This window comes from Natrialba swarupiae (assembly GCF_008245225.1).
Taxonomy (GTDB): Archaea; Halobacteriota; Halobacteria; order Halobacteriales; family Natrialbaceae; genus Natrarchaeobius; species Natrarchaeobius swarupiae.
The window spans coordinates 1-55,062 of record NZ_VTAW01000010.1 but is presented as its reverse complement, the minus strand read 5'-3'; the positions used below and the strand labels follow the sequence as shown (position 1 = coordinate 55,062).

56 protein-coding genes and 2 tRNA genes (1 of these 58 only partly in view) are annotated in these 55,062 nt (G+C 63.8%); 27 read left to right on the top strand and 31 right to left on the bottom strand.

Annotated features, from left to right (window positions below):
• The 6 genes from FYC77_RS20410 to FYC77_RS09490 form a co-directional block, all read right to left on the bottom strand.
• Positions 1 to 123, bottom strand: partial view of a hypothetical protein gene (locus tag FYC77_RS20410; protein ID WP_202911802.1) — the 5' portion only. Its footprint begins 24 nt before the window's first position; the window shows 123 of its 147 coding nt (coding positions 1-123); its start codon is at positions 121 to 123; the stop codon falls past the left edge of the window.
• A 67-nt stretch (positions 124 to 190) separates the two neighbouring features.
• Positions 191 to 1,048: a phosphate ABC transporter ATP-binding protein PstB gene (gene pstB, locus FYC77_RS09510; RefSeq protein WP_149081270.1), complete on the bottom strand. Its 858-nt coding sequence runs from the start codon at positions 1,046 to 1,048 to the stop codon at positions 191 to 193.
• A 190-nt stretch (positions 1,049 to 1,238) separates the two neighbouring features.
• A complete protein-coding gene (locus FYC77_RS09505; RefSeq protein ID WP_149081269.1) occupies positions 1,239 to 2,942 on the bottom strand; it encodes a sensor histidine kinase in 1,704 nt (567 codons plus the stop codon).
• A 179-nt stretch (positions 2,943 to 3,121) separates the two neighbouring features.
• Positions 3,122 to 4,024, bottom strand: a complete 903-nt coding sequence (gene pstA / locus FYC77_RS09500; protein ID WP_149081268.1) for a phosphate ABC transporter permease PstA — start codon at positions 4,022 to 4,024, stop codon at positions 3,122 to 3,124.
• On the bottom strand, positions 4,021 to 4,950 hold the full coding sequence (gene pstC, locus FYC77_RS09495) for a phosphate ABC transporter permease subunit PstC (protein WP_149081267.1): 930 nt from the start codon (positions 4,948 to 4,950) through the stop codon (positions 4,021 to 4,023). Before pstC ends, pstA begins: the two co-directional genes overlap by 4 nt.
• Positions 4,947 to 5,990: a PstS family phosphate ABC transporter substrate-binding protein gene (locus FYC77_RS09490; protein ID WP_149081266.1), complete on the bottom strand. Its 1,044-nt coding sequence runs from the start codon at positions 5,988 to 5,990 to the stop codon at positions 4,947 to 4,949. Before FYC77_RS09490 ends, pstC begins: the two co-directional genes overlap by 4 nt.
• Positions 5,991 to 6,193: 203 nt before the next feature.
• On the opposite strand from FYC77_RS09490, the gene FYC77_RS09485 reads away from it, so the two are divergent.
• Complete coding sequence (locus FYC77_RS09485; protein ID WP_149081265.1) at positions 6,194 to 7,189, top strand: phosphate signaling complex PhoU family protein; 996 nt, start codon at positions 6,194 to 6,196, stop codon at positions 7,187 to 7,189.
• Between the two features lie 43 nt (positions 7,190 to 7,232).
• Here the strand turns inward: FYC77_RS09485 and FYC77_RS09480 are convergent, their stop codons facing one another.
• From FYC77_RS09480 to FYC77_RS09465, 4 genes are all read right to left on the bottom strand, one after another.
• On the bottom strand, positions 7,233 to 7,604 hold the full coding sequence (locus FYC77_RS09480) for a 30S ribosomal protein S8e (RefSeq protein WP_149081264.1): 372 nt from the start codon (positions 7,602 to 7,604) through the stop codon (positions 7,233 to 7,235).
• 145 nt (positions 7,605 to 7,749) lie between these two features.
• Positions 7,750 to 8,106 carry a hypothetical protein gene (locus FYC77_RS09475; protein ID WP_149081263.1) on the bottom strand — a complete coding sequence of 119 codons (357 nt, stop codon included), beginning with the start codon at positions 8,104 to 8,106 and terminating at the stop codon, positions 7,750 to 7,752.
• Between the two features lie 165 nt (positions 8,107 to 8,271).
• Positions 8,272 to 9,642 (bottom strand): outer membrane protein assembly factor BamB family protein, encoded by a 1,371-nt coding sequence (locus tag FYC77_RS09470; RefSeq protein WP_149081349.1) that lies wholly within the window; start codon positions 9,640 to 9,642, stop codon positions 8,272 to 8,274.
• Between the two features lie 61 nt (positions 9,643 to 9,703).
• Positions 9,704 to 11,959: an NADP-dependent malic enzyme gene (locus tag FYC77_RS09465; protein WP_149081262.1), complete on the bottom strand. Its 2,256-nt coding sequence runs from the start codon at positions 11,957 to 11,959 to the stop codon at positions 9,704 to 9,706.
• A 116-nt stretch (positions 11,960 to 12,075) separates the two neighbouring features.
• Between FYC77_RS09465 and FYC77_RS09460 the strand changes: the two genes are divergently transcribed.
• Positions 12,076 to 12,555, top strand: coding sequence for a phosphopantetheine adenylyltransferase (locus tag FYC77_RS09460; RefSeq protein ID WP_149081261.1), 480 nt, complete (start codon positions 12,076 to 12,078; stop codon positions 12,553 to 12,555).
• A gap of 73 nt (positions 12,556 to 12,628) precedes the next feature.
• Here the strand turns inward: FYC77_RS09460 and FYC77_RS09455 are convergent, their stop codons facing one another.
• Positions 12,629 to 12,937, bottom strand: coding sequence for a transcription initiation factor IIB family protein (locus FYC77_RS09455; protein WP_149081260.1), 309 nt, complete (start codon positions 12,935 to 12,937; stop codon positions 12,629 to 12,631).
• Positions 12,938 to 13,179: 242 nt separating this feature from the next.
• Here FYC77_RS09455 and FYC77_RS20405 point away from each other — a divergent pair, with 242 nt between their 5' ends.
• Together FYC77_RS20405 and FYC77_RS09450 are read left to right on the top strand one after the other, a co-directional pair.
• Positions 13,180 to 13,353: a hypothetical protein gene (locus FYC77_RS20405; RefSeq protein WP_165874869.1), complete on the top strand. Its 174-nt coding sequence runs from the start codon at positions 13,180 to 13,182 to the stop codon at positions 13,351 to 13,353.
• Positions 13,354 to 13,399: 46 nt separating this feature from the next.
• Positions 13,400 to 13,484: transfer RNA gene (locus FYC77_RS09450), tRNA-Leu, on the top strand.
• Positions 13,485 to 14,451: 967 nt separating this feature from the next.
• Here the strand turns inward: FYC77_RS09450 and FYC77_RS09445 are convergent.
• Positions 14,452 to 14,961 (bottom strand): cupin domain-containing protein, encoded by a 510-nt coding sequence (locus tag FYC77_RS09445; protein ID WP_149081259.1) that lies wholly within the window; start codon positions 14,959 to 14,961, stop codon positions 14,452 to 14,454.
• A gap of 886 nt (positions 14,962 to 15,847) precedes the next feature.
• Here FYC77_RS09445 and dacZ point away from each other — a divergent pair.
• Positions 15,848 to 16,660 carry a diadenylate cyclase DacZ gene (dacZ, locus tag FYC77_RS09440; RefSeq protein ID WP_149081258.1) on the top strand — a complete coding sequence of 271 codons (813 nt, stop codon included), beginning with the start codon at positions 15,848 to 15,850 and terminating at the stop codon, positions 16,658 to 16,660.
• Between the two features lies 1 nt (position 16,661).
• Positions 16,662 to 17,426, top strand: a complete 765-nt coding sequence (locus FYC77_RS09435; RefSeq protein ID WP_149081257.1) for a mechanosensitive ion channel family protein — start codon at positions 16,662 to 16,664, stop codon at positions 17,424 to 17,426.
• A gap of 27 nt (positions 17,427 to 17,453) precedes the next feature.
• Here the strand turns inward: FYC77_RS09435 and FYC77_RS09430 are convergent, their stop codons facing one another.
• The gene (locus FYC77_RS09430) at positions 17,454 to 18,278 is read right to left on the bottom strand and encodes a nucleoside phosphorylase (RefSeq protein ID WP_149081256.1); all 825 of its coding nucleotides are present in this window, start codon (positions 18,276 to 18,278) and stop codon (positions 17,454 to 17,456) included.
• A 59-nt stretch (positions 18,279 to 18,337) separates the two neighbouring features.
• Between FYC77_RS09430 and FYC77_RS09425 the strand changes: the two genes are divergently transcribed.
• On the top strand, positions 18,338 to 18,829 hold the full coding sequence (locus tag FYC77_RS09425; protein WP_238386873.1) for a DUF488 family protein, N3 subclade: 492 nt from the start codon (positions 18,338 to 18,340) through the stop codon (positions 18,827 to 18,829).
• 694 nt (positions 18,830 to 19,523) lie between these two features.
• Here FYC77_RS09425 and cdd read toward each other — a convergent pair.
• The 3 genes from cdd to FYC77_RS09410 form a co-directional block, all read right to left on the bottom strand.
• On the bottom strand, positions 19,524 to 19,928 hold the full coding sequence (cdd, locus tag FYC77_RS09420; RefSeq protein ID WP_149081254.1) for a cytidine deaminase: 405 nt from the start codon (positions 19,926 to 19,928) through the stop codon (positions 19,524 to 19,526).
• 94 nt (positions 19,929 to 20,022) lie between these two features.
• Positions 20,023 to 21,399 (bottom strand): phosphohexomutase domain-containing protein, encoded by a 1,377-nt coding sequence (locus FYC77_RS09415; RefSeq protein WP_149081253.1) that lies wholly within the window; start codon positions 21,397 to 21,399, stop codon positions 20,023 to 20,025.
• 229 nt (positions 21,400 to 21,628) lie between these two features.
• The gene (locus FYC77_RS09410; protein WP_149081252.1) at positions 21,629 to 22,261 is read right to left on the bottom strand and encodes a MaoC family dehydratase; all 633 of its coding nucleotides are present in this window, start codon (positions 22,259 to 22,261) and stop codon (positions 21,629 to 21,631) included.
• 224 nt (positions 22,262 to 22,485) lie between these two features.
• Here FYC77_RS09410 and FYC77_RS09405 point away from each other — a divergent pair, with 224 nt between their 5' ends.
• The 5 genes from FYC77_RS09405 to fabG all read left to right on the top strand — a co-directional run bounded on the left by FYC77_RS09405 (position 22,486) and on the right by fabG (position 26,242).
• Entirely contained in the window at positions 22,486 to 22,800 is a 315-nt protein-coding gene (locus FYC77_RS09405) for an AbrB/MazE/SpoVT family DNA-binding domain-containing protein (protein ID WP_149081251.1), read from the top strand.
• Positions 22,801 to 22,802: 2 nt separating this feature from the next.
• Positions 22,803 to 23,288, top strand: a complete 486-nt coding sequence (locus tag FYC77_RS09400) for a hypothetical protein (protein ID WP_149081250.1) — start codon at positions 22,803 to 22,805, stop codon at positions 23,286 to 23,288.
• Between the two features lie 50 nt (positions 23,289 to 23,338).
• Complete coding sequence (locus tag FYC77_RS09395; protein WP_149081249.1) at positions 23,339 to 23,884, top strand: poly(R)-hydroxyalkanoic acid synthase subunit PhaE; 546 nt, start codon at positions 23,339 to 23,341, stop codon at positions 23,882 to 23,884.
• A complete protein-coding gene (gene phaC, locus FYC77_RS09390) occupies positions 23,881 to 25,365 on the top strand; it encodes a class III poly(R)-hydroxyalkanoic acid synthase subunit PhaC (protein WP_149081248.1) in 1,485 nt (494 codons plus the stop codon). The genes FYC77_RS09395 and phaC overlap by 4 nt, the downstream gene beginning before the upstream one ends.
• A 133-nt stretch (positions 25,366 to 25,498) precedes the next feature.
• Positions 25,499 to 26,242 (top strand): 3-oxoacyl-ACP reductase FabG, encoded by a 744-nt coding sequence (gene fabG, locus FYC77_RS09385; protein WP_149081247.1) that lies wholly within the window; start codon positions 25,499 to 25,501, stop codon positions 26,240 to 26,242.
• Positions 26,243 to 26,278: 36 nt separating this feature from the next.
• Here fabG and FYC77_RS09380 read toward each other — a convergent pair whose 3' ends face one another.
• The 3 genes from FYC77_RS09380 to FYC77_RS09370 are packed head-to-tail and all read right to left on the bottom strand — an operon-like array spanning position 26,279 to position 29,381.
• Positions 26,279 to 27,313 carry an NAD(P)H-dependent flavin oxidoreductase gene (locus FYC77_RS09380; RefSeq protein ID WP_149081246.1) on the bottom strand — a complete coding sequence of 345 codons (1,035 nt, stop codon included), beginning with the start codon at positions 27,311 to 27,313 and terminating at the stop codon, positions 26,279 to 26,281.
• 60 nt (positions 27,314 to 27,373) lie between these two features.
• On the bottom strand, positions 27,374 to 27,910 hold the full coding sequence (gene moaC, locus FYC77_RS09375) for a cyclic pyranopterin monophosphate synthase MoaC (protein WP_149081245.1): 537 nt from the start codon (positions 27,908 to 27,910) through the stop codon (positions 27,374 to 27,376).
• Entirely contained in the window at positions 27,903 to 29,381 is a 1,479-nt protein-coding gene (locus tag FYC77_RS09370) for an NAD(P)H-hydrate dehydratase (protein ID WP_149081244.1), read from the bottom strand. The genes moaC and FYC77_RS09370 overlap by 8 nt, the downstream gene beginning before the upstream one ends.
• Positions 29,382 to 29,530: 149 nt before the next feature.
• On the opposite strand from FYC77_RS09370, the gene FYC77_RS09365 reads away from it, so the two are divergent.
• Both FYC77_RS09365 and FYC77_RS09360 read left to right on the top strand, forming a co-directional pair.
• Complete coding sequence (locus FYC77_RS09365) at positions 29,531 to 29,887, top strand: hypothetical protein (protein WP_149081243.1); 357 nt, start codon at positions 29,531 to 29,533, stop codon at positions 29,885 to 29,887.
• Between the two features lie 122 nt (positions 29,888 to 30,009).
• Positions 30,010 to 30,504 carry a hypothetical protein gene (locus tag FYC77_RS09360; RefSeq protein ID WP_149081242.1) on the top strand — a complete coding sequence of 165 codons (495 nt, stop codon included), beginning with the start codon at positions 30,010 to 30,012 and terminating at the stop codon, positions 30,502 to 30,504.
• Between the two features lie 667 nt (positions 30,505 to 31,171).
• Here FYC77_RS09360 and FYC77_RS09355 read toward each other — a convergent pair.
• A tRNA-Ser gene (locus tag FYC77_RS09355) sits at positions 31,172 to 31,255 on the bottom strand.
• Between the two features lie 41 nt (positions 31,256 to 31,296).
• Entirely contained in the window at positions 31,297 to 32,040 is a 744-nt protein-coding gene (locus FYC77_RS09350; protein ID WP_149081241.1) for a hypothetical protein, read from the bottom strand.
• An 83-nt stretch (positions 32,041 to 32,123) separates the two neighbouring features.
• Between FYC77_RS09350 and FYC77_RS09345 the strand changes: the two genes are divergently transcribed.
• The gene (locus FYC77_RS09345; protein WP_149081240.1) at positions 32,124 to 32,342 is read left to right on the top strand and encodes a hypothetical protein; all 219 of its coding nucleotides are present in this window, start codon (positions 32,124 to 32,126) and stop codon (positions 32,340 to 32,342) included.
• A gap of 31 nt (positions 32,343 to 32,373) precedes the next feature.
• Here the strand turns inward: FYC77_RS09345 and FYC77_RS09340 are convergent, their stop codons facing one another.
• From FYC77_RS09340 to FYC77_RS09330, 3 genes are all read right to left on the bottom strand, one after another.
• Positions 32,374 to 32,991 (bottom strand): uracil-DNA glycosylase, encoded by a 618-nt coding sequence (locus FYC77_RS09340; RefSeq protein WP_149081348.1) that lies wholly within the window; start codon positions 32,989 to 32,991, stop codon positions 32,374 to 32,376.
• Between the two features lie 111 nt (positions 32,992 to 33,102).
• Positions 33,103 to 34,854, bottom strand: a complete 1,752-nt coding sequence (gene ligA / locus FYC77_RS09335; protein ID WP_149081239.1) for an ATP-dependent DNA ligase LigA — start codon at positions 34,852 to 34,854, stop codon at positions 33,103 to 33,105.
• 89 nt (positions 34,855 to 34,943) lie between these two features.
• Complete coding sequence (locus FYC77_RS09330) at positions 34,944 to 35,507, bottom strand: hypothetical protein (protein ID WP_149081238.1); 564 nt, start codon at positions 35,505 to 35,507, stop codon at positions 34,944 to 34,946.
• A 111-nt stretch (positions 35,508 to 35,618) separates the two neighbouring features.
• On the opposite strand from FYC77_RS09330, the gene FYC77_RS09325 reads away from it, so the two are divergent.
• Positions 35,619 to 37,172: a hypothetical protein gene (locus FYC77_RS09325; protein WP_149081237.1), complete on the top strand. Its 1,554-nt coding sequence runs from the start codon at positions 35,619 to 35,621 to the stop codon at positions 37,170 to 37,172.
• 11 nt (positions 37,173 to 37,183) lie between these two features.
• Here FYC77_RS09325 and FYC77_RS09320 read toward each other — a convergent pair whose 3' ends face one another.
• Complete coding sequence (locus FYC77_RS09320) at positions 37,184 to 37,588, bottom strand: secondary thiamine-phosphate synthase enzyme YjbQ (protein WP_149081236.1); 405 nt, start codon at positions 37,586 to 37,588, stop codon at positions 37,184 to 37,186.
• Positions 37,589 to 37,751: 163 nt separating this feature from the next.
• On the opposite strand from FYC77_RS09320, the gene FYC77_RS09315 reads away from it, so the two are divergent.
• Positions 37,752 to 38,216 carry a universal stress protein gene (locus tag FYC77_RS09315; protein ID WP_149081235.1) on the top strand — a complete coding sequence of 155 codons (465 nt, stop codon included), beginning with the start codon at positions 37,752 to 37,754 and terminating at the stop codon, positions 38,214 to 38,216.
• 221 nt (positions 38,217 to 38,437) lie between these two features.
• Positions 38,438 to 38,830: a hypothetical protein gene (locus tag FYC77_RS09310; protein ID WP_149081234.1), complete on the top strand. Its 393-nt coding sequence runs from the start codon at positions 38,438 to 38,440 to the stop codon at positions 38,828 to 38,830.
• A gap of 33 nt (positions 38,831 to 38,863) precedes the next feature.
• On the opposite strand, the gene FYC77_RS09305 is transcribed toward FYC77_RS09310, so the two are convergent.
• Together FYC77_RS09305 and FYC77_RS09300 are read right to left on the bottom strand one after the other, a co-directional pair.
• The gene (locus tag FYC77_RS09305; protein ID WP_149081233.1) at positions 38,864 to 39,451 is read right to left on the bottom strand and encodes a DoxX family protein; all 588 of its coding nucleotides are present in this window, start codon (positions 39,449 to 39,451) and stop codon (positions 38,864 to 38,866) included.
• 113 nt (positions 39,452 to 39,564) lie between these two features.
• A complete protein-coding gene (locus tag FYC77_RS09300; protein ID WP_149081232.1) occupies positions 39,565 to 40,005 on the bottom strand; it encodes a pyridoxamine 5'-phosphate oxidase family protein in 441 nt (146 codons plus the stop codon).
• A gap of 136 nt (positions 40,006 to 40,141) precedes the next feature.
• Between FYC77_RS09300 and FYC77_RS09295 the strand changes: the two genes are divergently transcribed.
• Positions 40,142 to 40,903: a sugar phosphate isomerase/epimerase family protein gene (locus FYC77_RS09295; RefSeq protein ID WP_149081231.1), complete on the top strand. Its 762-nt coding sequence runs from the start codon at positions 40,142 to 40,144 to the stop codon at positions 40,901 to 40,903.
• Positions 40,904 to 40,991: 88 nt separating this feature from the next.
• On the top strand, positions 40,992 to 41,873 hold the full coding sequence (locus FYC77_RS09290) for a universal stress protein (protein WP_149081230.1): 882 nt from the start codon (positions 40,992 to 40,994) through the stop codon (positions 41,871 to 41,873).
• Positions 41,874 to 41,927: 54 nt separating this feature from the next.
• Here the strand turns inward: FYC77_RS09290 and FYC77_RS09285 are convergent, their stop codons facing one another.
• Positions 41,928 to 42,317, bottom strand: coding sequence for a DUF2267 domain-containing protein (locus FYC77_RS09285; protein WP_149081229.1), 390 nt, complete (start codon positions 42,315 to 42,317; stop codon positions 41,928 to 41,930).
• 279 nt (positions 42,318 to 42,596) lie between these two features.
• Between FYC77_RS09285 and FYC77_RS09280 the strand changes: the two genes are divergently transcribed.
• On the top strand, positions 42,597 to 43,052 hold the full coding sequence (locus tag FYC77_RS09280) for a universal stress protein (protein WP_149081228.1): 456 nt from the start codon (positions 42,597 to 42,599) through the stop codon (positions 43,050 to 43,052).
• A 38-nt stretch (positions 43,053 to 43,090) separates the two neighbouring features.
• On the opposite strand, the gene FYC77_RS09275 is transcribed toward FYC77_RS09280, so the two are convergent.
• Positions 43,091 to 43,513, bottom strand: a complete 423-nt coding sequence (locus tag FYC77_RS09275) for a universal stress protein (protein ID WP_149081227.1) — start codon at positions 43,511 to 43,513, stop codon at positions 43,091 to 43,093.
• 162 nt (positions 43,514 to 43,675) lie between these two features.
• Entirely contained in the window at positions 43,676 to 44,455 is a 780-nt protein-coding gene (locus FYC77_RS09270; RefSeq protein WP_149081226.1) for an AAA family ATPase, read from the bottom strand.
• A 161-nt stretch (positions 44,456 to 44,616) separates the two neighbouring features.
• On the opposite strand from FYC77_RS09270, the gene FYC77_RS09265 reads away from it, so the two are divergent.
• A complete protein-coding gene (locus FYC77_RS09265; RefSeq protein ID WP_149081225.1) occupies positions 44,617 to 45,351 on the top strand; it encodes a RuvC family protein in 735 nt (244 codons plus the stop codon).
• Between the two features lie 16 nt (positions 45,352 to 45,367).
• Here the strand turns inward: FYC77_RS09265 and FYC77_RS09260 are convergent, their stop codons facing one another.
• Positions 45,368 to 46,069, bottom strand: a complete 702-nt coding sequence (locus FYC77_RS09260; protein ID WP_149081224.1) for a phosphatase PAP2 family protein — start codon at positions 46,067 to 46,069, stop codon at positions 45,368 to 45,370.
• 271 nt (positions 46,070 to 46,340) lie between these two features.
• On the opposite strand from FYC77_RS09260, the gene FYC77_RS09255 reads away from it, so the two are divergent.
• The 5 genes from FYC77_RS09255 to FYC77_RS09230 all read left to right on the top strand — a co-directional run bounded on the left by FYC77_RS09255 (position 46,341) and on the right by FYC77_RS09230 (position 54,841).
• Positions 46,341 to 47,180, top strand: a complete 840-nt coding sequence (locus FYC77_RS09255) for a hypothetical protein (RefSeq protein ID WP_149081223.1) — start codon at positions 46,341 to 46,343, stop codon at positions 47,178 to 47,180.
• A gap of 521 nt (positions 47,181 to 47,701) precedes the next feature.
• Positions 47,702 to 48,895: a winged helix-turn-helix transcriptional regulator gene (locus FYC77_RS09250; RefSeq protein ID WP_149081222.1), complete on the top strand. Its 1,194-nt coding sequence runs from the start codon at positions 47,702 to 47,704 to the stop codon at positions 48,893 to 48,895.
• Between the two features lie 299 nt (positions 48,896 to 49,194).
• The gene (aglF, locus tag FYC77_RS09245) at positions 49,195 to 49,968 is read left to right on the top strand and encodes a UTP--glucose-1-phosphate uridylyltransferase AglF (protein ID WP_149081221.1); all 774 of its coding nucleotides are present in this window, start codon (positions 49,195 to 49,197) and stop codon (positions 49,966 to 49,968) included.
• A 326-nt stretch (positions 49,969 to 50,294) separates the two neighbouring features.
• Positions 50,295 to 52,730 (top strand): MFS transporter, encoded by a 2,436-nt coding sequence (locus FYC77_RS09240; RefSeq protein WP_149081220.1) that lies wholly within the window; start codon positions 50,295 to 50,297, stop codon positions 52,728 to 52,730.
• A 683-nt stretch (positions 52,731 to 53,413) separates the two neighbouring features.
• Positions 53,414 to 54,841, top strand: a complete 1,428-nt coding sequence (locus FYC77_RS09230; RefSeq protein WP_149081218.1) for a sugar transferase — start codon at positions 53,414 to 53,416, stop codon at positions 54,839 to 54,841.
• Positions 54,842 to 55,062 lie beyond the last annotated feature (221 nt).

Genomic DNA, 55,062 nt, shown 5'->3' with positions numbered 1-55,062 from the left:
GAACGGCACCATCGCGAACAGTGCGATGAAGGCGAGCCACCAGGGGAAAAACAGGAGGAAGACGACCCAGAGCAAGAACCCAGTGACGATCGCCACGAACTTTTGCTTGATCGTGATATACATTCTTCCCTGGACGTGATCGAACAAAACGATCAAACTGTCGGTTACGGATCGAAATCGATCGACAGGATCAGCCGAATTTGCCGGTGATGTAATCCTCGACGCGCTCGCTTTCGGGGTTCTCGAAGATCTTGTTGGTGTCGTCGAACTCGACGAGATGGCCGCCGGTGAGAAAGACCGCGGTTTTATCTGAGATACGCGCCGCCTGTTGCATGTTGTGGGTGACGATCACGACCGTGTACTCTTCGGCTAACTCCTCGACCAAATCCTCGATTTTCGAGGTGGCGACCGGGTCCAGCGCGGATGCAGGTTCGTCCATCAGAATGACCTCCGGATCGGGGGCGATCGCTCGAGCGATACACAGTCGCTGTTGTTGTCCGCCCGACAGATCGAGCCCGGAGGAGTCGAGTTGGTCCTCGACCTCGTCTAGAAGCGCCGCCCGCTCGAGTGCCGTGTGGACCTGTTCGTCGACGTCGTCGTCTTTGCCCTGGACGCGCAGGCCGTAGGCGACGTTGTCGTAGATCGACTTCGGAAACGGGTTCGGTTTCTGGAACACCATGCCGATCTTCCGGCGAAGCGCGACCGGATCGACGTCCTCGTCGTAGACGTTCTTTCCGTGGAACCGAAGGTCGCCCTCGACGCGAGCGATGTCGATGAGATCGTTCATTCGGTTGATCGACCGGAGGAACGTCGACTTCCCACAGCCGGAGGGGCCGATCAGCGCGGTCACCTTCCGTTCGGGAATTTCCATCTGGATACCGTGTAGTGCCTGCTCGTCGCCGTAGTAGACGTCGAGATCCCGGGATTTGATGACGGGGTCGGCGACTCGAGGTGAGCCAAGCGGTGCGTCGTCTTCGGTCGGTTCGGACCGGTGATCGTCGGTCTCGGCTTTCGATACCGTTCGTGGTCCACCGGCGTTTGCAGTCATGGACGGTAGTTCATTCTTCGAGAGTAGGCAGTTGCCTGGTCCGAAACGCTCCTCGTCCGGATCGTTCGCCGGACGTATCGATCGAGACGACCGACCCGTCCGGGTTCGTTCTACGTACATACAAACAGAGAACGCCCACCTAAATAGGATACTATGATCTCTCCGGTCCGGGACCGTTGACTATATATCTCTATTGAGTGGGGATTCGATCGGAGCGAGCGTCTTCGGTCCCGGCTTCGTTCTCGGTTGGTGGCGTCGGCTCGGCCGGTCGGGGGAGTTCGAGGACGACCGTACTCCCGGCGTCGTCTCTCTCGGTTACGTCCCCGGCTGTGGCCGATTCGGACGACGAAATCGAGAGCCGACCACCGTGCCGGCTGACGATCCAGTCGACGAGCCAGAGGCCGATACCGCCAGCGTGATTGACCTGGGAAATTTCCCGCTCGCCCGTAATCACCGAGATGTCTTCCGGCGGAATGCCGGGACCGTCGTCCTCGACGGCCAGGCGAATCCACTCCGACGTCGGTTCGATCTCGATGGTCACAGATGGGTTCGGCCCGGCGTGATCGGCCGCATTCGCCAGCAGTTCGTCGATCGCGATGCCGATTCCCTCTCCACAGGCCGCGATTGCCTGCTCAGGTCCGTCGACGATGACGCTCTCGAGATCGCGCGAACGGCTCGCCGCGTCGAACGCGTCGACGCGTTCGCGAGTGATCGTCGCGACGTCAGTTCGAAGCGTCTCGTCGTCGATCGGATCGAGCAACGACTCCGTCGTTCGGGCACGGTCGGCCAGTTCGAGCAGTTCACGCGTCGCCGCTGCGATCTCGGCGGCCGACTCCCGATTTTCTCCGTCGAGTCTGGATTCGAGATCGTTGGCGTGACCGACGACGAGATTCAGCGTGTTCCGAAGGTTGTGTCGTAGAATTCGATTGAGGACGAGGAGCATCTGTTCGCGCCGGGCGAGCGATCCCGCCAACCCATCGAGTGCGCGGTCGATCCGTCGCCACTCGGCGGCACCGCCGATCGCTGGTTCGTCACCGTACTCACGTCGCTCGAGTGCTCGAAGCCGCTCGAGGATCCGCCCGATCCGTCGAACCTTCGACCGATAGATCCACACGGCGAACCCGGTGACCGAACCGAGCAACGCGACGGCCGAGGCCGTCTGAAAGAGTACTAACCGGTCGATCGATCCGGTAACCTCTCCCCGTTCCCGGTGGGCGGTAACCGTCCAGTCGACGGTCCCGACCGTCGCCTCGTCCTCGATCGTCTCGTCGAGGTGATCGGCGTTCGTAAACACCGTCTCCCCGTCGGCTTCGACGGTTATCGCACCCTGGTCGTCCTCGGCTATGGGCTCGAACAACCGTTCGTCATCGATGTGGTAGGCACCGTTGAGCGAGCCGACAATCTCGCCGTCCTCGCGGATCGGTGTGCTGACGACGATGACGTCGTTACCGGTTTCGGCTTCGAGCGGATCACTGACGTACTCTTCCCCACGAAGCGATCGGTCGACGTATCGTCGGTCGCTGAGATCCGTTCCGACGATCGTCACCGAGGTGCTTGCCTGTCTGGTTTCGATCGCCCGCACCGCTCCAGTTTCGTCGACTACGGTGACGCCGCCGAACGCGGAAACGTCGACGAACTGCTCGAGTGTGTCCCCCTGTCGTTCGGTTCCGTGTGCTCTGACGTCCGGGTTGTTCGCTGCGATGGCCAGTGTTCGTTGCTGTTCGCGTATCCGATCGTCGAGCATGGTCGCCGAGAGCTCGGCCCGTTCGGCAACCGAGTCCTCGGCACTGTCGAGCACATCGGTTCGGTGTGTATCGAACGTGACCACGAGGACGCCCCCCGAGACGATCACGACGATGACGAACGCGACACAGAACCGATACGTTAGCCTCATTCGCCGGCGACCATTGGCATTACATATCAAGGGACTATTATAATTGTGGCTATCTCGTGTCACGTTCAGCCATTGGCGAGGCGAAACGAAGGCGGAATAGTCGTCACTGTTTACTAAAAGACGTTTTCAATCGTCGCATCGCTGTCGACGCAACCCCGACACCGCGGATCGATTTCCGGTTAGCTCCGCGGATCGTACCTGTTCCTGATGAAGATCGCGATTGCGTTCATCAACAACAGAATCGTAAGCAATACGACGATTCCGGCGGCGGCGACGTGCTGGAACTCGGGTTCGGGAAGGGTCGCCCACTCGAAGATCATCATCGGCATCGCACTGAACGGACTCGTGAGGCCGTCGGGCGCGACGAACAGCGACGTCGCGGCACCGACCATCAGGATCGGTGCCGTCTCGCCGATCGCCCGCGACAGCGAAAGGATCGTCCCGGTCATGATCCCGGGAAGCGCTCGCGGCAAGACGACGTCACGGATTACCTGCCACTGCGTCGCACCGACACCGTAGGCCGCCTGGCGTTGTGAGTCCGGCACCGCACGGAGCGCTTCCTGTGTCGAGACGATGACGATCGGCAAGATCAGAAGCGTCAGCGTCAACGCACCGGCGATGAGACTCGAGCCCAGTTGTATCCCACGGACGAAGATGGCCAGTCCGAGCAGCCCGTAGACGATCGAGGGGACGCCCGCGAGATTGGCGATGTTCGCTTCGATGAACGACGTCAACCAGTTGTCGCCGGCGTACTCTTCCAGATAGACCGCCGCGCCGACCCCGAGGAAGACGGTGAAGACGGCGGTCAACGCGATGAGGAAGATCGAGCCCACGATCGCGGGATAGATACCCGCACCCCGCCCCCCCGGAAGGAAGTTCTCGATCACCTGCGAGGGCGGGTACGTCAGAAACTCCCAGGTGACCCACCCCCACGACTCGTAGAGGACGTCCACGATCAGCGCGACGAGCGCGACGATGCCGACGAGCGTCGACGCGAAACAGATCGCGACGAATACGCGACCGATCAATCGCTTGCGGGCGATGTCCTCGGTGCCTTCGGCGAACGGATTGCTCGTGCTCATTGGTACTCCTCCCTGTAGCGCGATTTGATCCACAGGCTGAACAGATTCATCAAGAGCGTCATGGCAAACAGCGTCAGTCCGACGGCGAACAGGCTCTGATACCCGATCGAACCGACCGAGACGTCGCTGATCCCGATCTGGACCATGTAGGCGGTCATCGTCTGGATCGGCTCGAGCGGATCCATCGTGATCTGGGGATGCATCCCCGCTGCGAGCGTGACGGCCATCGTCTCGCCGATCGCCCGCGAGAGCGCGAGAATGTAGGAGGCGATGACTCCCGATAGCGACGCGGGGAAGACGACACGGGTCGACACCTCGAACTTCGTCGCGCCGAGGCCATAGGCCGCGTTGCGCAGGTCGTCGGGCACCGCGGACATCGCGTCCTCGCTCAGACTCGAGACCATCGGGATGACCATGATGCCGACGACGATCGCACCCGCGGCCGCGTTGAACGTTCCGGTATCGGGGAATACGCGCTGGATGATCGGTGTGATAAACGAGAGCGCGAAGAAGCCGTAGACGATCGTCGGAATCCCGGCGAGGATCTCGAGCGTCGGCTTGATCACCTTACGGACCTGCGGGTCGGCGTACTCCGAGAGGTAGATCGCCGTCGCGGTTCCGACGGGGATCGCGATGAGCGCCGAACCGGCCGTAATCAGAAGCGTCCCCCAGATCAGTGGCAAGACGCCGTAGCTTCGCGGCCGGATCACCGGCGACCACTCGGTGCCGGTGAAGTACTCGACGATCGAGACCTGCTGGAAGAATTCGATCGATCCCTGAACCAGGACCAGAATAATTCCGAGCGTCGTGAGAACGGTGACGAGTGCACACGAGAAGAAGACGTACCGAATCGTCGCGTTCTTCCGGTCGTCGATCCCGCTCGAGCCACCGGTCGTGATATCCGTCGTTCCTTCGGCCTGGCTCATTCTCGCTCCTCCGCGATCGCATCCTCGAGTTTCTCCGCGCTGGCCCGAACCTGTTCGTCCGGAATCGCGTAGTAGCCGACGCGTCGGGCGGCCCACTGCGTCCACGTCAGTTCCTCCCCAGGTTCGACGATCTCGGCGTCGGTCGCCTCCCCGTCGATCGCCTCGAAGTAAAATCGGGCGAACGCACGAACCTCCTCGCGCTCGAAGGCGTCGGTTCGGAAGTAGGTGTACAGTGGCCGCGTCAACGGCTGGTACTCGCCGCTTTCGATCGTCTCTCGTTTCGGTTTCACGACGCCGTCGCCGTCGTCGACGCCGAGCAGTTTGAGCTCGTCTTCGTTCTCGTAGTAGTAGCCTGCACCGCCGAACCCGAGGGCGTATTCACTCCCGCGAACGCCGCGGACGATCACGTTCGTATCCGCGCTCGCGGAGTAATCCGAGCGAATGTTTCCGATCTCGCCGGTGATCTCCTCCGTGAAGTAATCGAACGTGCCGGAAGCGGGATCGCGGCCGTAGAGTTCGATCTCTTCGTCCGGAAAGTCCGGGTCGTCCGGACGGACGTCACTCCAGGTCTCGACGTCCGATCCGGACTCCCAGATTGCCGCGAGTTCCTCGACAGTGAGTGACTCACACCAGTCGTTGTCGGGGTTCGCGATGACGGCCAGCCCGTCGAGTGCGGTCTCGAGTTCGAGATACTCGATCCCGTGTTGGCCACAGAGATCCCGTTCGTCCTCGAGGATCGGCCGGCTCGCGTTCTGGACGTGGGTTTCACCGGCACAAAAGCGCTGGAACCCTGCACCCGTTCCGGATCCCCGGACGGGGATCACGACCCGGTTGTTGCGCCACTGGAACTCCTCGGAGACGACGGCGCCGTGTGGAAGGACCGTGTTACTGCCGTCCATTCGGATTTCGCCGTCGAGCCCGCTATCCTCTCCCCGTGCGAGACACCCCGCGAGCCCAGAAAGTGCCGTTCCGGCAGCGCCGAGTAGAACGTGCCGACGCGAAACCGCGTCGGCCCGACCGGTAATCGGCTCGTTTGCCATCACTCAGTTAGTGGTGATATCGTCTCTAAATACCCTACTATGTTTGCTATATATTTCTATGTTAGACAACGGGTACCGAGATCGGTGACGAGGGTAGCAGAGCGATAATCCGCATATCAACCATTATTGGCCTGGAACAACGGCCTCACTAGAAGTACGGAGACCTGGCCAGATTTATATTCCCACCGCCACAACCTCGCCACATGGAGACCCGAAAAGTGCAGGTGACGGGAGGGTCGACGTACACCGTCTCGCTCCCGAAGGGGTGGGCGACGGAAAACGGTGTCAGCGCCGGGACGACCGTCGAGTTCTATCCCGAAGACGACGCGCTGTTGTTGACGCCACAGAGCGATGTCGAGCGCCAGGAGGGGACCCTCGATGTCTCAGACCTCGAGGGCGAGCGACTCACTCGTGCCGTAATGACGATGTACGTCAGCGGATTCGACATCATCCGCCTCGAGGCGGGCCGCATCACGACGGATCAACGACGGGCGATCAGGGACGCGACCCAGAGCCTCGTCGGCGTCGAAGTTCTCGAGGAGACGACCGACAGCGTCGTCATCCAGGACTTACTCGACTCCTCGGAGCTGTCGATCGTCAACGCTGTCTCCCGGATGCGTCTGATCGCCACCTCGATGCTCGAAGACGCCGTCATCGCACTCGTCGAAAACGACGACGACATCGCCCGCGACGTCATCGAGCGCGACGACGACGTCGACCGCCTCTGGCTGGTCGTCTCCCGGATCTTTCGTGCGACGCTTCGGTCCCCTCGCGCCGCCGAGGAACTCGGCGTCCCCCGCGAGGACTGTTTCGACTTCCACTCGAGTGCCCGCCAACTCGAGCGGGTCGCCGACCACGCCGCCAAGATCAGCAATCTGGCGCTCAAACTCGACGAGATTCCGGAGGACGTCGCCGCCGCACTCTCCGAACTGCAAGCCGACGCTACCGACGTCCTCGAGAAATCGATGGACGCGCTGTTCGCCGACGAGAGCGACGAGGCGAGCCAGCTGGGACACGCGGCCCACGAAGCAGTGCTCGAGATCGACGAACACACCCGAACGATCGACGACATGTTGCGCGACCTCGATCCCGTCCAGGCCCAGTCGCTCGGGTTGATCGTCGACTCGCTCTCCCGGAGCGCCGACTACGGCGGAAACATCGCCGAGACGGCGTTACAGAAGGCGGCTCCGCGGCCGTAGCTCGAGGAGTTCGAACGCGACGACTCGGAAAACAGTCGAAACGTTACTCGAGGAGAACGGCGTTGACCTGACCGGTCTGGCCGGGTCGGGACGTGACGCGGGCCTCACCCTCGGAGGTCGCGATAACTGCGCCTTTCGTGATGATGTTCCGGCGGACGTAGTTGGGGTTCGCGTCGTTTTCGACGACGTCTTCGATTTCCGCCGAGAGCGTCTCGCCGCCGTCGTTGACGCTTGCGACGTTCGTCGCGAGTGCGCGGGTTTTCTGGCCGTTGCCGCGGACGTCGACGGTCCGGAATCGTGGCTCACCGACCTGCGTCTCCGTCGGGAGTCGGCCGAGTTCGTCCTTTCGGCGCTTTCGAACGTTTTTCAGTCGGCCACCGGTACGCTTTCGCGTGGAGCGTCCCTGATTTTGCATACGCGAGAAAAGATCCGGCGTCTACTTGAATGCACGCTTTCGTCTCGAAGCCGTCGGCGTCGATAGCCCGACTCGAGTCGAACAGCGGTTCGGACGAACCCACACGTTCTTCGTCCGTTCCCGGATCGAACGGTATCGATCCCGATCACTCACGCCGGCGCTGTCGCCGCCGTCGACTCGAGCTGAGGTCACGCCGGACGCCGCGAGAGACGGTTCCGACTGGAACGCCAACTATCGTGGCACCGGCGAGGACGACCAACACAGTCACCGGTGGGAGCAACGGAACGACCGTACCGATCGACACGCCCGACTCGGAGAGCGCCCGTACGCCGTCGGGATTTGTCGCGAACGCGACGAGCAAGAGTACGAAAGCGTACGTCACGACGATCGAGACGCCCGTGTGAATTGGACGAGTCAGTACCCGGTAGCTGTGATGTTTGACCGAGGCGACGAACACGTCGGGGTGGCGGAAAATCCGTTGAGGAGTCAGTTTCGAACGCATGCCCAACCAATAGCCGATGTTTGATATATATGTTTGTGTGAGTGACGCCGAGTCACGGGGCCGACGGCGTCGACTGGCAGTATCTGAGACGGATGCGTCCCGATCTCCCGGCGAACCCGCGACCCGTGGGGCGGGTGTGCCGGAAAATCGGGACAGGAATCCACCTCAGTCGTCCGCCACGAGGCAGTAGGCGTGGCCCCGCTCCTCGAGAACGGTCTCTTCGTCGTCGTCCCAGTAGTTCGAGAAGACGCCGCGTTCGCTGTAGTAGATCCGCCCGTCTCGCGGGATCGCGCCGCCGGTGACGTGACCGCGGTTCTCGACGCGCCACCGACGCTCGCCGGTCTCGCGGTCCAGTGCGTAGAGATGGGTGTCGTAAGAGCCGACGAGAATCGTCTCCGCAGTGGCTGTCAGCGAGCCGATGACGGTACCACCGACGTTCGCAGACCACAGCTGCTCTCCGGTATCGGTATCGAGCGCGTAGACGTGGTTGTCGTCGCTTCCGACGTAGACGACGCCGCCCTCCGGATCGAGCGCCGGGTTCGACATGATCACGCGGCCGGTGTCGAACGACCACTCCTCGCGTCCGTCCTCGAGGTCGAGCCGGTAGAAGCGCCCGTCCCAGGAGCCGACGAACGCCGCACCGTCGTAGACGGGGGTCGTTCCCTTGATCTCCGCACCGAGGGTGAACGCTCCGTCGGCCATCTCCTCGCCGTCGGGGCCGTCCTCGCCGCCGGCTTGAAACGTCCAGGCGCGCTCGAGTGATGGAAACTCCCAGCAGTAGACGACGCCGTCGTTCGAGCCGGTAACGAGCCGGCCGGCGTCGCAGTCGATCGCGGGCGAGGGATGGGGCATCCCCCAGATATCGTCGTCGCTCCAGGTCGGCCGCCCGGTCCGGGCGTCGATCTCCCACAGCGCTCCGCTCGCCGGATTGCTGTACTCCGCAAGGATGTAGAGTGCCCCGTCGATGTAGGCAGGACTCGAGCCGATCGCGATCGAGCCGCCGAACTCGCGGGCACCGGTTCGCCAGGTCAACTCGCCCGCCTCGACGTCGACGGCGTACAGCGCACCGTCGTACCCCCCGACGTAGGCGGTGTCGCCGACGACCGCCGGCGTTCCGTGAAATCCGAGACTCCCCGGCCCGACCCCGGCTCCCGTCTCGAGGGTCCAGCGGTTCTCGCCCTCGGGCGTGACGGCGTGGATCTCGCCGGTGTCGCTCGCGACGAGGATCGTCTCGCCGTCCGGCATCGGCCGGGGCGTCGACTTCGCCGCTGTGTGGCCGATTCCGTTGACCGGAACCGACCAGTCGACCTGCACGTCCGAGGGGACGGTCGCCTCGGGGTAGTAGCCCCACCGGCGCAGCCCACGACGAAACATCGTCACGTCGTCGGCGACGGGTCGGGGCGTCGTCGTCGGACCGGCGTCAGCCGTTGCCTGCGAACAGCTAGGGCTCATCCGCCCGTACGCGGTCGTACAGCCCGAGATCGAGGCCAGCCCGGCGGTCGCGACCGTCGCCAGGAGCTTCCGTCTGGTCGGCATTCCCGTTGCCGTCTCGGGCCCCGCCGTCTTCGGTCGATCGGACGACTGCTCGCTCACGACTCTACTCCTGTTGTGCGTCGACGACGGCGACGCCCGCCAGGTTCACGATATCTTTGACCTCGTCGCCTCGCTGGAGGACGTGGACCGGTTCGTCCATCCCGACGAGCATCGGGCCGGTGGCGTCCGCGCCGCCCAGTCGCTGGAGCAGCTTGTAGCCGATGTTGCCCGACTCGAGGTTGGGGAAGACGAGCACGTTCGCCGGCTTCTCGAGGTCGGAGAAGCCGTAGGTTCCCTCGAGGATGTCCTCGACGACGGCAGTGTCGGCTTGCATCTCGCCGTCGACGGGGAAGTCGACCGCGGGGTCGTCCTGGAGCATCTTCGCGGCGCGGCGGGGCTTTCGGGTACCCTCGTTGTCGACGCTGCCGAAGTTCGAGTACGACAACAACGCGGCGCGGGGTTCGATGTTGAACCGCCGGGCGAGTTTGCCGGTCTGTTTCGTGACCTCCGCGAGGACGTCCTCGTCGGGATCCTGGTTGACCGTGGCGTCGGCGACGAAGACCACGCGATTTTTGAACGCGAGCATGTAGACGCCGGCGGCGTAGTCGACGTCGTCGGCGGTCCCGATAACCTGCAGCGGCGGACGCAGCGCGGAGGGGTAGTGATGGGAGAGTCCGGTCAGCAAGGCGTCAGCGTCGCCCTGTTCGACCATCACACTGCCAAAGTAGTTCGAGTCGCGCTCGATGAGTTCGCCCGCCTCCGTCCGGGTGATCCCCTTGCGCTGGCGAAGTTCGTGTAGTCGATCGGCGTAGGCCTCGTAGTCGCCGACGGTCGGATCGGCGACCTGGGGCTGGAAGTCGAGACCGAGATTCGCCGCCGTTCGCCGGATCTCGCTCTCGTCGCCGATCAAGATCGGCGCCGCGATCCCCTGTTCCTGGATCTGGTAGGCCGCCCGGATCATCTTCTCGTTTTCACCCTCGGCCAGCGCGACGGTCTTCGGGTCGCTTTTCGCCTTGTTGAGCACCACCCGCATCAGCTCGCGGGACTTACCGAGTCGGGCCTCGAGTTCTTCCTCGTATTCCTCGAGGTCGATCTCGGCTCGTGCGGCGTCGGATTCCATCGCAGCCTCGGCGATCGCGGGCGCAACGCGGAACAGTACGCGTGGGTCGACCGGCTTCGGGATGATGTACTCGGGCCCGTACTGGATCGGATCGTCGCCGTAGGCTTTGACGACGGCGTCGGGAACGTCTTGGCGTGCGAGATCGGCGAGCGCCTCCGCGCAGGCGACTTTCATTGCCTCGTTGATCTCGGTCGCGCGGACGTCGAGTGCGCCGCGGAAGATGAAGGGGAAACCGAGGACGTTGTTCACCTGGTTGGGGTAATCCGACCGGCCCGTCGCCATGATAACCGTGTCGTCGCGGGCTTCCTTCGCATCCTCGTAAGAGATTTCCGGATCCGGGTTCGCCATCGCGAACACGATCGGGTTCTCGTTCATCGACTCGATCATCTCCTGGGAGACGATACCACCAATCGAGAGACCAACGAAGACGTCGGCACCCTCCATCGCGTCGGCGAGGCCACCCTCCGGCACGTCGCGGGCGAACTGTCGCTTGTACTCGTTGACACCGCCGTCTTCGGCGCGGGCCTCCGTGATGATCCCCGAGGAATCACACATCGTGATATTCTCTTTCCGACAGCCAAGCGAGACGTAGAACCGAGCCGTCGCGATCGCACTCGCGCCCGCCCCGGAGAAGACGATCTCGAGTTCCTCTAGGCTCTTGCCGGCGATATCTGCGGCGTTGAGAAGCGCGGCACCGGAGATGATCGCCGTGCCGTGTTGGTCGTCGTGGAAGACCGGGATGTCGATCTCTTCTCGCAGACGTTCCTCGATAGTGAAACAGCCGGGCGCTTTGATGTCCTCTAAGTTGATCCCGCCGAACGTCGGTTCCATCATTTTGATGGCCTCGACGACCTTGTCGGGATCGGCTTCGTCGAGTTCGATGTCGAAGACGTCGATATCAGCGAAGCGCTTGAACAACACGCCTTTCCCTTCCATGACGGGTTTTGAGGCCTGTGCGCCGATATCGCCGAGTCCCAACACGGCGGAGCCGTTCGAGACGACCCCGACGAGATTCCCCTTCGCCGTGTACGTGTATGCATCGGCCTCGCTCTCGGCGATCTCGGTACACGGCGCTGCGACACCCGGCGAGTACGCAAGCGAGAGATCGCGTTGCGTGTTCGTCGGTTTCGTGGTCGAAATTTCGATCTTGCCGGACGGTTCCATCCGGTGATACTCGAGTGCGTCCTCGTCTAGTCCCATACGGGGGACACGACGGGGGACCACTAAAACGATGCGAAGGTGGAAATCGACGATCGTCGAACCTCAGGAGGGTTGCATTCGACCGTTTTATACGGGCCGCCCTAGTGGAGTGGCGTATGGACGTCGCGCTTGGTGGGACGTTCGACCCCGTTCACGACGGTCACCGTCGGCTGTTCGAACGGGCGTTCGAACTCGGGGACGTGACGATCGGGTTGACCAGCGACGAACTCGCCCCGAAAACGCGACACGTCGAACGACACGTCAACTCCTACGACGAGCGCGCAAACGCCCTCGAGAAGGCGCTCGAACCGATCGCCGCCGAGTACGACTGCGAGTTCGAGATCAGACCGCTCGAGGAACCGACGGGGATCGCAATCGAACCCCAGTTCGACTACCTCGTCGTCTCCCCCGAAACCCGCGACGGCGGCGAGCGGATCAACGAGATCCGCCGCGAGCGGGGACACGACCCGCTCGAGGTCGTCGTCGTCCCTCATCTCCGTGCCGATGACGGTGACATCATTTCGAGTACCAGGATCGTCCGTGGCGAAATCGACGAACACGGGAGAGTTCTCGACGGCGGAACCGGCGACACCTAACCGGTATTTCGTTCCCCATACTGGACCGTTCGGTCGGGTAAGCCGGCCGCTGTATCCGCGAAACGGTGTAACGTCACCAGCGAGGCGCTTCGAGTCCCGCTTCCTCGAGGAGCGTTTTCCATCGGGATTGAATCGAGAGCCGAGAGACGTCGGCCGCCTCGGCAACCTCGCCCTGCGTTCGACCGTCGCCGGCGATCAACGATCCCGCGTAGACGCTCGCGGCGAGAACCGCCCGCTTGGACCGGTCTTCGTCCGGAACGTCGACGAGAAAGAGATCCATCGCACACGATCGCGCCTCCCCCGAGAGTTGTAGTCGGTCGGCCACACTCTCGAGTTCTTCGAGCCAGGCCGCGTACTCGACGCGGTCACGTGCGCTGTGCATGGGTCATCGTTTTCCTTCGTCGGTGATAAATCTCCCGTCGGTGTCGGTCGTCCGTCGCCCCTCCAAGATCGATTACCGTCGGAAACGGCAACAGCGTGCTACTCGAGCCAACGTCTGGCTACGAATAGCTAGGGAGAATGGCCGTTCTGTCCGGATTTCACTAGGAGATAACTACTTAAGCACGGATCCAGCCAAGATGGTGTCGACGCCCGCCACCCGCACTCGTCGGGGAGTCGTTCGTCATGAAAGAGCCAACCTGCAAGCTCGTCTGTACCGGTTGCGGTCTCGAGATGCCGTATCGAGATCGATCGCTGGCCGAACAGGCGGCAGAGCTACATCAGCTTCGGGATCCGGAGCACGTGACGTTTATCGTTCCGCCGGACTGGTCGCCCGAGGAGCCGGTCAAACACGAGTAAAACGGATCGACAGGTTCTTACTCGAATCGGCAAAACCTCGGGGTGAGCGCGGGTAGCCAAGCTAGGCCAACGGCGCAGCGCTTAGGACGCTGTCCCGTAGGGGTCCGCCGGTTCGAATCCGGTCCCGCGCACTGAACAAAACTGCGAGCGAAGCGAGCAGTTGCAGTGAAGGAGCAAGAGCGGATTCGAACGAGAGAAGTCGCGCGCAGCGCAGCGAGCACGTCTTCGCGTTGTTCGAATCCGGTCCCACACACTGGTATCGTCCGGTCTCGCAGTATCGTGTTCCGAGTAGAGTTGGTTACCAAGGTGTGACATCCAGCAGGGCCTAACGCACTCGAGACAGCGTTCGACGACCACCTCGTCAACGCCGAATTCCGTTGGCGGGCACAGAAGATGGGCGAAAACAGGAACTCCGTGTTTACGGACGCTGACGCGTCGAAAACATATCAGATTCAGAGAAACGGTCGCATTACTCCCCAAACCCAATGGCTTGGTCACCGTCCCACTCGATCGCTCCGAGCGTCCGAGGGGGTTGTTCCAGTCGTCCGTGGAACATCGCCCCAGGATGACCCTCGATCGGTTTCACAGGTTTTCGAGCAACGATAGAGTCGCTTTGATTGATTTGCACGTGGGTTGGCCCGAGTTCTGGATGGTCGTTGTCACGGTGCCACCCGAGCGCGAACGACCGTTCTGGTTCGATCCAGTTGAACCAGTACCAGTCGTCGTCGACGTTGTTTCCAGCCGTGAACCCGATTTCGACGCGTGCAATGGTTGATTCGCGGATCTCGAGCACCCGACTCGACCGCCTCGAGTCGACGAGACCGACCGACGAACTGTCCGCCGACACCTCCCCCAGATCAGAGCCGAAGCCAGTCAAGCAGGCTTGCGACTGGTCGGCCCGGAAGCGACGATGCCGTATCGACCGGGAACGGATCGCGACGGCCTACGTCGTACTGGAACCGTCTCGTCGACCGGGGGCTCGCTGTCGGTCGTCTCGAGTGCCATGTCTCGAGCGAGTAGCGTGGCGACGGTACGTGATACGGCACCGCCTGGATACCTCGAAAACCGCGGATAAATGGAGGTCGGATCCGATGGACGTCAGTCGTCCGAGACCGCGTTCGCTCGCCGCGTCAATCGCACGATCAGGTCGCCGTAGTGTGGGTACTCGTCGGCCAGCTCGGGACCGGCGAGTTCGAAGTCGGCGTAGTGAAATCCGGGCGTGACGGTACAGCCGACGAGCGCGTAGCCGTGGTCGCTGCCGTCCCGCGTGAGTTCGGCGGCGAACCAGGTGTCGTGGGGGACGACCGCCTGGAAGCGGTCGCGACCGAGTTCGATCGTCTCGAGTCCGTCGTCGAGGACGTACAGGGTAAGCGGATCGCCGCGGTAGAAGTGCCAGATTTCGTCGGACCTGAGCCGGTGGAACGCGGAGAAGTCATCGGCCTCGAGCAGGTAGTAGATCCCCGTCGCGGTCGGCCTGTCATCGTCGTATCGGGCGGGAAGGTGAGCCTCGTCGACGATCGCGTCGGCGGCGTACGTTTCGGCGTAATACCCGCCTTCGGGGTGTCTCTCGAGACCGAGCCGTTCGATCCAGTCGGTTGCGTCGAGCATCGACTGTTCTGCCCGCTATGGAAAGATAACTATTCCGAACTGTTCGGCAGATCGTCTCGTTCGCCAGCGTGGGGAACGCGAGCGCGTCGTGCCGTTCGGGTGGCGAATCCCCCAGTCCAAGGATGGCGTTGTACCGGTCGGTCTCGAGCAGAATTGGGGTGAGATACGTGCCGGCGTGATCGGGGTCGGCGACCCCGGTTGCCGGCAGATCCGGCCCCTCGACCGGACCGAAGCGATCGAGAAGACGTCGACGAACGCCTGGAGCGCCCGGTACGCACCGACGCCGCCCCCGCCGTGGTACGAGACGAACGGCTCGAGGTCGAGACGCCGGGCAGGAGGGCCGTGCCAGCGGTCGTTCCCGCGGCACCCGCGGCGAACTGTCGTCGCGAGATGCCGCCGGCTCGTTCGCTATCGTTTCCCGGCGTGAAACGGTACACTCCGCTCGCGTCTGATCTCGCGTCAACCACGTCTGATTTCGCGTCAACCGCGTTGGATCTCGCGTCAACCGGGGATGTGTTCGTCGACATCGGCACGCAAAACGGGGTGTGCCATCGACATAGAATCGACTCGAGAGTTGTTCGTCGACCAAGCGAGCGGAAAAAGTAAGTGGCGATTGCGTTGGGACGGAGACGATCGACTGTTCGGCCGGGTTGGCGTTCGCTCGGTTTTGAACAGACCGGGAGTACACGTCATTTTCCACTTTTCCTGGAGTGCCGGCCGCTTGGTACGAACGGCGTGCGAAACCGGGTGTTATGGCCAGACGCTCGCAGGTGGGTCCTGACGCAAACACTTGGATAATTGATTAGTCGCGGCGCGCGAGTAAATCGGCAGACGAACGTCTGACGGTCCAAAACGCTTATTCGCGCGGGCACGGCTTGTATGAGCAATGGCCGGGTTAGACGACGTGTTCGGGGATATCTTCTCGAATGTCGATGCCGTCATGCTCTTCGGGCCGAGTGGCTCGTACTACGAGCGGTTCGCGACGATCGACGACATCGACGTGATCGTCGTCGGGACCGAAAACGACCTCGGTGCGGACGTCTTCGTCGAGTTACCACTCGAGTTCGACGAGGTCGGTGAACGGATCAGCTTCGGGGTCGAGGGTGGCCTCGAGCAGGGCGTCATCGAGGGTGGGGACGAACTCGTCTGTGCAACGAGCGTCTTCGACGACGAGATCGATACCGTCTCCCGCGTCCGCGCGAGTGCCGACGACCGGACGGGTATCTACGACCTGTTCGCCAAATCCCGCGCGGAGCCGGAGGTGATCAAGGCGGTCGTCGAACTCGCGATCGAACTCGGCAAGAAAGGACAGAAGGGGAAACCGGTCGGCGCGCTGTTTATCGTCGGCGACGCGGGGAAGGTGATGAACAAATCACGGCCCCTGTCGTACAACCCCTTCGAGAAGTCCCACGTTCACGTCGGCGATCCGATCGTTAACGTGATGTTGAAGGAGTTCTCGCGTCTCGATGGGGCGTTCGTCATCTCCGACGCGGGCAAACTCGTCTCGGCCTACCGCTACCTCGAGCCCTCCGCGGAGGGCGTCGACATCCCGAAAGGTCTCGGCGCGCGTCACATGGCCGGCGGCGCGATCACGCGGGATACGAACGCCATCGCGGTCGTCCTCTCGGAGAGCGATGGGCTCGTCCGGGCGTTCAAAGCCGGCGAACTCATCCTCGAGGTCGATCCGGAGGCGTACTGAGATGGACTGGCAGACGCTGATCGAGGAACCGGCGGTGATCGCAGCGGCGGTACTGGCGCTTGGACTCGTCGTCGGCTACCTCGTCGGGCGGCTCAACAAGGAGCTGTTGACGGCCTCGGGGGTTCCCGAGACCGTCGAGGGAACGCCGTTCGAGCGGACTGCCCAGTCGATCGGGACGTCGACGGTCGAGATCGTCGCCCGGTTGAGTTCGTGGTTCATCTACGGGATCGCGGTGTTGACGGCGATCCACATCGCCCAGTTGCTCGATACCGACGCGTTCTGGAATCAGGTCATCGGGTTCATCCCGCAGGCGTTCATCGCGATTCTCGTGCTCATCCTCGGCTTCATCGTCGCCGACAAATCCGAGTTGATGGTCAGCGAGTACCTCCGGGGCGTGAAGATTCCGGAGGTGTCGATGATTCCGAAGCTCGTCAAGTACTCCGTCCTGTACGTGGCGTTTCTCGTCGCGCTCGGACAGATCGGCGTCTACGTCTTCCCGCTGCTGATCTTGCTCGTCGTCTACGCCGCGGGGATCGTCGTCGTCGGTGCGATCACGTTCAAGGACTTTCTCATCTCGGGGGCGGCGGGGATCTACCTCCTGCTCAACCAGCCCTACGGGATCGGCGATCGGATCGAGGTCGACGACCGATCCGGGATCGTCCAGGAGATCGACCTGTTCGTGACGAAAATCGAGGACGACTCCGAGGAGTACATCGTGCTCAATCGGCGGGTGCTCGACGACAAGATCGTTCGGGTTCGGGACTGACAAGGGTACGGAACTGTCGGATTCGAGTTACTCCTCGAGCGAGAGTCCGGCGTGCCAGCGGTCGACGCCGGCCTCGCGTTTGATCTCGTCCATTCGTGCGAGCAGGTGCGTCGCGAGCGAGGCGGTTTCGGCGGCTCTGGACTCGCCTTTCGTCGCGAACTCGCCGCCGTCGCGGTCGGCGTAGACCGTACAGACGGCGCCGGCCCGGAGGCCGTAGAGGTTCGCGAGCGTACAGATCGCGCTCGCTTCCATCTCGATGTTCTTCACGTTGGCCTCGACGAGTTGGTCGACGAGCTCTTCGGAGCCGGCGGCCCGGTAGCCGTCGTACCCCTCTCGTCCCTGGCCGGCGTAGAAGGAGTCGGCGCTCATCGTGATGCCGGTGTGGTAGTCGTAGCCAAGCCGTTCGGCGGCGGCGACCAGCGCCGAGACGACTTCGTAGTCCGCGACCGCGGGGTAGTCCTCGCGGACGTACTCGTCGCTCGTCCCCTCCTGGCGTACTGCACCGGTGGTGATCACGAGGTCGCCGATCGACATCTCGGGCTGGAGCGCCCCACAGGAGCCGACGCGGATGAACGTCTCACAGCCGACGCGTGCGAGTTCCTCCACTGCGATCGCCGCGGAGGGACTGCCGATCCCCGTCGAGGTGACCGAGATCGGCGTCTCCTCGACCGTTCCCGTCGCCGTCCGGTACTCGCGGTGGTGGGCGACGATCTCGTGGTCGTCCCAGTGGGGAACGATCTTCTCGAGTCGCTCCGGATTGCCGGGCAGGAGGACAGTCTCGGCGACGTCATCGGGGCCGACCTCGAGGTGGTACTGCACGTCTGTGTGTGGGTCTTCGCTGTCTGCTGGCATGTGATAGACGGGATTCGTAGCGACGTCGTATATAAATGCGGGGCGGTCGTGGGTTGGGTATGAACCGGGAGGATGGGGGTCCGGATTCGGACCGGACCGGCCGGGGACCGGATGCCGACCGGGGAGACCTCACCGACACGTACGTTGCCGCCCTCCAGCACGACCTGGCCGACGTTCCGCCGGACGCGACGCTCGTGGGCGTCGTCCGGAAGCCGACGTCGTGGTTTCACGCCGCGGTCGACGAGAACCGGCCCGAACTCGGCCCGCCCGCCGATCTCCTCGAGTCGGTTCGCGAGGCCGAAGACGAGTTGAAGATGCGCAGCATCTGCGAGGAGGAAGCACACAACGCCGCCTGGGACCAGGTCGGGTTCAGCGAAGCCTATCGGGTACACCTCGAGGGCTCGAGTGAGGCCGAGGCGGCACTTGCGGATATCCAGAAGCGACTCGAGGACGGCGAGTCGATCGCGCTCGTCTGCTACGAGAACACGGAGAAGAAACGCTGTCACCGGACGATTCTTCGGGAGGTGCTCGAGGGGCGTTTTCGGGACTGACGTGGATGTCGTCCGGTGTACTCACGGAGCGGCCGCCGAGCGACGGCACGCGTGTTTCTGGTTGGTCCGGAACCGATAGACAGCAGTCCGTGCGAGTTGAACTGCCGCAGCGAGAAATCCCTGCCAGTTGAACGGTTCTTCCCCTTAAAGCCGGCAACGCTGAGTAGCCACGTCCTCCCCAGCCGATTCGCTCGCGATCGACGATCGCTCGCTCATCCCTCGCGAGTTACGGCGCGGTTCGCTGTCCGCTCACCGCGCCCCAGCGCGCCATTTCGGCAGTAGCGAGGCGAAAGAGGGCGTCGTAGAACGGTTCTCACATCCACTCCGCGACTAGCCGACGAACGGTCAGTACAGGCGAAGAGAGCACCAGCTCACTGTACCGCTCCGGCTTGCGGTGGCGCGCGCTGGCGAGCGGTCGAGTAACGACGAGACCGCTCGACGATACTGCGCGAGGGATGAGCGACCGGAGGGAGCGAATCGGCTGGGGAGGACGTGGCCATTCCCCGTCGCCACAATCGCAGAACACATCTTCGTCTCGTCAACACCTGCGAGTAAACACATCTTCGTCTCGTCAACACCTGCGAGTATATCGACCACTACACAGACCTGCTCGTCGGGAGATTCACCGGAGAAGTCGGTGTGATCGATACGGGTGGAAGGCTTCTGTGACACCCGTAGGCGAGAGGGTATCCGTCTACTCGAGTGTCTCCTGGGAAATCGTATCGGGGAGCAGTTCGCCGAGCGTGTAGACGCTCGGTGCTTCGCCCTCGCCTTCGTCACAGATCACTTCGAGGTTGGGCTCGCAGAACTCGGCGAGCGTCTGGCGACACATTCCACAGGGGGTGACGCCGTCGCGTCTGCCCGAGCTGACCGCGATCCGGCCGAACGCGCGGTGGCCGTTCTTGACCGCCTCGGCGATCGCTACCTCCTCGGCGTGGAGGCTGTTGCTGAAGTTCGCGTTCTCTATGTTGCAGCCGAGGAAGACGTCGCCGCTTTCGGTCTCTATGGCGGCGCCCACGCGGTACTCGGAGTAGGGGACGTGTGCGGCCGACTGGATCTCGCGTGCGGCCTCGAGCAGATCGTCGTTCGGGTCAGTCATGATCGCTGATGAGACGGGGAAGTGCAAGAAAGCACCGCCCAGTGGGACCGGACGCCGACTCAAATTCGGCAAACGACGGCGACTCGAGTGAGGGTTACGGATCGGCGGCGTCGACGGCCGATTCCACGACCGCGCTCGCGTCGTCGATCAGCCGGTCGACACCGTCGCTCTCGGCGTAAATGCGAACGTACGGCTCCGTGCCGCTCGGTCGGACGAGGATCCACGATGCGTCCGGAAACTCGAGGCGGACGCCGTACTCCGTGTCGACGCTCGCGTCGGGGAACGCCTCCGGAAGGTCGGTCTCGAGGACGTCCATCGTTTCGGATTTGCGGTCGTCCGGGCAGTCGACGCTCACCTTCCGGTAGGGGCGCTCGGTAACCGGTTCTCTGAGCGCGTCGGTGCTGCCGGCGTCGACGACGAGCGCGGCGACGGTCGCCGCACTCGCGACGCCGTCGATCCAGCCGCCGAAGGCCGTGTGAACGTGCTTCCACGGCTCGGCGGCGAAGACGACCGCCGTCTCTTCCCCGCTGGCGGCCCGTTCGCGTGCGATTCCCTCGTGAAGTGCGCCGAGTCGGACCCGTTCGACCCGCCCGCCCTCGGCGCGGACCCGTTCGTCGATCCGTGCGGAGGCGTTCGGGGTCGTGACGACGACGGGATCCGCCGCGTCGTGTTCGCCCGTGTAGTGGGCGGCGACGACGGCGAGTACGGTGTCTTCGTGAATCACCTCGCCATCGGGGCCGAGCACGACGAGCCGGTCAGCGTCGCCGTCGTGGGCGAGGCCGAGGTCGAACGATCCGGCCTCGAGGAACGTCGAGAAATCCGCGAGCGTCTCCGGCGTGGGTTTGCTCTCTCGGGCGGGGAAGTGGCCGTCGACGGTCGCGTTCACCGCGACGACGTCGGCTCCCAGCCGCTCGAGGACCTGTGGCGTCGCGAGCGCGCCGACCCCGTTGCCGCAGTCGACGGCGACGGAGAGACCCGGGAGCAACGGCCCAGACCTCTCCGGGTCGTGGAACTGATCGCGGACGAAGGCGGCGACTGCATCCCGATACTCCCCGAGTACCGCGAGCGTCGTCGAACGACCCCACTCGTCCCACGGCGCCAGTTCGTCCGCGTCGACTGTCGTTTCGATCGCTCGTTCGGCCTCGCGGTCGTACTCGACGCCGTCGACGAACAGTTTGATCCCGTTGTCCGTCGGCGGGTTGTGACTCGCGGTGATCATCGCGCCGCGCCGGCCGCGGGAGGCAAACGCCAGCGCGGGCGTCGGAAGTTGACCGACCCGGACGACGTCCGCGCCAGCGCTCTCGAGTCCGGCCTCCATCGCGGCGGCGAGCGCGGGACCGGTTTCGCGACCGTCGCGCCCGACGACGAATGTTTCCCCGGGTTCGCCGGCGGCCCGTCCAACCGCGAGTGCGAGCGACGGGGTGATCTGCTCGACCGGCCCACGGATTCCTGCGGTCCCGAACAGCGTCATGTGGTCCCGTTTCGAGAGGAGGTGTTTAGATACTGTCGGCTCGAGTCCCGGGGATAGCTCGGTTCGGCGGTCAGACGGGTCTCCCGTTGTTTTCAGCCGATCCATTGGATCCTCTCATACGGTTTACTGTCGATCAGTTCCGGTGAGACCGCGACCCGGAGGCGGTCTCACCGGTACATCGCGACAGTAATCCGTATCATCGGACCGAAACACGCTCGACGTGACCCGGTCACTCCGGGTGGTCGTCGATCAGGACGACGGCTTCGCCGTCGATCACCTGTTCGTCGTCGTCTTCGTTTCGAACCGTGGTCTCGAGACGGTACTGTGCGTTCCCGAGGGACTCGACGATCTCGACGCGTGCGGAGACGCGGTCGTCGATACCGACGGGGGCGCTGAACTCGAGGTCCTGTGAGAGGTAGATCGTGAGGCCGGGAAGCCGGGCGAGGGCGGCGCTGATGAGCCCGGAAACGAGCGTGCCGTGAGCGATGCGCTCGCCGAACCGAGTCTGACTGGCGAACTCGTCGTCTAGATGGAGACGGTTCGTGTCGCCGCTGATCCGGGCGAACGCTCGAACGTCCTCTTCCGAGAGCGTCTTCTCGAACGTGACGGTGTCGCCGACGTCGATGTCGGCCGGGTCGTCGACGGTCTGATCAAACGACCACTCGAGCTCCGAGTGGTCGATTGACGGAATCGAGGCGGGGACTGAATCGCCGTTCGACGCGGTACGGGAGTCGACGGGAAACATCGCGGAGACCGCTGCCCGGTTGGCGGCGGTTGCACCCTGAAGAAAATTTTGGGTCATCGTCGTCCATGCGTTCGTCATGGCGGCAAAGTTGTTCCCCCCAGTGTCCTGGTGTGACATCTCCCGGTGTTTCGGGAGCGAGACATATCACTCTTTGGCCGAACTATCTCCCTGCATTCCCATCCGACGGTGGCGGAATCGTTCCGCCGTAAGCGGATTTTACCGGGTAACCCGGCGGATTCGGTTCCGTTACCTCGTCCTCCTGGGACACGAAATGGCATTAGATGGTATTAGATGGTATTTTGTGGAAAGGCTTATTACGATAGGGGGCGTGGATCTACTCGATGACGGACGATTCCGACCGATCGCTCTGGTTTCCGCCGGCGATGTTCACCGAGCAGATGCAGGAGACGGGCGAGCAGGTCGCCGAATCCCAGACGGAGATGATGAAACAGTTGATGCAGGCCGGATCGTCGAACCCGTTCGACGACGTCTCCGCGTTCGGCCCGATGAACATGGGAACGGCGACGTTCAAAGCTCGCGTCCAGAGCGGCGGTCGGATCAGCATTCCCGGTCCCGAACGGGAGGCCCTCGACATCGAAGAGGGCGATATCGTTCAGACGATCGTCGTTCCCGTCAAACGCAACCGAGAGGAGTAATCATGACTCAGAACCCACTCACCACAGTCTTCAACGCACAGCGCAGCGCCGTCGAACAGTCCCAGACGCTCACCCACGACGCCCTCGAGGCACAGCGGACGTCGTTCGACGCGTTCGCCGACGCCCTCGAGACGTCGGGATCGCTCGTCGAGTCCAACGCCGAACTCGCCAAAGGGGCCGCCCACGCCTACTTCGACGCCCTCGAGTCGACGTTCCCCGAGGAGGCCGCCGACTTCGACGAACTCCGCGAGTTCGTCGACGAAAGCGTCGATTCCACGACCGAAGCCCAGACCCAGTCGATCGAAGCTGCCATCGACACGCTCGAGGAGTCCGAAGTCGCCTACGACGAGTTCGCGGCCACCTACGCCGACGTCGTCGACACCTCCTTCGACACCTTTCTCGAGGCCCACGAGCAGGCCGAAGCGAACGTGACGGCCGTCGCCGAGAACGTCGAGGACGCCGCCGACGAGTTCGACGTCTCCGCGTAGACCGTCGAGACAGCCCAGCTTTTTCACACCCACACCCCTACAGGTATTCAATGTCAGACTCAGAGCAGCCCCAGGCCCAGAACTGGAACGCGTTCGTCGAACAGTGGAACGAACAGTTCCTCGATGCACTCGAGGACAACATGGAAGCACAGGCGCAGTTCGTCGAGAGCTGGTCGGAGACCGTCGGCGAGATGTCCGACGAGGAGGAAATCTCCGACGGCGTCGAGGGCTACGCGAAAGCCTACGAGACGTGGATGGGCGCCTCGAAACAGATGGTCGACCGGATGAACGACCAACTCGAAGGCGAGGACGTCGAACTCGAGGAGTTTCGCGACGTCTGGCTCAACACGGCCAACGAGGCGTTCAAGGACGTCATGTCGACGACGGCGTTCGCCCGAATGACTGGCGAGACGGTCGGTGACGTCCTCGAACTGCAACAACAGGCCGACGAAGCCTCCGAAGAGACGCTCCGAACGCTCGGCTTCGCGACCGAATCCGGCGTTCTCGAAGTCGGCGACCGACTCGTCGAACTCGAGCGACGCCAACACGCCGTCGAGCGAAAACTCGACCGCGTCCTCGAGCACCTAGAAGAATGAAAAACCCCTACGCAACCGTTTTGGACATCCAACGGCAGGCCTGGGAGGAGACGGCCGACCTGGCCGAGAAGACCCGAATCGCCCCCGACCGAACCGAGACGATCGAGAACGTCGAGGTCGGTGCGACCCCGAGCGAGGTCGTCTACGAGGAGAACAAACTTCGATTGCTCCACTACGAGCCGAAGACCGAACAGCAACACGACGTGCCGATCCTCGTCGTCTACGCGCTGATCAACAAGCCGTACATCCTCGATCTCCAGCCCGATCGGTCGGTCGTCCAGACCTTACTCGAGGCGGGGTTCGACGTCTACCTGATCGACTGGGGCGAGCCCTCGAAGCTCGATCGCACCCTCGGACTCGAAGACTACGTCACCCGCTACATCGACAACTGCGCCGACGTCGTCCGCGAACGGTCCGGCCAGGACTCGATCAACGTCCTCGGCTACTGCATGGGTGGAACGATGTCGGCGATGTACGCCGCGATGTTCCCCGAAAAGGTCGAGAACCTCGCGCTGATGGCCGCGGGCCTCTGCTTTGCCGGTGATGGCGGCGTCCTCGAGTTGTGGGGTGCCGAGGAGTACTACGATCCCGAGACGGTCAGCGAGACGTTCGACAACGTGCCGGCCGAGTTTCTGGACGTCGGCTTCGCGCTGATGGACCCCGTCGCGAACAACGTGACGAAGTACGTCCGCTTCTACGACAACGTCGAGGACGAGGAGTTCGTCGAGAACTTCGCGCGCATGGAGCGGTGGCTCGACGAGGGTATCGACGTCGCAGGACGGGCATACGAGCAGTTTATCGCGGACATCTACCAGGAGAACAAGCTCTACGAGAACGAACTCCACCTGAACGGCGAGCACGTCGACATCTCGAACATCGAGATGCCCGTTCTCCAGATCGTCGCCGAGTACGACCACCTCATTCCGCCGGGGGCTTCGAAGCCGTTCAACGACAGCATTCCGTCGACGGACACCGAGATCATGGAGTTCGCGACGGGCCACATCGGAATGTCGGTCTCCTCGCGGAGCCACGCGGAACTGTGGCCCGACGTCTGTGAGTGGTTCGAGGAGCGTTCGAACGGAGAAATCGAGAACGACGCTTCGACCCTCGAGTCGAGTGGCGATCTCGACGCGAAGACGAGCGACCTCCACGGCGAGGATCGATCGGACGAGGAGATCGCCGCCCGCGGCGAAGGAGAGGTTCAGAAAGAACCCGCCCAGCCCGGAGAGATGGCCGTCGACGAGGACGTCGTCGAGGAACTGGCCGACGACGACGCCGAATCCGATTCGGCGATCGAGGCCGAAACCGACGACATGACCGAACTAACCGGCGTCGGACAGGCGTACGCGGAGGATCTCCACAGTGCCGGCATCGAGACGTTCGACCAGCTCGCCGACGCCGATCCCGCAGAACTCGCAACCGAGACGGGAATCTCGCCGAGCCGTATCGAAGACTGGATCGATCAGGCCGGTGAGCGGTAACTACCCCGGCAGACTCGAGCGGTTTTTGCTCGCCGCGAACGCACGAATCTCGTCGCCGTCGACGAGATCGGCTGAATGGTAATTCGTTCCACAGGTCGTTATTTACGATCGGAGAGTGAACGTTCATCCAGCCATGTCTATGGAGGGACGAACGTGCGTCATCACCGGGTCGGCACGCGGTATCGGACGAGGTATCGCCGAGCATCTCGGTGCGAAGGGAGCGAACGTCGTCGTCAACTACCGATCATCGGAGGAGGCCGCACTCGAGGCCGCCGACGCGATCGAGACGGCAGGTGGGAACGCGGTCACCGCACAGGCTGACGTGGCGGTCCGCGAGGAGGTCGAGCACATGCGGGAGATCTGCCACGAGGCGTTCGGTTCCGCTGACGTTCTGGTGAACAACGCTGGGATCACGGCCGACGACCAGTTTACCGAGATGACTCGCGAGGAGTGGGATCGGGTGATGGACGTCAACCTGGGCGGGATGTTCAACTGCACGCAGGAGTTCTACGACGACATCTGGAACGCAGACGAAGGTCGACTGATCAACATCTCGAGCGTCGTCGGCAAACAAGGTAACTTCGGGCAGGCAAACTACGCCGCCGCGAAAAGCGGGATGTTCGGCTTCACGCGAACGATCGCCCTCGAGTTCGCTCAGGGCGGTTCGACCGCGAACTGCGTCGCGCCAGGGTTCACCCGCACCGACATGGTCGAGAACGTCCCGGAGAAAGTCCTCGATCGGATCGTCGCCGGCATCCCGCTCGAGCGACTCGCCGAAGTCGAAGATATCGCCGCAGTCGTCCGCTTTCTCGCCAGCGAGGAGTCGTCGTACGTGACGGGCGAAGTGATCGACGTCAACGGCGGCATGGACCTGTAACCCGACGACCGTCGACGACTCCGCTGTCCCCGCTGATTACGCACCCGGGTCCGAAGCCCCCTGGCTTTCGAGACCCGAAATAGCTTCACGGAGTTCCGTGACGAGCGCCTCGAGTACCTCCTCGGCTGGTCGACTTTCTTCCACTAACCCACCGCTTTGGCCAGCGTACAGTGCCATCTCTTCGATGGATCCATCGACGTTTGGCGTGGCCAGCGCCTCGTCGTAGCGTTCGATCGGTTTCCCCGATTCGGTCGTCGCGACGACGTCGTCCTCGCCCGGGCGCTCGCCGGATTCCGGCTGCCCGGCCGCGTCCCACCGCTCGAGCGTTCCGTTCTCGAGCACCCGGTGGGCCATACCGGGCCAGCCCTTGTCGTACAGCGTCGTGTACCGTGTGTCCGTTTCGTCGCTCTCGAGAACTCGTTCCCGATACGTCTCGTGGACGGTCGCCTCCTCGGTCGCGACGAACCGGGTTCCGAGCCATGCGCCGTCCGCGCCGAGTGCGAGTGTGGCCGCGATCCCCCGGCCATCGGCGATCCCGCCCGCGGCGACGATCGGTAGTTCGTCGCCGACAGCGTCCGCGACGCGAGGGACGAGCGCGGTCGTCGCCACCTCGCTCTGGACGTGTCCACCCGCCTCGAGGCCCTGCGTGACGACGACGTCGACGCCGGCGTCGACCGCATCGCGGGCGGCTGCGGCACTGGCGACCGTCTGGAACGCGAGCGCGCCCGCCTCGTGGACCCGGTCCACGTAGGGCGTGGCGTCGCCGAAGGAGAAGGTGACGACGTCCGGACCGGCATCGAGGATCGCCTCGAGGTGATCGTCGGTGTCCACGATCGTGGTCCGGTCGTCGAGTGCGAGGTTGACCGCGAACGGTTCGTCGGTTCGCTCGCAGGTCTCTCGGATCACTCGACTCGTCTCCGCTATGTCGCGCCACGTGACGGCCAGATGACCGAGACCGCCGGCGTTCGAGACGGCCGCGGCGAGTTCGGGATTCGTCGCGCTCCCGATCGGCGCCTGGACGATCGGGTACTCGATACCGACGGTTTCACAGAGTGCCGTGTGAATCGTCATTTCACGGCACGTCGGTTCGAATCACCGGTATATCACTTCCGGTGATTCCATCCCGTCCTGTCAGTCCGAACTCCGGTGTTTTTCCTTCCTGCGTACCCGAACGTTTTCGATCCCGGTGTCGGGATACTGGCCGTCGTCGTCTTTCTCGACCGCTTTGACCATGTCCCAGACGACGTTCAGACCGGTGGTAACGCCCTCGAGCGCCTCCATCTCACAGCCCGTCTTCCCGGTGGTCTCGACGGCGACTGTGAGTTCGATCCGATCCTCGCCGAGGTCGAAGTCGGTGTCGACGTTGGTGATCGGGATCTGGTGACACATCGGGATCGTCTCCCAGGTGTGTTTGACAGCCTGAATCGCGCCGATCCGGGCGGTCGCGAGCACGTCTCCCTTGCCGACTTCGTCCGCTCGGATCGCCTCGATCGTCGACGGCCGAAGGCGGATCTCGCCGACTGCGACCGCTCGACGCTCGCTGTCCGGCTTGTCGCCGACGTCGACCATCTGGACGTCACCCTCGTCGGTCGTATGCGTGAGCCCCTCGGCGGCGTCGGTTCTCGGGTCCGGGTTCGACCCCTCGGCGGAGGACGGCTCCTCAGACATCGGTCTCACCCCACAACACGGCGGGAATCTCCTCGAGCAGGTCGGTGGCGAGATAGCCGTACCCTCCGTCTTCTGCGAGCCGTTCGCCGGCGAGTCCGTTGACGTGTGCGCCCACCGCAGCGGCGTCAAGCGGTTCCGCGTGCTCCATTAGCGCGGCGACGATCCCCGCCAACGTATCGCCGGTTCCACCGACTTTCATCCCCGGCGTTCCGGAGCGACTGATCCGCGTTCGGCTGCCGTCCGTGATTACGTCGTCGGCCCCCTTGGCGAGGACGACGTGGCCCAGATCGGCCGCGAAGGCTTCGATCTCGTCGGCGACGTCTGCCAACGAATCCGCGTCTGGACCGCCCATCCGCTCGAGTTCACCCCGGTTCGGCGTACAGACGAGCGTCGCGTCCGTCTCGACCTCGGGGACGACCGAAAGCGCGTCCGCGTCGACGACTGCGCGGCCGGTGTAGGACTCGAGGAACTGGCGAACGGCCTCGAGGGTCTCGTCGGCGGTGCCGAGGCCGGGGCCGACCACGACGACGTTCTCGTAGCGCTCTGCGGTCTCGACCAGCTCGTCGACCTGATCGGGCGTTAGCACGTCGCCCTCGTACGGCTGGACGATGAGGTCCTCGCTGTAGCCCTGGATCTCGCCCGTGACAGTGTCGGGGGCGGCGACGAACGACAGCTCTGCACCCGCGCGTAACGCTGACTGGGCGGCGAGTGCGGGTGCACCGGTGTAGGGGCCGCCGCCGATGACGTACGGTCGTCCCTCGCGGTCGGTCGAGCGGGCGAGGCCGACGTCGCCGGGGCCGACGAACCGTTCGGCGGCGGCCGGGATACCGATGTCCGCGACGGTGATCTCGGCACCGAGGTCCTCGAGTCCGGGTTTCACGTCGTGAAAAGTGACGACGTGGTCGGCTTCGACCCCGTTGTCGGCGTGGTCCCCACCGTCGGCGTCGAACCCAGACGGGACGTCGACCGCGACGACGGTCGCGTCTGCGTCGTTGATCGCCCGCGCCGCCGTCGCCGCCGGCTCCCGGAGGTCGCCGCTGATCCCCGTCCCGAGCATCGCGTCGACGATCACGTCGGCCTCGGGGAGGTCGAACGACCGGGAGTCGGTCACCTCCCGAACGTCGTAGTCGGCGCGCTCGAGGGCGTCCCAGTTCTCGCGGGCAATCTCGGTGCCGATCGTCTCGGCCCGTCCCAGCAAGAGCGTCGTCGTCTCGTACTCACGCCCGAGACGCGATGCGTCTCGGTCTGACGCCGAACGTAGTTCGGCACCGTCCAGAAATCGGGCGGCGACGAACGCGTCCCCGCCGTTGTTCCCGCGGCCAGCGACGATCGCCACGCTCGAGCCCGTGTCCGCGACGTCCCGGACTGCCCGGGCGACCGCGTGTCCGCTCGACTCCATCAGCTGCTTTCTCGGCACGCCGAGGGCCGCGGCGTTCTCGTCGACGGCGGCCATCCGCTCGCCTGTTATCATAGTCGGCCGTTCGCTTGCCGTCGCGTTAAGCGTGTGGGAGTCCGTTTCCGTGCGCCGAGGACCGATTCGAGTTCGGGAACCCGTCCCGACTGCGTACGGGTTCGCAGACGTAACAATTACCTAACACGGGATCCTACTCCCGATCGTTCATGGTTTCCCGCGAAAACCGCGTCCTCCTCGGATCGCTCTTTCTGGTCTGGCTCGTCGTGACGATCGTCGGCCTGACGGGGATCGGCGCAGAGAGTTCGGTGCTGGCGTTCGTCGTCCTGGCCGGAGTCGGGATCGTCCTCCCGCAACTGTACCTGGCCGCTACGGACGACGACGTTCCCGGACGTCAACGCGTTCGGATCGCCGCCGTCCTCGCACTCGTCATCGCGATGCTCGGATTCTCCGGCGCGGACGCGACCGAGCGGCTGATCATCGCGGGCCTCGTCGCCGCGTTGCTGGTCGCGGTCGTCGCGTACGAGTTCACTGCCGGCTACCGGGGCACCGCCGCCGAGCGATAACCCTCCGAACCGCCCGAAACGGAACGACTCCCGGCTCGAGCGATAACCCTTCGAACTTCCCGAAGCCGAACGACTCCCGGCTCGAGCGATAGACTCTCGGTTCGTCGGCCCTTCCTTTCGCCGTGAACGTCTTCTGGCTCGACGAAGACCCCAGACTCGCCGCCCATTATCACTGCGATCAACACGTGAACAAACTGTTGCTCGAGGCCGCGCAAGTCCTCTGTACTGCCGCCCGCGAGAACGGCTCCGAGGCCGACTATCTCTACCAGTCGACCCACGTCGACCATCCAGTTACGCGGTGGGCGACCGAGTCACGCGCGAACTGGCTCCGACTGCGCGACCACGCCGAGGCGCTCAACGCGGAGTTCGTCGAACGCTACGAGAAGACCGAGGACCACGCCAGTTGGACCGTGATCGACCGGATCGATCCCGACGAGATCGCGTTTCCGAGCGAGGAGCCGACGCCCCGACCGCAGGCGATGCCCGAAGAGTACCGGAACCCCGACGACACCGTAGCGGCCTACCGCGCCTACTACGCCGGCGAGAAGGCGGAGTGGGCCGAGTGGCGTTACACCGACGAACCATCGTGGCTCGAGGAGTATCTGGAACTCGAGTGAGACCGCTCTGAGGGAGAACCGTCAGAATGCAACCGATACGGACGTTACTCCAGTCCCCAAGGTCCAGACGACTGTGCGTGCTCGCCCCGATCGAAACACTGTGGTGGGTCTGCAGCCCAGTCCTAGTATCCACCTGAATCTTCGAAACACCGGCCACAACGGTCGAACTCCCGTTCAGGCTCGAGTTCCGCTTCGGTGGATGTTCGAATTTGGTCATCGGATACGTGTTTCAGTGCACCACAGTGTGACGGCTGCAGGGCGGTCTTATGCGACGGTTTATGAATTGTTTTCGTAACTACATTAACTACGATCCGCATGTTCGACCGACCAGCATACACCGCATAAACTTATTCCGTGAACCTGCTCCGGTATTCTACCGATAGTCCGCTAACAATCTGCGTGACACGTCCGCTCGTCGCAGTTGGTCGCAGGAAAACGGTGGGGATGGGATTTGAACCACGCCCAGACGTGCTCGCTCCGCTGCGCGCGACTGGTCTGATTCAAATCCCATCATCCACGCTTCGCTCCTCACGTCCGTTCGTCGCAGAAGCGGTGGGGATGGGATTTGAACCGCTCCTGAGAACCTGCTCACTTCGCTCGCAGAACCTCAGTATGCTTTAAATCCCATCAGCCTCGCTGTCGCTCACGTGATTGTTCGCGACAGCAACGGTGGGGATGGGATTTGAACCCATGAGGCTTGACAGCCACCTGCTCTCAAGGCAGGCGCGTTGGGCCGCTCTGCCACCCCACCTCACCCACATCTTCCCCACGCGTTCAAAAATGGTTATCGGTCTACCGCCGCTCGAGTCGACCGTCTTCTCCGACCGCCAGCCCGAGTTCCTCGATTGTGGCCGCCGTCGCCTCCCCGCCAGGTCTGCCGGCGATCTCGCGCGCCTCAAGCGCCGCGACGGTCGCACACAGCCCGGACTCCGTCGCCACGGAGGGAATCACGGGCGCGAACCCGAGGTCCAGCCCGGCCGCCCGGGTCCGGCGTGCCAGCGTCGAGAGCGCCGGCGTCGCGTACGCCTCGGCGAAGTCGATCGTATCGGTAAACCCCGCAAAAGAGACGCGTCCGCCCGACGACGGCCCGAGGACCACGTCGTGGCGTCTGAGCCCCATCGCCGCGCCATCGATGTCCGACCGGCCGACCAGCGACGCGGTCGGCTCGAGGACGCCCACCGTGCCGACTTCCTCGCGTTCGAGCAGGTGGGTGACGGTGTTGCCGATCCGCGCCGAACGCGTGGAGCCGACTTGCCGTTCGAACCGGACCTCCTCGAGTCCCTCGAGGGCGTCTGCAGCGAGGTCGCGAATCGCATCTTCGGGCTCCTCGCCCACGTCGACGTCGTCGGGAAGGGTCCCCTCGTCTCGGTAGTTGACGAGGAGGTCCCCACCGCTCGCCGCGGCGGCCCGCAGGACGTCCGCCGTCGCGGCCTCGGACAGCAGGGACGCCTCGGATTCGGTCAACGGAGTCGTCTCGACGAGCGACGGGAGGGCGAGCCCATCCCACGGTGGGTCGACGGGAACGACGACGATCATGTTCGTCACTCCGGCGTCGCGACCCTTGAACGCGGCGCTTGTGACACGAAAACCGATATGCCGACCGGCATCGAGAAGAACGTATGAACGAACGAACGCTCGCCGGTGCGTTCGGCGTCAGTATCGTCGGCTGTGCGGTCGTCCTAGGCGTCTACGGCCTCGTCTCGGGGTACCTCCTCGAGTCGGCTGGCGCGCTGGGAGCGCCGACGGCCGCGACGCTCGCGGTCGTGATCGTCGTCGTCGCCGCCCTGGTCGGCCTCGGAACGGGTGGGTCCCGTCGACTGGCCACACCGTACTGGTAGTGCAACACTCCGAGGCGCTTTCGGTCGCCCGCTATCGTTCCCGACGTCCCTTCGTCTGGCGGTAGTCCGAGGCCATCAGCGCCGCGAAGTGTTCGACCCACGCCTGGGTCTGCTCGTCGGTCTGCGATCGCGCCTCGAGCATCGGGACGAGTGCGAACCCGCGACCGCGGATCGTCGTCGCGTGGACGTCCGGAAACACGAGTTCCGAGGCCGGCGTCGTCGTGTACTCCGTCGCGATTTCGGCGAGCGCGCGCTCACCGACGGGGATCAGGACCTCGGGGTTGATCATCCTGATCTCGGCGTTCAGATACGGCTCGCAGTTGTCGATCTCCTCGTCGGTCGGCGACCGCTCGGGATCCCGACACCGCGTGAGATTCGTCAGGTAGACGTTCTCGAGTTTCGGTCGATCCGCCGGCGACGTCGCGTCACAGAGTGCGAGGCGCTCGAGGATCCGCCGGAGGCCGTCCCCCTCCCCCTCGTCACCCGTGTCGTCGCCCGCGTTCGCGACGAGCGGAACGCCGACGTCGTCTGCGGCGGCAGAGGGCCGTTCACCGACGAACAGAAAGTCTGCCCCGACGTCGCCGTAGCCGTGGACGACCTGCGTTCGCGTCTCACAGAGCGCGGGGCAGTTCCGACACTCCTCGTCCATGTTGAACGGGTTCGCTCGAGTTCGCTGATTCGCGTCCACACCCGAACCTCGGGGCCAGATACTAAAAGAAACGCGACTGATGGCCGATCACGATCACCGAGAGAGCAGGTGCTACGACGACCGAAGCGACTCGAGGCGCTCGAGCGTCTCGGCGTCGTCGGGGCTCTTGTCGTGGCGAACCCCGACGAACCGGGGGAACCGAAGCGCGTAGCCCGAGGAGTACGTCGGCGAGGTCTGGATCTCCTCGTAGCCGACCTCGAAGACCACCGCGGGCTCGAGAGTCACCTCCTGGCCGTCCTCGGCGGCGACGTGGGGCTCGAGGAGGTCAGTGAGTTCGGCGAGTTTCTCGTCCGTGATGCCGGTCGCGACTTTGCCGACCGTCTCGAGCGTGTCGCCGTCGCGAACGGAGAGTTCGAACGTTCCGAGAAACGTCGCACGCCGGCCTTCGCCCCACTCCGCACCGGTGACGACGCAGTCGAGCGTCTCGACGTCTGGCTTTCGCTTTCGCCAATTCTTCCCCCGACGGCCGGGCGTATACGCCGATTCGGGGTCTTTGAGCATGATCCCCTCGTGGCCCGCCTCGAGTGCGTCGGCGTCGATCGACTCGATCTGGCCGGCGTCGTCGGTGATCCAGAGCAAGGAGAGGCCGTCGACGTCTTCGGGTCCGACGTCGTTTCCAACCCGGGCCCGCAGGACGCTCTCGAGCCTGTCGTGGCGGTCGACTACCGGTTCCTCGAGGAGGTCCTCGCCGTCGGCGTGTAAGCAGTCGAAGAAGACGGGCCGGACGGCGACGTCCTCGCGGGCCTTCTCGACGTCGTGTTTGCGACGGAATCGCTTGAGCACCTCCTGGAACGGCAGCGGCTCGCCGGCGTCGTCGACGGCAACGACTTCGCCGTCGAGGATGACGGGTTCCTCGAGGGTCTCCTCGGCGAACTCGACGACCTCCGGCAGCGCGTCGGTGACGTCCTCCATGTTTCGCGAGAAGGCGCGCGTGGTGGCTCTCGAGTCGTCGGGTCGGGCGTCGGACGACACGCCGATGGCACCGGGATCGTGCTCGAGGCCGTCGGGATCGTGATGCAACTGGATTCTCGCACCGTCGAACTTCCACTCCACGGCGGCTTCCGCCCACTCCTCGAGTACATCGGTCACGGTTCCGGCCTGGGCGAGCATCGCCTGGACGGGACGGCCGAGTTCGAGGTCGACGGCGTCGAGTCCCTCGAGGCCCTCCTCGCGGGCGACGCGAGCGATCCGGCCGTAATCGTTCGACACCTGCAGGGCGCGTTCGACCCGATCGTCGGGGAGGTCGAACGCGTCGGCGATAGCATCTCTGACGGCCCCCTCGCCGACGCCGATGCGCATCTCCGAGAGGACGAGTCGTGCGAGATAGCGGGCTTCCTCGCTCGCACAGCGATTGAACAGGCCAAACAGGAGGTCGACCTTCCGGTCCTGGCTTCCGGAGCCCTCCGTGGCCGCGAGGTCGGTAAGCGTCTCGTGGACCTCCCGAACGGTGAGGTCGTCTCCGCCACTACCGCCGGTGAACGCACCGAGCCCCTGCTGGCCGCCGAACTCGTAGCTGGCCGCGACCTCCCCGATCTCGCCGATCTCCGCGAGCCGGTCCTCGACGTCGTCGGCGTCGACGTTCGTTCCTGCGGCGCGAGCAATCGCCTCGTAACACGCCGACGGGCCGACGTCGAGCGTCGTCGAGTCCCAGGCCGGGAACACGCGACCCTGGACGAAGCGGGCGATCACCTCGATCTCGTCGCCGGCGTCGACGAGGAGGTCCGTGACGCACTCGACGATCTCGAGGTCGGCGGATTCGGCGTCGATCTCCGCGGCTCGCTCGGCGAACGTCGCGAACTTCATCGGGCGTTGCTATCCCCGGCGGGGGTAAAACGGTTCTGAGACCCGCTCGGCCTGGATGGTCGAAAAGCGACCGACGCCTCGAGGCGTGATTACCGAACCGGGACGGCTCGAGCGCGTTCGTAGATCGTTCCGCTGAGACAGCCGATCGGGATCGTCAGCCAGCCGGTCAGGATCACGGCGAAGATGCCGATGACGACCGTCAGCATCGATGCGACCTCGAGCAGCTCCGTCGTCGTCTCGATTCCCGTTCCGGTTCCGCCGACGGCCAGCACGACGAGGAGGGTGAGAAAGACGAGGACGAGCGCGAATGCGTACGTCAACACGGTCGCGAGCGCTCCGGCGACGGCCCCGAAGAACGGAGTGCGATCGGGGAGGTATCGCCAGACTGCCGCGGCGACGAGGAAGGCGGCCGGGACGACGAACGGGACCGCGACGAGCGCGCTCGCGCTCCAGAACGGGTGGACGAAGTCGTGCGTGACGCCGAGGAGGTAGACGACGGTCGTGGCCAACGCGTAGACGACGGCGATCGAAACGGCGGCCGCCGCACCCGCATAGCCAGCGCCGAGCTCTCGCTGGTCCGCGCGCGGCAGCCGTCCGGGGCCGAATCGCTTACACGCGGTCGCGAGCGACTGGAGGGTTGGTATGGGGGCCATGGGAAAATGTTGTGTCAGCACAACCAAATTTCTTTGGGCGGAATCGGGATCGCTGGAAGTGTTTCGTCGGAGAGAGCCGGCTTTAAAGGGATCGGGCTCGCACTCGGAGGTATGCCAGAGGAGGAACTCGCCGCGAGAGTCGCCGACGTGTTATCGGTCGACGCCGAGGACTTCCGGGGACGGGCCGAGGAAGACGCCGCCGTCATCAAAGAGGCCCTCGAGGACGGCGTCTTCGACAACCCGCAGGCGATCGTCGGCCTCGAGTACGAGTTCTACGCGGTCAAAGACGACGGCTGTGACCTCCGGCGAGTGCCGCGGCGGCTCCTCGAGTTGATCGGGTTCGAAAAGGAGCTGGGATTGCACAACGCGGAGATGACGACCAGCCCACAGCCGCTGAACGCCCACGGGCTGGCGGCCCAGGAATCGGAGGTGAAAGCGCGATTGCAGACGGCACTCGACGTGACCAGCTCTGAACGGATGCGGCTGGTCAGCGACGCTCTCTGGACGATTCCGCCCGAGGGCGAGGACGCCGCGACCTATCTGACGGACAGCGTCGATCGAACCGTCCCCTCCCGCGACGGGCGCGAGCGATCGTTTCGCATCGCCACGAATATGAGCGACTCCGCCCGCTATCACGCGATGGCGAACACGGAGCGAGCGAGCGCGGCGGGGATGCGGGTCGAAGCGCCACACGTCTCACTCCAGGGCGATACCGTGATGCCGGAGAGTCTCATCACGTCGATCCAGCCACACTACCAGGTGCCCCACGCGATCGACCTCCCGCTGTATTTCAACTACGCCCTCCGGGTCGCCGGGCCGCTGCTCGCACTGGGCGTCAATTCGCCGTTCTTCCCGCCGGATCTCTACGACGAGGGGGCGACCGCGGCGGGCGTCCTCGGCGATTGCTGGATGGAACACCGGATCAGCGTCTTCGAGACCGTCCTCAACGACCCCTCGACTGGCGAGGGGAAAGTTCGGTTCCCCAGGGATCTCTCGACCGTCGAGGAGGCAGTCGACCGGGTCGCGGCCGACGACACCATGGTCCCGATGCCGGTCGAAGCCGGCGAACGGTTCGACGATCGGTTCCCCCATTTCCGGCGTAAACACGGCACCTACTGGCGGTGGGTTCGTCCGGTCTTCGGCGGTCCGACCCGTTCCGCTGCCAATGCGCGCATCGAGTTCCGGCCGATCCCGGCCCAGCCGACGGTCCGAGACTCCGTCTCGTTTCTCGCGGCCTTCGCCGGCCTGATGGAGAGTCTGACCAGACTCGAGCATCCGGTCAACGAACTCGACTGGGAGATCGCCCGCGAGAACTTCTACGCGGCGATGCGTGACGGTCTCGAGGCCGACCTGAGCTGGATCACGAACGACGGCAAAGAGACGACGGACTCGCTCGCACTGTACGAAGACCTCCTCGCTCACGCCGAGGACGGACTGACGAACCGCGGGCTGACCGAGGAGCAGGCCGCGAAGTATCTCTACCCGCTCCGTCGTCGCGTCCGGCAGACGGTGACGCCGGGTCGGTGGAAATACGAGCGAGTTCGGACCGCAGTCGACGACGGTGCCACGCTCGAGGGAGCGATCCAATCGATGCAGCGACGATACGTCGAGCGACAGCGTGAAACGCTACTCGAGGGGAGTTTCGCGGACTGGATCGTCGAGTAGTGGTTCGGCGGCTACCAGTACACCTGTACCGTTCTGGTTCGGGGACCGTCACACTCGACGAACAGCACCGACTGCCAGGTACCGAGCGCGAGCGATCCGTCGCTGACCGGGACAGTCACACTCGGGCCGACGAGCATCGAGCGGACGTGTGAGTCGGCGTTCCCGTCGAGTTCGTCGTGGTTCCAGCCGGTGTTCGGAACGAGGTCCTCGAGGGCGTCCTCGAAATCCGAGAGCAGGCGCGGTTCCGCCTCGTTGATCGTCACACCGGCGGTCGTGTGCTGGACGAAGACGGTCGCGGTTCCGGATACGCCCGCAGGGAGTGTCCGTTCGACCTCGTCGGTGATCTCGCGTACCGAGAGCCGGTTGTCAGTCGCGATCGAGAACTGTGCGTGGCGATCGTCCTCTGGTTCGCTCATACGCGTTCACGACGGGCTCCACCGATACGATCGTTACGTCTCGACCGGGCCGTCGTTCGACGGAATTCGCTCGCTTCGGGCGGGCGGTCACGACCTGTCCCGTTCGGAGTCGGCTGGAAGTGGCCCCAAAACTATCGTAGGGGAACCCGTATCACCGAACGGAATGTACGAGACGATCCTCCTGCCGACGGACATGAGCGCTGGTGTCGACGACGCGATCGAACACGCGATCGACGCGGCACAGCGCTACGATGCCGAACTGCACGTCCTGTACGTCGTCGACGCCGAGGCGTACAGTTCCTACCCCGGCGACGAGTACGTCCACGAGTTCGAGGGCCTCGAGAGCGCACTCGAGAACGCGGGACGTGACGCCGTCGATTCGATCGCCGAACGAGCGGACGACGCCGGCGTCGAGACCCAGACCGTCGTCCGCCACGGCGTTCCCCACGAGGAGATCCTCGAGTACGGAGACGACGCCGACGTCGGACTGACGGTCCTCGGCTCGAAGAATCGATCCGGCGAGTATCGCCGGCTGCTCGGCAGCGTCGCCGAACGGGTTACCCACATGTCGGCCCGGCCGGTGACAGTCGTAAAGACGCCAGTCGAGACGGGCGACGTGAGTCAGTGATCGGAAGACCGTCGCCAGCCGAGGGCTCGGCCCCGTCTGTCCTGGCCGTCTCTCGTTTCGGCGCGGCCACACGACGATTGCCGCCGAAACTCCCGCTGGGTGAGCGTCCTCATCGTTTGCCGGCGGCACCCGTCCCGTAGCCACCGGACGTGATCGACTGTGGTCCGGATACGACCGCCGCGCCGGTACGATTATTATTCGTTCGTGTGAATGTTTTGGCTATGTCACGAATCGTGTTCGGTCTGATCGGTGTCGTCGTCGCACTGTTTCCGGACGGCGTCATCGAGAGTTACGAGGCGATCGCACTCGAGAATCCGGAGGAGTGTTCGGCGAAACCGTGGCTCGCGCCGGCGGTCCGAGCGGAGGGTGTCCTCTACGTGCTCGCGACCCTCGCCGGCGGTCGAGCGTACGGCTGGCTACTAAACGTCGCCGGCGTCGCCGGACTGGTGGCGGCCGTAGCGCCGAAGCAGTATCTCGATGCCGGCGCGTCCCTCGCGTACGACCGGCCAGAGGAGGTCAACTGGAACGAGGGATTCGTCACGGGCGTTCGAGTTCTTGGATTCGCGCTCGTCGTGCTCGCAGCCCGTGCGCTCGGAAAGCGCCGACGGGCGTAGTCGATATCGGTCGACCGGACGGGACGACGTACGCTACCCGAGCAGGTACCGGATCCACGGGTTCGACCGGACGGGCTGAGTCGACTCGAGGATGCCGTCGACGCCGGCCAGTCGACCGGCACCCCATGCGGCGAGCCCGAACAACAACAGCATGTAGACGAACGAACTGTCGATGAAAAAGCCGTTTTCGACCGGGAATCCCTCGAGCAATCCGCCCTGCCAGGCTGCGGTCCAGAAGAACAGCATCTGGAGTGCTCCCATCAGCGCGGCGAATCGGAAGAACGCGCCGAACAACAGCGCCAGACCGATGAGAATCTGTCCGAAGATGACCAGCGGGTCGACGATCGACGCGTACTCCCCGAACCAGAGGAACAGCCCGTGGACGGGGTTTGCCTCGGCGATCGCGTTGTTCAGAAAGCCCGCCGACGACCACGCGAGCGGGTCCCCAAATCCGCCGTCCGCCAACTTCTCGAGGCCAGCCTGGAGGAACACCCAGGCCATCACGAGTCGCAATCCGACGATCGAGTATGCGACCCACGTTTCGGAGTAGTTAAACGAGACTGTGCGGCCGAGTAGTGACGATTCGAGCGTTCGTTCCGCAGGTCGACGTTTGGTTGCCATAGTGAAGTCGTTGTTCGAGGGTTCGGCCGGAGGTATTTAACGAACGGTGTAATTCCAGATATTCGATAGTTCTCGAAAGGGGTACCGTACTTACTCAGCCGTCCCAGACGGTATTACTCGTCCACGCTCTTTCGACCCGACACGGACTCCGGTTCGAGACAGAAATCCTGAAAATCGATTTCATCTCGGGGTCGGTCGAACACGTCGACCGTCGGAATCTGAACCGCCCACATCTGTTGGACCGTCGCCGACTCGGGATCGAAATCTGCCAGTTCCTCGAGCGTCCCGGTGGCGACGACGCTTCGCCAGCCATCCGCCGTCTCGTCGAATACCACCAGCGAAACCGGGTTCTCGATCACATCGGATTTGTTGCTCCCCGGTGGAAACGAGAGCCGAAAGTAGAAGGTCCCGCCCCCACGGGAGTAGCCGTACGACACTGGAAGCGACGCCGGCGGTCCGTCGTCGGTCGCGAACGAGAGCACGCCCGTGCCACCGGGTGCCAGGAACGCGTCGCGTTCGTCACCGGTGAGGGTTACCCAGCGGAGTCCCGTCATCGCGAGGGCGTACCACGTCGAGGCTAAAAAACCCGGTACCCGCCGTCTGTCGCGGTCGATCGCTCTACGGAGTCGGTCGGGGACGACTCCGAACGCGATCCCCGGAATCTATAGGTGTGGCCGCCACTCGATCCGTATGGACGTTGGTCTCACCGTCGGCGACTCGCTCGATCGCCTCGAGCGTACGATCGACGGCTACGATTTCGCGGAGTTTTCCATCGGCGAAGGAACCGACCCGACGGACGTCGATACCGAGCGGCTCGAGTCGACCCTCGCGGCCGCGGACGCCGATCTGTGCGTTCATCTCCCGTTCAAGCAAGACGTCGTAACGCCAGTTCCCGAGATCAACGACGCCATCCGCGACTACCAGACGCGGTTGCTCGAGTGGGCGGGCTCCGCCGGCGCGCAAAAGGCCGTGCTTCACGGGACGGCTCGTAACCCACACGATACGGATCTCCGACCGATGTTCGCGGAGCAACTGGCCGCTATCGACGATGCCGCGGCGGACGCCGGCGTCGAACTCGTCGTCGAGAACGTCGGTCACCAGGCGCGTGGCCTCCAGCTGACGGTTCTCGGGGATCTGGCCCGTGAAACCGGTACGTCGGTCTGTTTCGACGTCGGCCACGCCTACATGGAAGACGGCGACGACGGCGTCGATCGGTTCTGTTCTCGGTACGGCGATCTCGTCTCGCACCTGCACGTCCACGACGCTCGAAGTCGAGGGGATACGCACATCCCGATCGGTGCCGGTGAGATCGACTACGGCGTCGTCACGGACCATCTCGCCGGGTTCGACGGCACCGTCGCCCTCGAGGTGTTCACGGACGATCTCGACCTGCTCGACGATACGGCTCGGCGGGCGACGGCGGCCCTGGAGACGTCCCCGGCGGACGACTAATCGCGATCTGCGGAGACGGTACTTCGGCTTTATACCACACGTCGTCGTAACCGTTCGCGTGCGAGTCGAGGCTCGCCAGGTGATCTCCATGCCAGGACACGTCCTCGTTCCGATCGACGGATCTGACCACGCGTTCGCAGGACTAGAGTACTGCTTTCGATCGTTACCCGACGCGACGATAACCGCACTGTACGTCGTCGACCCGACCCGCGACGACGAGGCGACCGCCGGTTCGACCGATACGTCCCTCGAGCGAACGGAGGCACACGGCGAACGAGTGCTCGATCGTGCGACCGATCGGGCGACGGACCGAGACGTCGACCTCCGAACGTCGCTTCGGACCGGGACACCACACACGGAGATACTCGAGGTGGCGGCGACGGACGTCGACCACGTCGTGGTGGGCAGTCACGGACAGTCACCGATCACGCGTCCGTTTCTCGGTCGCGTAAGCGAGGCCGTCGTCCGTCGGTCGCCGGTCTCGACGACGATCGTTCCCGAGACGACGACCGAACTCGACGAACGGGAGCTTCCGGGAGAGATCCTGGTGGCGCTCGACGGCTCCGAACAGGCGACGGCGGCCCTCGAGTTCGCGATCGAGGCGTACCCGACGGCTTCGTTTACGGCGTTTCACGCGCTCTCGCTTCCGTTCGATCGGCCACGAGAGGACGTCGAGGGAACGTACCTCGAAGCACTTCTCGACGATCGCGAACGCCGAGCCGAACGGATTTTCGAGTCCGCACGGGCCGTCGCCGACGACCGTGGGGTGACACTCGAGACGGCGACCGGGAACGACTCGCCCGCGAGGGCGATCGTCGACCGTGCGTCGAACGGCTCCGATCAGATCGTCATGGGGAGTCACGGCCGGTCGCTTCCGGCCCGACTGATCACGGGATCAGTCGCCGAACGCGTCGCACGCCGGTCTCCGCGGACGGTTACGCTCGTTCGAGGCGCGCCCGCGTCGGACTGACGCGGCTGCCATCAGTTCGTACCGCTGCCGTCGTCGCCGACGGGCGGATCGCGGTCACTCCTCCGGCGATTCGATCAGTTCGAAGAGCCCGTCGAACTCCTCGGGCAACTGGTTGTGTGCTTTCTCGATGTTTCCGGGCGGGACGACGTCCGCGACGACGGCGAGTAGCTGCTGTGCGTGGTAGTTCGCATCCGCCCGATCGACGCCCTCGCGTTCGGCGACGCGCTCGAGGAACTCCTGGTAGTCGAAACGCTGGCCGTGGTCGGCTTCCGTCAGGTAGCGGTCGATCTCCATCGGAAGCGGACTGGCGAGATCCGTCGCCTCTCCCTCCTGTAACCGTTCACCGAGCGTCGTCAGGACGGCCCGGGTTGCCCGGACCGCCTGCCCGAACTGCGCGTACTCGAGTCTGTGCTGAACCTGACCGACGAATTCCTTGTAGTTCATATCGATCGTGTACCGTGTCAGTATTCGACTGGATCAGATCCCACACACCATCCGTGTCACACCGACCGGTCGCAGCGGGGCCACTCCGTGGGAGGATCCGATGTAGGAGGGCTACCTCGAAGAACGGTATAAATCTCGGGGTGGCGATTCGCTGCATTCGTTCGAGCGCTGCGTTCCGAACTGGACGGAAGACACGCGTCGGAGACGTATCACTGGTCTTTCATTTCACCAGGCGGGTGACGGATACTATTTTGGTCCGGTGGACGGTAAAGACAGTCGATGTCCAGAACGCTACTGGTCCCGATCGACGGTTCGCCGATGTCCTGGCGCGCCTTAGAACACGCCTTCGAGACCGACGACGCCCGCGTCGTCGCGCTTCACGTCGTCGACCCGTGGGACCCGGGATACAGCGTTGCGACCGACGTGGACGTGCGGACGGAGCCACCACACGGCTCCGACGCGTGGTACGAGCGCGCGGACACGGAGGAACAACGGGTCTTCGACCGGGCCCGGGAAATCGCGGACGACTACGACGCCGAACTCGAGACCGACCACAGGTCCGGCGATCCTGCACGGGAGATCATCGACTACGTCGAGGAGAACGACGTCGACCACGTCGTGATGGGAAGTCACGGCCGGACTGGACCGGCCCGACTCCTCCTGGGTAGCGTCGCGGAACTGGTCGTCCGTCGCGCACCGGTTCCGGTCACCGTGGTCCGGGGTCCCGACGAGTGACGACACTGTTTCGACGCGGTTGACGAGGGCCGAAACTGCTACCGGACGACCGTCACCGGGACGTCCGCACGCCTGACGACGAGTTCCGCCGTACTCCCCACCCGCGCCTTGGCGACGTTCCCGCGGCCGCGAGTACCGACGACGATCTGATCGGCACCGACGTCATCGACGGCCGCGACGATCGTCTGGCCGGGCGATCCGACCGCAGTCTCCGTGTCGACCGTCGCGTCACCCATCTCGAGGTCGGCGAGTGCCTCGTCGAACAGCTCCGCCGTGTCTTCCCGTCGATCGTCGAGCCACCGTTCGGTCAACGGCGAGCGCTCGGGTTGGTCGGTGAGGTCAAACGGATCGATCGCGTGAAACAGGACGATCTCAGCCCGCGGGAATGTCTCGAGGACGTACTCGAGAGCATCCTGGGCGTGTGGCGAGCCATCGTGTGGGACGAGAATCGTTCGCGCCATCTCGTCGTATCGGTTGGCGACGAGCGGAATAAAACCATCCCAGAATTACCGTCCGTGGGGACGACCGAACGGCGGCCCCCGGTGCTCGGGCCGGGATACATTCGACGACCGGATTGCTTTGGCGGGTGACACTCCGGTACGCTCGCGAGGACTTCCACTTCCCTATCGGCGGTGTGTCGTCTCGTCACCGCCCTCGAGTCCCGCGTTCGTGATCCGGAACTGAGCCGACTCGCCGACCGGCTTCGACCGGTGTTTCTCGAGGGTCGCCCGTCGGTTGCCGCCGCGGAAGCGCTCGAGACGAAGGATGACGCCGGTCCAGTGCTCTAAGGTGTTCCCGCCGAGCGCTCGCGTCCGATCCGAGTCGGGATCGGCGAACACCTGGTTCGTGAGGACGATCGCCAGATCGTGTTTGCGAGCGAGCGAGAGGAGGTGGGTCACCTGTCGGGCGACACGTCTGAGCGACTCCCCCTCGTCACCGTCGCCGGTTCGCTCGAGTCGGTAAAAGCCCGTCGCGCTGTCGAGGACGACGAGGTCGGCACGATCCGCGAAATCCTCGACGTCGCGGACGGCTTCGGCCTGCTCTTCGAAATCCAGTGCGTCCTCGACGACGATCCGCGAGGCGACGGCCTCGACTGTCGGGTCGGCCCCGTCGGGATCGGGGCGCCCGCTCGCGTCGTCGCTCGCGGCGTCGGCGGTCGGTCGATCGGCGTCGTCGACCCGAGCCGAGAGCAGTTGCTCGAAGCGGTCGACCGAAAGCCCTTCGGTGTCGATGTAGACGGCGGTGCCGCCGTCGATGGCCGCCTCGACCGCAGCCGACAGCGCCAGGTTCGTCTTCCCGGCGGCCGGCGGTCCGTACACCTGCGTGACGGTTCCCCGCTCGAACCCCCCGCCGAGTAGCTCGTCGACCGGACCACAGCCGGTCGAAATCGGCTCGTCGTTCACGGGTTGAGTTGGTACCGTCCTCGCAAAAACCCCCCGGAACCGGGCCAGAGACCGACTCGAGAAGCGACGCGGGCGGGGAATCGAGCCATCCGCCGATCCGAGACGCTGAGCACTCCTCGCGGTCGGACACGTTTATTCTCCCCGGAGCCGAACGGTCGAACGTGATCGTCGTCGCCACGTCGGACTTCGAGGTGTACCACGGCGTCGTTACCGAGCTACGCGACCGCAGTGTCACGTTCACGACTGTCGAACCCGACGAGACGGTTCCCGACCGAACGGCCGTCGTCGTCACCGATGCCGACAACGCTGCGACGTTCGACGGCGTGGCGACGATCGTCGCCGATCCCGACGATCCGCGTCGCGCCGTCGACCAAGCGTTGACCACGATCCGTGGCGAGGACGGCCGAACGGTCATCGGCGTCGATCCAGGACGAAAACCGGGTATCGCCGTCCTCAACGGCGGTGTCGTCGTCGCGGCGTTCCAGGTCCCGCTTGCGGACGCCGTCGACGTCATCGAGCGCGAGGTACGCGACGCCGCCACCCCCGTCGTCCGGATCGGCGACGGCTCGCGCCTCCACGGTGCGAGGCTCGTCAACGACCTCGAGGACGTCCGGGTCGAACTCGTCGACGAAACCGGGACGACGCCCTACCTCGGCACCGGCGCACGGGGGATGGAAGACGTTCTCGCCGCCGTCAACATCGCCCGTCTCGAGGGTGAGGTCGTCGACTCGCGAGAGATCGAGCCGACGAAAGGCGAACTTCAGCTCATCAAGGACCGCTCGCGGGAGCGAAGCGACCGAAACCGCGCGATCGACGAGATGTTGGCGCGTCGCGTCGCTGCCGGCGAGTTGACGATCGACGAGGCGCTCGCCGAACACCGCGGGGACGAGGAGTGAGACGGTCTCGAGGCGGTCACCGCGTGACGGCGAGCAGCCGATTCCGGACGGACGGGCGGCTGATGGTCCACCACCCCGCCGCGGCGCCGACGCAACCGACGAACGCTAGCCAGCCGTCGGTGCTCCCCGCCGTGATCAAAAGCGCCGCCCCCCCGAGCACCGTAGCCCCGGCGAACGCCCGCGTCGGCTCGCCGTCTGCGATCCGCGTCGCGACGAGTAGGTATCCAGCACCCACCCCGACCGACGCGAGTACGTCGACGAGGTAGTGGACGCCGAGTGCGAGCCGAGAGACGCCGACGAGCGAGACGACGATCGCGGCGGCGAGCAGCCGAACCCGAGGCGTTCCGCGGTCGATCCACGCGGCGAGTGCACCCCAGAGTATCGTCGCCGCCATCGTGTGTCCGCTCGGAAACCCGGCACTGTCGCGCGGAACCGCTTGCATCGATGCCGGCGGTCTCGAGAAGTCGAGCGCCGTCTTCAGCGCGAGCGTAAGCGCGAGTCCGCCGAGGACGATACCGAGCAGTGTCGCGACGTCGGCAGAGAGCAACCGATCGTCGTCGCTCCGGATCGACCGACCGACGTCCACGACGCCGATGCCGAGCAAGACGGCGACGACAAGCAGTTCGTCGCCGAGTACCGCGGTGAGTTCGAAAAGTGGAACGGTCCACTCCGGCAGGAGGCGTCGAATCAGTTCCGTCACGCCGAGACTACGGTTCATGATGGTGACGCTGAGCCGTTCGCCCGAACGGGACGAGGTGTCCCGCTCGAGAGAGTGAGGTAGGTTCTCGAGTCGGACGAGAGACCCCGGTCGAGAGTGGCCAGGTGGTTTCTCGAGGGGATCGCAGTATCCGCTCGAGGGTGTGACGTCCCCTCCTATTCCGACCCGGCAGTTAACTCTTTCACGTGGGGTGTTCGCGGGCGACGGATTCCAGCACGCCGCTTATAGAGAGCTGTGACCTACGCCGCAGTGACCGATTCCGGTCTCCCCGATGGCACCCGCAATCGTCCACTTCCTCGTCGGCGCGTCGCTCGCCGTGTTGCTCGCAGTCCCGCTCGCGTTGCGGACTGGCGCCGAGCGACGGAGCCTCTGGCTCGTCGGCGTCGGCGGTCTCTGGGGACTGTTTCCGGACGTCCACTACGTCAGCCCCGTCTTCGAGACGCAGTTGCGTACGCTTCACGAGTCGTGGGTGGCCGATCTGTTCGCGTTTCACTACACCCTGGATCAGCCACCGTTCGCGACGAACCCCCTCGAGAGCATCGCCGGTTCCATACTGGTGTTTCTCGTCTCCGTGACGGTCTTTACGACCGGCACCGCGGTCAGTGACCCGCACGGTCGGAATCGGTCCGATCCACCCACTCGCCACTCGATCGCGCTCCGGTTACTCGTCAGCGGGTACGCCGTCGTCGTCGCCGCCGGTCTCGCCGCCGCGACCGTCGCCGTCGTGCTGGCTGCAACCGGCCGTCTCGAGCCGGTTGCCACGCTGGTCGGGAGGGAGGGGGGACGTACAGCGCTGGCTCTCGTCCTGGCGGTCGCGCTCGCTGGCGGCGCCACCTTCGCGCTGGTTGTTTCGGCAGTCGGTGGCTTCACGCGCCGAGCGACGCCGCTCGGTGGGGCCGTGTTGGGCGTACTTCTCGGACTCTGTGCCTGGGTGGTCGCCGCGTTCGCAGCGCCCATCTGGATGGACACCGCGCTGGGACTCGAGAGACCGATCCCGTACGTTCACCGGGTTGGAATGGTCGCAATCGTCTGTTTCGGTGGGCTCGTCGGCGCTCTCTACCCCGCCGTTCGACGGCTCGTGGCCCCGCCTGGGTATGGGAGCAGTCGATAGTAGCGCAAATCCTTCGTTCGGGCCCGCATCTGAAGCCGACACTGAAACTAAAAACTGCAACTGACATAGACGACTCTGCAACTACGACGTGCCCTGATCGGGCGACCGAGAATGTGTTGGTTTCGTGAAATGTATTGCGCGTCTCGACTCTCGATACTGCGACGAAAGTCCACCAGCCACCGCACAGCTGCCTGTCCTCCCCCGTCGAGCGGAAGCTTGCTTCCACGATGCTCGAAAGAGCTTGCTCTTTCGCCGAGTCGCTCGACTCTCGCGGTGCTCGAGCCACACTCCCGGCCAGGTGACCCGCTCGCGAGATTTCCGAGCACTGCGAAGACGTCTCGCCGATCCGCGAGAGAGGAGTGAGCGAGTGCAACGAGCGAACGAGTCAGCTGGGGAAGACGAGGTCCGGGTGCGGCTTCCACCATCGTGTTTGGAGCGGCGTAATTCACCGGCGGTACCAAAAAGGTATAACAGACGAGACGGGGTGGTCAGGGGTGAATGGATGCCCGATTAGATGGACTATGAGTGACTCGACGACGCCTCCCCGTCGACGTCGGGACCAGCAAGCAGACTCCCCACGGGCGGTCGTCCACAAGCAAATCCTCGATACGGCAAAAGCCCGACCGAACGCATCGATGAAAGAGATCGCCGACGACGTAAGCGCCGCGACGACCTCGATCGTCGAGAGGGTCCTCGAGGAGTACGGCGACCCGGCGGAAACCGAAGACGAGACCGACGGTGGCTCAACCGATCTCGGCGACGAGACCGACGCAAACTCCACCGAGAGTGGGGGCGAAGACAGCAGCGACGCCGGCCAAAGTGGGAGCGAAGACGGCAGCGACGCCACCGAAAACGTGACCGAGGACGGGTCCGGGGAAACCGCCGACAGCGACGCCGAACCCACTGGATCGGTCGTGGGCGTGGACGAACCGACAGCCATCGAGTCCGACAACCGAGGTCCCGACGAAACCGAGGTCGGTACTCGGTCGACCATCGAAGCCGACCGCAACCACCGAGACGCCGACGAACCCGACCGCGACGACCACACCGAAACCGCGGCCGATCCAGCGTCGTCGGATCGATCACCGACGAGCGATCGGGATCGATCCACCAGAACGCAGATCGGGACGTCACTCGAGCCGTCGGACGTGACCGAAAAGCAACTGGAAACTCTCCGAGAGATCGCCCGATTCCCCGAGGCAACGCAGGCCGAACTCGCCGACAATCTCGGCGTCACCAGTGCGACGATCAGCCAGCGCGTCAACGGCATCGACGGCTTCGACTGGTCGAACCGCCAACAGTTCGTCGCGGATCTCCTCGGGAACGGACCCGACCGCGTGGACGGGACGTCGGAGGGAGGGGCGTCGAACGCCGATCGAAAACCCGTACTGGCCGATGGCTCAGCCCGGCAGTCGACCCCCGAGCGCGAGGACGGCGAAGATGGGGACGCGGCGACCGACGACGACCTCGAGCGAGCGCTCGCCGACTCCGTCGAGGAGCTCTCCGAACAGGTGACACACCTCTCACGTCGAATCGAGGCCCTCGAGGAGCGATTCCCGCCGGAACACCGGACGAATCGACGCCCCGAGCTCCCGTCCGATCCGGAACTCGTCCACAAGATTCTATACGCCTGTCTCAGTGACGAACACATCACCGAAAAAGAGGAGTTACGCGTCCTGAAGGCGGTCGTCGGCGGCGATTCGGAACCGACGTAGCTCGAAACGGACGGTCGTCTCGGCGACGCTCGAGCCTCGAATCGCTCGTCGGACGGCGGACTCCGCACTAGTACTAGACGTTCTACGCCCGGTCTACTGGTACTAGTGGTGGTTCACCGACCTAGCTCCATCTGACGGAAACGGAGGAGACGAGTCGACCGAGGTCTGAAGCGGGCGAGTCAATCCGTCGATACCACCGTTCCAGCGCAACCGGGTCTGTCGCCTTCCGGACCGAAACGGTTCGGAAACCAGCAGTTACGGAGTCAGCTATTTAGCCCCGATTCGAATCCACAGAGGACATGCAAGCTGTCGTCCTCGCGGCGGGAAAGGGAACTCGCCTCCGACCGCTGACGGAAGACAAACCGAAGGCACTCGTCGAGGTCGACGGACGACCGATCGTCGAAGACGTCTTCGATAACTTGCTCGCACTCGACGTCTCGGAGCTGATCGTCGTCGTCGGTCACCGCAAAGAACAGATCATCGACCGGTACGGAGACTCCTACCGGGACGTTCCGATCACGTACGCCCACCAGCGCGAACAGCTGGGTCTGGCACACGCGATCCGACAGGTGGAACCGATGGTCGACGACGACTTCGCCTTGATGCTCGGAGACAACGTCTTTCGAGCGAACCTCGCAGACGTCGTGAACCGCCAGCGGGAGGATCGGGCCGACGCGGCGTTTCTGGTCGAGCAGGTTCCCTACGAGGAGGCGAGTCGGTACGGCGTGCTCGATACGAACGACTACGGCGAGATCGTCGAGGTGGTCGAAAAACCCGAGGAGCCACCGTCGAATCTCGCGATGACTGGCTTCTATACGTTTACGCCGGCGATCTTCCACGCCTGCCAGCTCGTCCAGCAGAGCGACCGCGGCGAGTACGAACTTCCGGATGCGATCGACCTGCTGATTCAGTCGGGTCGGACGATCGACGCGATCCGGATGGAAGGATGGCGCGTTGACGTCGGCTATCCCGACGACCGCGATCGGGCGGAGAAGCGACTGCAGGACGAGTCGGTCGACCCAGGGGAGGTCCACGCAGAGGCCGAACGCGTGATCGGCGGCGAAACCGACTGACACAGACTTCGCTCGCCGAGATGGAGTCGCTCGAGCCGGTCAAGACGGGATTACCCGGGCGTGATCGCACCCGTATCGCGTCCTCCAGGTCGAGGACGTGGTGACTCGTCAGTCGAACATCTGCGTAAGCAACCGCAAACAATAGTCCACCGGCGGGAACCGAACCGGAGACGCCGTCAGGAATCGAACCGGAGACTCCGAACCCATCACCCACGGTCGTCGGCCGACCCATCCGGGAGTGAGGCCGGCGAGGAGGGGCAGACGTCTCGAGTCGGATTCGGCGCCGCGTCATCCGGCGTCCGGACCGTACACGACGGAGAATCACAATGGTCGACGAACCAACCACCATCGCCGACGCGACGGCGACGTTCTGCGAGGAGTACAAAGACGGCGAGCAGTCGATCGAGTCGGTCCTCGCAGTCGACGCCGAGTACGACGCGTGGACCGTCGACGACGTTTCGGTGGACGCCGAAACGGTCGGCGAACTCGTCTCCCGCGGAATCGTGACGGCCGTCGACGGTGGGTACCGGATCTCGAGTCGAACGGCAGTCCGTGACGGAGTGGATGGGAGCGACGCCGATGGTGGCGAGAGCGCGTCGGGATTGCCGTTTACGACCACCTTCGATCTGCGCGCTGCCGGCGCGCTCGCCGGCGCGCTCGCGTTCCTGTTCGGAATGCGGATCCTGAACTACGAGGAAGTGATGCGAGGCGATCACGTCGTCTCACCCGCGAACGATCCGTATCACTACCGCTACTGGATGGAGGAACTGCTCGCGGAGTCCGACGGGATCACGGACATCGGTATCGTCGCGAACCTGCCCCCGGGGGCTGCCGAGCGACGGCCGCTGACCCACTCGGTTCACTGGTTTCTCGCCGAACTCCTCGGTGGGGACCAGTGGGCCGCCGATCAGGTCGCCGCCTGGCTCCCCGTCGTCGCGACGCTGGCGCTGGGAGTCGTCGTCTACTGGCTCGCGGTCGTCGTCGCCGACGACGTGCGGGTTGGCATCGCGTCGGTTATCCTCTTCGCGTTGACGCCCGCCCACGCCGTCTACACCGGTATCGGCTTCCTGGAGCACCGGCTCCACCAGTACGTCTGGCTCGGCGTGACGATGCTGGCGCTCGCCTGGCTGGCAGTCGACCTCCAGCGGAGACGGCGGGCGGCTGGTTCGTCGGACGGGGGTTTCGAGCCCGTCCGTGGCCACCTGCTGTCCCCGTGGACCTGGATCGCGAGCGTCGCCCTCGGTGCGTCGATCGCCTTCTCCATGCACGCGTGGGGTGGGTCGGTACTGATGCTCGTGCCTCTCGCGGCGTACGCCGGATTGAAAGCCCCACTCGACGCTCGAGCGGGTCTTTCACCGCTGCTCGCGAACGCGCCCGTCGTCGCTGGCCTGGCTCTCGGGTGGGGAATCGCGACGGCACTGCACCTCCGGCTGGGGTGGCACGAGTCGTTCGTCGCGGTCGTCCCGGTTCTCGTGGTCGTCGGCGCACTCGTCGTAGCGGTCTTCGGAGAACTGTGGTACCGCCTCGAGTGGCCGACTGCGCCGCTGGTTGGACTCGAGGTCGCGCTGGTTGGAGTCGGGATCTGGGCGCTCCGGGCGTATCGTTCGGCGGAGTGGAATCGGTTGACCGAGCGAGCCGACGCCCTGTTCTTCCGGGAGGGGGCGACCGAGTCGGGATCGATATTCGCCGCGGACAACGCGTACGTCTTCGAGCCGATGATGCAGCTCGGATTCGACTTCTATCTCGCGATTCTGACGCTCGGATGGGCCTGGTGGGTCGCCTCTCGCCGGTACGAACCCGGATGGCTGGTGATCGCCGTCTACGCGCTCTTCTGGCTCGGACTGGCGGCGTTCCAGGGACGGTTCGCGGGGCAGCTAACGATACCGCTCTCGGTACTGGGCGGGCTGGCACTCCTCACACTGTTAGCCCGCGCTGGGCTCGTCCGGGTTCCAGGACCGTTTCGTCACAGCAGCGATTCCAGACGAGCGGAGACGGCAACCAATCGCGGGACGGTGGCCGACGGCGGCCGGAGGCGCAGTATCCTCGTCCCGACCGATCTCCGAACGATCGTGGCCCTGGTCGGGATCGTACTCCTGATCTGTGGAACGAGCCTGGTCTTCGCGCCCGCGCTGACCGCACAGACTGCACACGGCGACGCCCAGTTCGAAGCCGCCACGACCATCGCCGAGCACGCGGGCGAGACCGAACGGGAATACCCGGAAACCTACGTCCTGAGCAACTGGGGCGACAACCGGATGTACAACTACTTCGTCAACGGGGAATCGGAGACCTACTCGTACGCCTCTCAAACGTTTGGTGAGTTCCAGACCGACGACGATCCCGACGGCTGGTACGAGCGCTTCGACGAAGACGACGTCGGGTACGTCGTTATGACGGGCTCGAGTGGGTATCACGAGGAGAGCTCGCACGTGCAACTGCACAACTATCTCGGTACCGGCAGTGCGGAGACCGAACCGCTCGAGCACTACCGGACGATCTACGTGAGCAGCGAGGCGACGGCGTTCGCCGTCGTCCCCGGCGCGACGATCACCGTACCCGGCGAACCGGGTGAGACCGTGGCGCTCGAGACCGAGGTCACCGTCACCGGCGTGACGTTCCCCTACGAACGGGACGTGACCGTCGACGAGAACGGAACGGCCACCGTGACAGTTCCCTACCCTGGCGAGTACACCGTCGGCGACCGCGAGGTCGACGTTCCACCCGAGGCAGTCGAAGACGGGGAGTCGATCGCACTCGAGTGAGCAGCGTGGACGATACTATAGTAGCCACTGAACGTCATTGCACACCTGAGCGCCAGACTGATCGGCGATCAGTGTGTGAATCGTTTCAGTTGTTACTATAGTGCTTTGGCAAGCCTGCTCTGCAGGGTCGAATTCGGTGGTGTGATTCGACCCTGCAGTCGACGCTTGGCGGAGTAATAAGATGTCTGACCCGGACTCGGTGGAGACGTGAGTGAGTCGAAACACCGATGGCGGCAACATCTTGGGAATCACCTGTCGTTGACAGACTGACCCCGTTGGTTCCTCTACCTCTGTTGTTGTCTGGTCTACCGATCAGAGTAAATTGAACGATCCTGGCCGATTGGTTGGATTACCATTGGTCCACTCGATACGTGAGAGGTCGGCGATAGTTTTCGGATAGATAACTCCGTATTGCCTCGAGAGTACGCTGTAGTCGAGAACGTAAAACGCAGTTTCGAGACTGCGTGATCGGATTGGATATCGGACGGAGACCAGCTACACAGGATCTGTGCACCAGTAGTTCGTTCTGGCATTGTTCAGCAGTGGGTGTATTTCAGTATCGATGACAATACGGTTTCGGTGGCTGAATACGCAATTGTATCGAACCAATCATGTTTCGGTGCTATATCACCTCGAGAAAAAGCCAAATCAGTTATGAATACGGTGGATGTCCCACGCGGTAAATGGTCACCGGATGGCGGTATCGAGTGGTCAGTGTGCTTGGCGTCTTCGTGCTGACCGCCGGAGCCGTCGCGGTGGCGAACCACCCGACGTCACAACTGCTGTTCACGACGTACGTTCCGCTGTTCGACCGACTCGAGGCGACTGTGTTGACCGGTTCGTCTCTATATTGGATACTCACACTGAGCGCGTTAGCAGTCTTTGCGAGTCTCGCCCCACTGTACAAACCACAGCCAAGACGAGTTCTCGATACTGTATTTCTCGTGCAAAAACGTGTACTCGTCGCCGGACTAGCGCTCGCGACGCTCGGTTACTTCAAGTGGTCCCACCGACTGCCGCGGGCAACGCTCGTAATGACCATAGGAGTGCTAAGCATCGTGCTTCCATTGTGGTTCGTCTGGATCCGTAACCGACCAAATGAAGATGCCAAACGAGCGTTGATTGTCGGTGACGACCTGGGGCAGATCGATCAAATTTCGCGCTCGGCCACCACACCGCTCCTTGGCTATCTTTGTCCCTCAGTCATCAGTAGTGCCAACGGCGAACACATGGCAGTTGAAACAGTTGCGGATGGTGGGGTGTCCGTCGAGAACGATAGTACGGTGAGTAAAGAGGGACTCAATGCTCTCGATCGGATCGGTGGCCTGTCTAGACTAGAGAACATCCTGATCGATTACGACATCGATACCGTCGTGCTTGCGTTTTGTCACGCCGACCGGGCCGAGTTCTTCGGCGCACTCGACACATGTCACGAACATGGCGTCAACGTGAAGATTCACCACAAATTCGCCGACAGCGTGCTAATATCGGAGGGTGACGTTGGCGAGATAATCAATGTCGATCTCGAACCGTGGGATCCACTCGATCATCTATTCAAACGTGTGTTCGACGTTGGATTCGCTGTCGCAGGATTGGTAACATTTGCACCACTATTCGTAGTTATCGCGCTTGCGATCAAACTCGACAATCCCGGTCCAGTACTGTACAGCCAGAACCGAACGGCTGGATTTGGAGAAACATTTGCCGTGTACAAGTTCCGAACAATGGTTCCCAAAGGGGAGTCAGCTACGCCGTCAGAGGACGCCGACAACGGTCGGATTACTCGGGTTGGGTCCGTATTGCGACGGACTCACCTAGACGAACTGCCACAGCTTTGGTCAATACTAATCGGTAACATGAGCGTCGTGGGGCCACGAGCCGCCTGGACCGAAGAAGAGGTGTTGCTCCAGGAAGACACACCTGCCTGGCGAAAGCGTTGGTTCGTGAAGCCCGGACTAACCGGTCTCGCACAAGTGAACGACGCTACCAGTACGAATCCGGGTGAGAAGTTGCACTACGACCTCAAGTACATTCGTCGGCAGTCGTTCTGGCTCGATTTGAAGATTGTGATTCGACAAATCTGGACGATCATTGAGGATTTTTCGTCGTAGAATCGAGTATAGAGCGAAGTGTGAGGGGGGATACAACACAGTGATCGGCTCGTTCCTGCGGCTGACAATTGTAGAGCACTAGCAGTACTTCCGGGGTTTAGTTCCAGCAGCTGTTTTTCGGCGTAGAACACGTCTATTGACAGAATGAAAGAGACGAAACGTGCTCAGGCGGAAGGGCTACAGTTTCTCAGCAATTACTGTTCAGCATTCACGACTCGGTT

Bases quoted from the DNA above. Each gene is read 5' to 3' on its own strand.
- FYC77_RS09405 (WP_149081251.1), top strand. From the start codon at position 22,486: ATGACGGACGATTCCGACCGATCGCTCTGGTTTCCGCCGGCGATGTTC.
- FYC77_RS09285 (WP_149081229.1), bottom strand. From the start codon at position 42,317: ATGAACTACAAGGAATTCGTCGGTCAGGTTCAGCACAGACTCGAGTAC.
- FYC77_RS09460 (WP_149081261.1), top strand. From the start codon at position 12,076: ATGGACGTCGCGCTTGGTGGGACGTTCGACCCCGTTCACGACGGTCAC.
- aglF (WP_149081221.1), top strand. From the start codon at position 49,195: ATGCAAGCTGTCGTCCTCGCGGCGGGAAAGGGAACTCGCCTCCGACCG.
- FYC77_RS09260 (WP_149081224.1), bottom strand. From the start codon at position 46,069: ATGAACCGTAGTCTCGGCGTGACGGAACTGATTCGACGCCTCCTGCCG.
- FYC77_RS09345 (WP_149081240.1), top strand. From the start codon at position 32,124: ATGAACGAACGAACGCTCGCCGGTGCGTTCGGCGTCAGTATCGTCGGC.
- FYC77_RS09400 (WP_149081250.1), top strand. From the start codon at position 22,803: ATGACTCAGAACCCACTCACCACAGTCTTCAACGCACAGCGCAGCGCC.
- FYC77_RS09230 (WP_149081218.1), top strand. From the start codon at position 53,414: ATGGTCACCGGATGGCGGTATCGAGTGGTCAGTGTGCTTGGCGTCTTC.
- FYC77_RS09295 (WP_149081231.1), top strand. From the start codon at position 40,142: ATGGACGTTGGTCTCACCGTCGGCGACTCGCTCGATCGCCTCGAGCGT.
- FYC77_RS09330 (WP_149081238.1), bottom strand. From the start codon at position 35,507: ATGGCCCCCATACCAACCCTCCAGTCGCTCGCGACCGCGTGTAAGCGA.
- FYC77_RS09370 (WP_149081244.1), bottom strand. From the start codon at position 29,381: ATGATAACAGGCGAGCGGATGGCCGCCGTCGACGAGAACGCCGCGGCC.
- moaC (WP_149081245.1), bottom strand. From the start codon at position 27,910: ATGTCTGAGGAGCCGTCCTCCGCCGAGGGGTCGAACCCGGACCCGAGA.
- FYC77_RS09410 (WP_149081252.1), bottom strand. From the start codon at position 22,261: ATGTCACACCAGGACACTGGGGGGAACAACTTTGCCGCCATGACGAAC.
- FYC77_RS09280 (WP_149081228.1), top strand. From the start codon at position 42,597: ATGTCCAGAACGCTACTGGTCCCGATCGACGGTTCGCCGATGTCCTGG.
- FYC77_RS09465 (WP_149081262.1), bottom strand. From the start codon at position 11,959: ATGGGACTAGACGAGGACGCACTCGAGTATCACCGGATGGAACCGTCC.
- ligA (WP_149081239.1), bottom strand. From the start codon at position 34,854: ATGAAGTTCGCGACGTTCGCCGAGCGAGCCGCGGAGATCGACGCCGAA.
- FYC77_RS09325 (WP_149081237.1), top strand. From the start codon at position 35,619: ATGCCAGAGGAGGAACTCGCCGCGAGAGTCGCCGACGTGTTATCGGTC.
- FYC77_RS09290 (WP_149081230.1), top strand. From the start codon at position 40,992: ATGCCAGGACACGTCCTCGTTCCGATCGACGGATCTGACCACGCGTTC.
- FYC77_RS09435 (WP_149081257.1), top strand. From the start codon at position 16,662: ATGGACTGGCAGACGCTGATCGAGGAACCGGCGGTGATCGCAGCGGCG.
- FYC77_RS09475 (WP_149081263.1), bottom strand. From the start codon at position 8,106: ATGCGTTCGAAACTGACTCCTCAACGGATTTTCCGCCACCCCGACGTG.
- FYC77_RS09315 (WP_149081235.1), top strand. From the start codon at position 37,752: ATGTACGAGACGATCCTCCTGCCGACGGACATGAGCGCTGGTGTCGAC.
- FYC77_RS09300 (WP_149081232.1), bottom strand. From the start codon at position 40,005: ATGACGGGACTCCGCTGGGTAACCCTCACCGGTGACGAACGCGACGCG.
- FYC77_RS09430 (WP_149081256.1), bottom strand. From the start codon at position 18,278: ATGCCAGCAGACAGCGAAGACCCACACACAGACGTGCAGTACCACCTC.
- pstC (WP_149081267.1), bottom strand. From the start codon at position 4,950: ATGAGCCAGGCCGAAGGAACGACGGATATCACGACCGGTGGCTCGAGC.
- FYC77_RS09380 (WP_149081246.1), bottom strand. From the start codon at position 27,313: ATGACGATTCACACGGCACTCTGTGAAACCGTCGGTATCGAGTACCCG.
- FYC77_RS09415 (WP_149081253.1), bottom strand. From the start codon at position 21,399: ATGACGCTGTTCGGGACCGCAGGAATCCGTGGGCCGGTCGAGCAGATC.
- FYC77_RS09480 (WP_149081264.1), bottom strand. From the start codon at position 7,604: ATGCAAAATCAGGGACGCTCCACGCGAAAGCGTACCGGTGGCCGACTG.
- FYC77_RS09350 (WP_149081241.1), bottom strand. From the start codon at position 32,040: ATGATCGTCGTCGTTCCCGTCGACCCACCGTGGGATGGGCTCGCCCTC.
- FYC77_RS09490 (WP_149081266.1), bottom strand. From the start codon at position 5,990: ATGGCAAACGAGCCGATTACCGGTCGGGCCGACGCGGTTTCGCGTCGG.
- FYC77_RS09240 (WP_149081220.1), top strand. From the start codon at position 50,295: ATGGTCGACGAACCAACCACCATCGCCGACGCGACGGCGACGTTCTGC.
- FYC77_RS09365 (WP_149081243.1), top strand. From the start codon at position 29,531: ATGGTTTCCCGCGAAAACCGCGTCCTCCTCGGATCGCTCTTTCTGGTC.
- FYC77_RS09425 (WP_238386873.1), top strand. From the start codon at position 18,338: ATGAACCGGGAGGATGGGGGTCCGGATTCGGACCGGACCGGCCGGGGA.
- FYC77_RS09320 (WP_149081236.1), bottom strand. From the start codon at position 37,588: ATGAGCGAACCAGAGGACGATCGCCACGCACAGTTCTCGATCGCGACT.
- dacZ (WP_149081258.1), top strand. From the start codon at position 15,848: ATGGCCGGGTTAGACGACGTGTTCGGGGATATCTTCTCGAATGTCGAT.
- FYC77_RS09505 (WP_149081269.1), bottom strand. From the start codon at position 2,942: ATGAGGCTAACGTATCGGTTCTGTGTCGCGTTCGTCATCGTCGTGATC.
- pstA (WP_149081268.1), bottom strand. From the start codon at position 4,024: ATGAGCACGAGCAATCCGTTCGCCGAAGGCACCGAGGACATCGCCCGC.
- FYC77_RS09485 (WP_149081265.1), top strand. From the start codon at position 6,194: ATGGAGACCCGAAAAGTGCAGGTGACGGGAGGGTCGACGTACACCGTC.
- FYC77_RS09275 (WP_149081227.1), bottom strand. From the start codon at position 43,513: ATGGCGCGAACGATTCTCGTCCCACACGATGGCTCGCCACACGCCCAG.
- FYC77_RS09255 (WP_149081223.1), top strand. From the start codon at position 46,341: ATGGCACCCGCAATCGTCCACTTCCTCGTCGGCGCGTCGCTCGCCGTG.
- FYC77_RS09250 (WP_149081222.1), top strand. From the start codon at position 47,702: ATGAGTGACTCGACGACGCCTCCCCGTCGACGTCGGGACCAGCAAGCA.
- cdd (WP_149081254.1), bottom strand. From the start codon at position 19,928: ATGACTGACCCGAACGACGATCTGCTCGAGGCCGCACGCGAGATCCAG.
- fabG (WP_149081247.1), top strand. From the start codon at position 25,499: ATGTCTATGGAGGGACGAACGTGCGTCATCACCGGGTCGGCACGCGGT.
- phaC (WP_149081248.1), top strand. From the start codon at position 23,881: ATGAAAAACCCCTACGCAACCGTTTTGGACATCCAACGGCAGGCCTGG.
- FYC77_RS20405 (WP_165874869.1), top strand. From the start codon at position 13,180: ATGAAAGAGCCAACCTGCAAGCTCGTCTGTACCGGTTGCGGTCTCGAG.
- FYC77_RS09455 (WP_149081260.1), bottom strand. From the start codon at position 12,937: ATGCACAGCGCACGTGACCGCGTCGAGTACGCGGCCTGGCTCGAAGAA.
- pstB (WP_149081270.1), bottom strand. From the start codon at position 1,048: ATGACTGCAAACGCCGGTGGACCACGAACGGTATCGAAAGCCGAGACC.
- FYC77_RS09445 (WP_149081259.1), bottom strand. From the start codon at position 14,961: ATGCTCGACGCAACCGACTGGATCGAACGGCTCGGTCTCGAGAGACAC.
- FYC77_RS09310 (WP_149081234.1), top strand. From the start codon at position 38,438: ATGTCACGAATCGTGTTCGGTCTGATCGGTGTCGTCGTCGCACTGTTT.
- FYC77_RS09340 (WP_149081348.1), bottom strand. From the start codon at position 32,991: ATGGACGAGGAGTGTCGGAACTGCCCCGCGCTCTGTGAGACGCGAACG.
- FYC77_RS09305 (WP_149081233.1), bottom strand. From the start codon at position 39,451: ATGGCAACCAAACGTCGACCTGCGGAACGAACGCTCGAATCGTCACTA.
- FYC77_RS09395 (WP_149081249.1), top strand. From the start codon at position 23,339: ATGTCAGACTCAGAGCAGCCCCAGGCCCAGAACTGGAACGCGTTCGTC.
- FYC77_RS09470 (WP_149081349.1), bottom strand. From the start codon at position 9,642: ATGCCGACCAGACGGAAGCTCCTGGCGACGGTCGCGACCGCCGGGCTG.